The organism is Streptomyces coeruleorubidus, assembly GCF_008705135.1.
In the GTDB taxonomy this organism is placed as follows: Bacteria; Actinomycetota; Actinomycetes; order Streptomycetales; family Streptomycetaceae; genus Streptomyces; species Streptomyces coeruleofuscus.
Genome location: NZ_CP023694.1, coordinates 3,429,010 through 3,485,576, shown reverse-complemented (window position 1 = coordinate 3,485,576; position 56,567 = coordinate 3,429,010). Strand labels below are relative to the sequence as shown.

Genomic DNA, 56,567 nt, shown 5'->3' with positions numbered 1-56,567 from the left:
GCCCGGGTCGCCCGGGTGCGGCGGCTGGAGGTTGCGCATGCAGGCATAGCCCTGCGGCACCGCCCCGTCGCCGTCCTCGTCGGACGCGGGCCGCTGCTCGCTGATGTGCAGCACGAAGTCCGTGGTCGCCGGGCAGCGCGGCCCGTCCCGGACCGTGCCGTCGTGCCGCGCCACGACCCGGGCCGCCGCCCGCTCACCGGCGCACGGCACCTCGGTGAAGCTCGTCGTGCCGAACGAACTGCACTCGTCGACCGCGAGGAACACCGCCCCGTACCCGGACGGCCGGGGCACCGGCGCCGACCCGGCATCGGCGGTCCCCGACGCCGACCCGCCCAGCCGGCCGTCCTCCGCGACACCCGCCGAGGGGCTCTGGCACCCGGTCAGCAGCACACCGAGCAGCACCAGCAGCCCCCACACCACCCCCGCCGAACTTCTCACGCGCATTGCCGTCCCCCAGAAGAGCCCCAGCCCAGCGTGACCCCCCGCAGGGGCGCACGCCAGGCACATGGGAGGGTTTGCGCACCTTGGGGGTGGTGCGCCCGGTCCGTGGCGTACGTCTAGTACGTCAGCCCGTGCCCGATCGGGTACAGCACCTGCTCCGGATCATCCGCCCGCCGCACCGCCACGGGGAGTTTCCCGCGGGGCTCCACCCGTCCCGCGATCACCCGTGCGGCGGCCCGCAGTTCGACGTCGGTCCAGGAGTAGGCCGCGAGGCACGCCGGCACGGAGGGCAGCTGGGCCACGTCGTACGGATTGCGGATCGCGACCGCCACGACCGGCCGTCCCGTCGTCACGAGCTGTTCGACCAGCGTCTTCTGACCGCTGCCCGCCGTGACGTTGTACGTCGCCGCCACCACCGCGTCCGCGTCCCGCGCCGCCGCGACCGCCCGGGCGACGACCGCCGCGGACGGGGACGTGCCGGTCGGCAGGGCGGTGGCGGTGAAGCCGAGTTCGGTCAGCGCGGCGGCGAGCACTCCCGTCGGCGGTCCGGTCGTCCCCGAGGGCGAGGCCGGATCGGCCCCGACCACCAGCACCCTGGGGTACCGGCGCCGGGACAGCGGCAGCAACCGCCCCTCGTTGACGAGCAGGGTGGTCGTCCGCTCGGCGATCCGGTCGGCCGTCGCCAGGTGTGCCCGGGTGCCGACGGTGCGGTCGACACCCTCCCGGCTGACGTACGGGGCGCGGAACAGCCCCAGCTTCGTCTTCAGCCGCAGGATCCGCAGGACCGACTCGTCGAGCCGTGCCTCGGTCAGCTCGCCGTTGCGCACGGCTGCGAGGACCGCGTTCCAGGCGAGGTCCAGATGCGGCGGGTTGAGGAGCTGGTCCACGCCCGCCTTCAGCGCGAGCACCGGCACCCGGTCGTCGCCGTACTTGGTCCGCACGCCCTCCATGCCGAGGGAGTCCGTGACCACGACCCCGTCGTAGCCGAGCCGCTCGCGGAGGATGCCGGTGAGGATCGGGCGGGAGAGGGTGGCCGGGTCGCCGGAGTCGTCCAGGGCCGGGACCATCAGATGCGCGGTCATGATCGAGTCGATGCCCGCGGCGATCGCCGCCCGGAACGGCGGCGCGTCCAGCTTCTCCCACAGTTCCCGGCTGTGCGTGATGGTCGGGAAGCCGGTGTGGCTGTCGACGTTGGTGTCCCCGTGCCCGGGGAAGTGCTTGGCGGTCGCCGCCACTCCGGACCCCTGGTACCCGGCGACCTCGGCGGCCACCAGCGCGGCCACCGCCCGCGGGTCGGCGCCGAAGGACCGCACGCCGATGACCGGGTTGGCCGGGTTGACGTTCACGTCGGCCACGGGGGAGTAGTCCTGCCGGATGCCCATCGCCCGCAGCTCACGCCCCGCGATCCGCCCGAGGGCCCGGGCATCGGACCGCGACCCGCCCGCGCCGACGGCCATGGCCCCGGGGAAGAGCGTCGCCGGCTTGCCCACCCGGGCGACGATCCCGTGCTCCTGGTCGGTGGAGATGAGCACAGGCAACCCGCGCGGCAGTTCCAGGGAGGCCCGCTGGATGCCGTTGGACAGGTCCGCGATCTGGCGCGGCTCGCGGGTGTTGTGCGCCCAGGCGAAGTAGATGATGCCGCCGACCCGGTACTTCTCGACCAGCTCGGCGGCCGTACGGACCCCGATCTCCTTCAGGTTGGCGTCGATGTCGGCCTGGTCGGGGGCGGTGGCGGAGTGGCCGTAGACCCGCATCACGAAGAGCTGGCCGACCTTCTCCTCCAGCGTCATGCGCGAGACGAGGGTGCGGAGTCGCTTGTCGTCGGGAGGGCCGGCGGCGTACGAGGGCCCGCCAGCCGCGAGGGCGCCGGCGGCGCCGGCCGTGGCGCCGAGGACGGCGCGTCTGGAGGGTTGTGCGGTGTTTCCCGTGCTTCCCGTGCTTCCCGTGCCGGTGTCGTGCACGTGCGCTCCTTCCGGAGGTGATCCACTGGGATCCGCTGAAGGAAACTTCCAACGCGTCACCAGTAACCGGGAAGTTTCTGCCAGTCAAGGGAACGCACACTAACCGCGCAGGGGCCGCCACCGGCGCGGTTGGAGGGGGACGCGCCGATGGCGGCGGGGCCGCCGGCCGCGGTACGGCGGAGAGGGTGGTCAGCGATCGCAGCCAGCAGCGAGGGCCGACACCGCACCGTGGTGACTCTCCGGCGGCCTGCGATTGGACGACGGGAGTCCGGGCCGGGTTCCCGACCCGGGCCGGATTTCCGGAAGTCGGTACCCGAGGGGGACCAGGGGTTCAACGGGGCGGATGAGCCGCCACTTCCGGCCATCCACTGCTCGCCGTACCGGTATTCCGTTCGACGCCCCGGGCTGCCTGAGGAAGACTTCCCCGCGTGAGTTTCGCACTGGAAGGACCCGTCCTGGAGGGTGCCCTGGTCCGGCTGGAGCCCTTGGGCCATCGGCACGCCGCCGAGCTGGCGAAGGCGGCGACGGAGGACCGGGAGAACTACGCCTTCACCTGGGTACCGGATGCCGACGAGGTGGGTTCCTACATCGACGCGCAGCTCGCCCGCGCGGCGACGGGGTGGGTCGCGCCCTACGCGCAGATCTCGACGGTCACGGGACGAGCGGTCGGCGCCACGGCGTACTTGGAACCACGCTCCTGGTTCTCGGACGACCAACTCGACGCGGTCGAGGTCGGCTTCACCTGGCTCGCCCGTTCTGCCCAGGGGACGGGCGTGAACACCGAGGCCAAGTTCCTCCTCTTCCGCCATGCCTTCGAGGAGTGGGGCGTCTCGCGCGTGGACCTGAAGACCGATGCCCGCAACAGCCGTTCCCGCGCGGCCATCGAGAGCGTGGGAGCCCGCTTCGAGGGCGTGCTGCGGAACTGGTCCCGGCGGAGAGGAAGGCCTGCTGCGCGACTCCGCGATCTTCTCGGTGACGGCACCGGAGTGGCCGCGGTGCCGGAAGCGGCTGGAGGAACGGGTGAACGGGTTCCTCGCACGGTCGTAGGCCGGCGGGGGCGTGGCCTACGACCGTGACGGATCACAGGTGTGCTCGACTCACAAGGTGTGCTCGATTCACAGGGTGTGTTCGACGAACCGCGCCGCCGTCTCGGCCAGTACCTCCCGCCCGTCCCTCGCCCACAGCACGTCGTTGAACAGCTCCACCTCGATGGCACCGGTGTAGCCCGCGGCCTCCACGTACCGCTGCCACTCCCGCATGTCGATCGAGCCGTCGCCGATCTGGCCACGGCCGGTCAGCACGCCCTGAGGGAGCGGAGTCGTCCAGTCGGCGAGCTGGAAGGTGTGGATACGGCCGCCCGCACCCGCCCGGGCGATCTGCGCGGGAGCCGTGTCGTCCCACCAGATGTGGTACGTGTCGACGGTGACCCCCACCTGGTTCGCCGGGAAGCGCTCGGCCAGGTCCAGCGCCTGGGCCAGCGTCGACACCACGCAGCGGTCCGAGGCGTACATCGGGTGGAGGGGCTCGATGGCCAGGCGGACGCCGTGCCGCTCCGCGTAAGGGCCCAGTTCAGCCAGGGCGTCCGCGATGCGTTCCCGCGCGCCGTGCAGGTCCCTGGAACCGGCCGGGAGTCCGCCCGAGACCAGGACCAGGGTGTCGGTGCCCAGCGTCGCCGCCTCGTCGATCGCCCGGCGGTTGTCGGCCAGGGCCTCCGCGCGCTCCCGCGGGTCGATCGCCGTGAAGAAGCCGCCCCGGCACAACGTTGTCACCGTCAGGCCCGCGTCCCGGACCAGCTTGGCCGTGGCCTCCAGGCCGTACGACTGGACCGGCTCGCGCCACAGGCCGACGTTGCCGATGCCCGACTGGACGCAGGCGTCCACCAGATCCGGCATCGACAGCTGCTTGACCGTCATCTGGTTGATGGAGAAGCGCTCCAGCTCCGCGGCGCTCACTGGTCCACCCCGTACACGCTCAGCAGGTTCTTCATGCGCTCCTCCGCCAGCTTCGGGTCGGGGAACAGGCCCAGCCCGTCAGCGAGTTCGTACGCCTTCGCCAAGTGCGGGAGCGAGCGGGCCGAGTGGAGGCCGCCGACCATCGTGAAGTGGGACTGGTGACCGGCCAGCCAGGCCAGGAACACCACGCCCGTCTTGTAGAAGCGGGTCGGGGTCTCGAAGAGGTGGCGGGAGAGCCCGACCGTCGGGTCCAGCAGCTCGCGGAAGCCCTTCACATCACCCGTGTCGAGCACCCGCACCGCCTGCGCCGCCAGCGGGCCCAGCGGGTCGAAGATGCCCAGCAGGGCGTGGCTGAAGCCCTGTTCGTCGCCGGCGATCAGCTCGGGGTAGTTGAAGTCGTCGCCCGTGTAGCAGCGCACGCCCTGCGGCAGACGGCGTCGGATGTCGATCTCGCGCTGCGCGTCCAGCAGCGAGACCTTGATGCCGTCGACCTTGTCCGGGTGGGCGGCGATGACGTCCAGGAAGGTGTGGGTGGCGGCGTCCAGGTCCGTCGCGCCCCAGTAGCCCTCCAGCGCCGGGTCGAACATCGGGCCGAGCCAGTGCAGGACGACCGGCTCGGACGCCTGGCGGAGCAGGTGGTCGTAGACCTCCAGATAGTCCTCCGGCCCCTTGGCGACCGCCGCCAGGGCCCGGGAGGCCATCAGGATGGCCCGCGCGCCCGACTCCTCGACGACCGCGAGCTGCTCCTCGTACGCGGCGCGGATCTCCGCCAGGCTGTACGGGTAGCCGATCTCGGTGGCCGAGAGCTGGTCCGTGCCCACACCGCAGGCGATCAGGCCGCCGACCGACTTCGCCTCCGCCGCCGACCGGCGGATCAGTTCCGCCGCGCCCGCCCAGTCCAGACCCATGCCGCGCTGGGCCGTGTCCATGGCCTCGGCGACGCCCAGGCCGTGCGACCACAGGTGACGGCGGAAGGCCAGGGTGGCGTCCCAGTCGACGGCGGCGGGCGAGTCGGGCGACACGTCCGCGTACGGGTCGGCGACGACGTGCGCCGCCGAGTAGACCGTGCGGGAGGTGAAGGGCGTGCCGGGCGTCACCAGGAGCGGTTCGGTGCGCGGCTCGTACGTCCGCGACGCCCCGTTGCTGTCCGGGAGGCGGATGGTCACGGCTGGATCTCCGGTACGTCGATACGGCGGCCCTCGGCCGAGGACTTCAGGCCCAGCTCGGCGAGCTGGACACCACGGGCGCCGGCCAGCAGGTCCCAGTGGTAGGGGGCGTCGGCGTAGACGTGCCTGAGGAACAGCTCCCACTGCGCCTTGAAGCCGTTGTCGAACTCGGCGTTGTCCGGGATCTCCTGCCACTGGTCGCGGAAGACCTCGGTGGCGGGGATGTCCGGGTTCCAGACGGGCTTGGGCGTGGCCGAGCGGTGCTGGACGCGGCAGTTGCGCAGGCCGGCGACGGCCGAGCCCTCGGTGCCGTCGACCTGGAACTCGACGAGCTCGTCGCGGTTGACGCGCACGGCCCAGCTCGAGTTGATCTGGGCGATGGCGCCGCCCTCCAGCTCGAAGATTCCGTACGCGGCGTCGTCGGCGGTGGCGTCGTAGGGCTTGCCGTTCTCGTCCCAGCGCTGCGGGATGTGCGTGGTGGCGATGGCCTGGACGGACTTCACGCGGCCGAACAGCTCGTGAAGCACGTACTCCCAGTGCGGGAACATGTCGACGACGATGCCGCCGCCGTCCTCGGCCCGGTAGTTCCAGGACGGGCGCTGGGCGGCCTGCCAGTCGCCCTCGAAGACCCAGTAGCCGAACTCGCCGCGCACGGACAGGATCCGGCCGAAGAAGCCGCCGTCGATGAGGCGCTTCAGCTTGAGCAGGCCGGGGAGGAAGAGCTTGTCCTGGACGACGCCGTGCTTGATGCCGGCCTCGTTCGCCAGCCGGGCGAGGTCCAGGGCGCCGTCGAGGCCGGTGGCCGTGGGCTTCTCGGTGTAGATGTGCTTGCCGGCCGCGATGGCCTTCTTGAGCGCCTCCTCGCGGGCGGAGGTGACCTGGGAGTCGAAGTAGATGTCCACCGTCTCGTCGGCGAGGACCGCGTCCAGGTCGGTCGAGACGTGCTCCAGCCCGTGCCGCTCGGCCAGCGCCTTGAGCGCGTGCTCACGGCGGCCGACCAGGATCGGCTCGGGCCACAGCACGGTGCCGTCGCCGAGGTCGAGGCCGCCCTGCTCACGGAGGGCGAGGATGGAGCGGACCAGGTGCTGGCGGTAGCCCATGCGCCCGGTCACGCCGTTCATGGCGATACGCACCGTCTTGCGTGTCACGTCGTTCCCTTCGTACGCGGTCGTCGCGCCGCGTACGCCCCACCCTTCCCTGGCGGACCGGTGAGCCGCCTGTGGACTGGTGAGCGTTACAGCAAGCGCTTTCTATACATGAAGAAGCTAGCCTCTGAACCGCGGTCCGGACAAGACCGTGACCAGGACGAGTTGTTCGAGGGGGCGAACAACCCGGGGCCGGGGGCTTAAGGTCTGCTCGGAACAAGGCCTCGGCCTGCCGGAACCAAGGTCACAGGTCTGTATGTGTACGAGGGCGACGAGGGCGGACGACGAGATGCGCGACCGGAGGACGACGAGATGACGGTGACCCTGGCGGACGTGGCGGCCCGCGCGCAGGTCTCGCCCGCGACGGTGTCGCGCGTGCTGAACGGGAACTACCCCGTGGCCGCCTCCACCCGGGAGCGGGTGCTGAAGGCCGTGGACGAGCTGGACTACGTGCTCAACGGGCCCGCGAGCGCTCTGGCCGCCGCCACCTCCGACCTGGTCGGGATCCTGGTGAACGACATCGCCGACCCGTTCTTCGGAATCATGGCGAGTGCGATCCAGGCCGAGATCGGCGGCCCGGGCGGCCGCGCGGGCGGGGAGAGACTCGCGGTGGTCTGCAACACCGGCGGCTCTCCCGAGCGGGAGCTGACCTATCTCACGCTGTTGCAGCGGCAGCGGGCGGCGGCCGTGGTGCTGACCGGCGGGGCGATCGAGGACGCGGCGCACCAGGCGGCGATGGACAGCAAGGTGCGGAAGCTGGCCGACGCCGGGACGCGGGTCGTCCTGTGCGGACGTCCGCCGGCGCCGGAGACCGGGGCGATCGCGCTCACCTTCGACAACCGCGGCGGCGGGCAGGAACTCACCGAGCACCTCATCGGGCTCGGGCACCGGCGGCTCGGTTACATCGCGGGCCCGGAGGAACGGACGACGACCCGGCACCGGCTGGAGGGGCACCGGGCCGCGCTCGCCGCGCACGGCATCGAGGAGGACCCCCGGTGGACGGTGCACGGGCGGTACGACCGGCGGTCCGGCTACGAGGCGACGCTGGAACTGCTGCGGCGCGACCCGTCGCTGACGGCGGTCGTCGCCGCGAACGACTCCGTCGCGCTCGGGGCGTGTGCGGCGCTGCGCGACTCCGGGCTGCGGATTCCGGAGGACGTGTCGGTGGCCGGTTTCGACGACCTGCCGTTCAGCATCGACGCGGTGCCTTCGCTGACGACCGTGCGGTTGCCCTTGGCGGAGGCCGGAGCGCGTGCCGGGCGGATCGCGATGGGGCGGGAGGAGGCGCCGCCCGGGGGGATCGCGTCGGTGCGGGGCGAGTTGATGGTGCGGGGGTCTTCCGGGGTGCCGCGGGTTTCCTGACCTTGGCGCTGCTGCCCCCACACCACGGGCAACTACGCCTTCACCCCGAGGAACCCGAACAGATCCGGCACCCCGTCCGGCCCCGCCTCCGCCGTCCGCTCGATGCGCAGCCCCGCTGCCGCCGCCCCGTTGAGCAGGTCGGACAGCGGGACGTGCCAGGCGCCGAGGCGGGCGCGGACGCCGGTGGTGTTCCAGGAGGCGAAGGTGTGGGACCGGTCGGTGTAGCGGGAGTCGATGACGGTCCTCGACGCGTCCCTGCGGTCGGCGAAGGCGCCGACGAAGCAGGGGTGCACTCCCAGGTGGACGAAGCGGCCGCCGGGGGCCAGTACGCGGGCGATCTCGCGCAGGACGGCCGGGTAGTCGGGCACGTCCGTGCTGGCCAGGACGCACACCGCGGCGGGCACCGAGCCGTCGGCCAGGGGCAGGGCGGTCGCGTCGGCGACGGCCACGGGCAGGCGGTGGGCGGCGTGGCGGAGCTGGTTGCGGGAGAGGTCCACGCCGACGGGCGTCCAGCCGAGGCCGGCGACGGCGGACGCGTGGGCGCCGGTGCCGCAGCAGACGTCGAGGCAGGTGCGCCCGTCGCCGGGGCCGAGCAGGTCGCCGAGGGTGGCGTGGACACGGCGGATGTAGTCGCCGCCGCCGGTCGGTGACATCAACGCGTTGTACCAATCGGCGTGTTCGTCGTATACGGCCGTCGCCTTCGAGGACACCATGTCCCGAACGCTAATCCCCTTCCGCCGGCCGTGCGGAGGTGTTCGCCGCGGGCGTGACGTGACATACGGACCCCACCGGCGATGAGTTTCGCGTCCTGCCCGGGTCTGTAGTGCCGTCATCGCACGAAAGCCGTCATCGCACGCACGAGAAAAGCGGAGTGAGTCCCATGCGCATCGTCATCACCGAGTTCATCAGCCTGGACGGCGTCGTGCAGGCTCCGGGCGGGCCGCAGGAGGACACCGACGGCGGCTTCGCGCACGGCGGGTGGTCGCATCCGTACTTCGACGAGGAGGTGCTGGGCGGCGCCTTCGACGCGGGGCTGGCCGGGGCCGGGGCGCTGCTGTTCGGGCGGCGTACGTGGCAGACGATGGCGGGCGCCTGGCCCGAGCGGGCCGGGGACCCGTTCGCCGACCGGATGAACGCCCTCAAGAAGTACGTCGTCTCCAGCACGCTCGGCGAGGCCGACCTCACCTGGAACAACACCTCGCTCATCCCCGGCGACCAGGCCGTCGCCCGCATCCGGGAACTGCGCGAGACCGAGGGCGGCGACCTCGCGATGATGGGCAGCCCGACGCTCGTGCGCACGCTGCTGTCCGAGGGCCTGGTCGACGAGCTCCAGCTCATCGTCATGCCGGTGCTGCTGGGCGGCGGCAAGACGATCTTTCCCGACGACGGTGGCAAGCGCCCGATGGAGCTGGTCTCGACGACCACCGCCAAGACCGGCGCGCAGGTGTGCGTCTACCGGCCGGCCACCGAGGGCTAGTCCCGGAGGTCCTGGACGTCTAGGCTCGACCCACCGGAATCTCTGACTGAGTCAAGCATCGGGGGTCGTGGCCATGACCGTCCAGGACATCCGCTCCTTCAACCGCTTCTACACGAACGTGATCGGCGCGCTCGACTACGGCCGTCACCTCTACGCCCCCTACACCCTCACCGAGTCCCGCGTGCTCTACGAGCTCGCCCACGCGCCGCGTACGGACGCCGCCGACCTGCGGGCCCAGCTTCACCTGGACGCCGGGTACCTGAGCCGCATCCTGAACAGGTTCGAGGAGGACGGGCTGGTCGAGCGCGGGCCGTCCGAGACGGATCCGCGCCGCCGCAGTGTCGCCCTCACCGGGCGCGGCCGGGAGGCAGCCGCGCTCCTCGACGAGCGGGCGCGCGAGACGGTCGGGGCGCTGCTGGACACCGTGCGCGCCGAGGACCGGCCGCGGCTGGCGGAGGCGATGCGGACCGTCCGGGAGATTCTGGGCGAGGGCCGGGCGCCGCGTCCCGAGGACGTCGTCCTGCGCGACCCCGCCCCCGGCGACCTCGGCTGGATCGTGCAGCGCAACGCCGCGCTGTACGCGGCCGAGTACGGCTTCAACCTCGACTACGAGGGCCTGGTCGCCCGGATCGTCGCCGAGTACGGCGAGGACCACGACCCCCATCTGGAGCGGACGTGGATCGCCGAGCTGGACGGCCGGCCGGTGGGGTGCGTGATGTGCGTACGGGACGACGCACCGGGTGCCGCCCGGCTCCGGCTGCTGCTCGTCGAGCCGGACGCGCGCGGCCTGGGCATCGGGGACCGGCTGGTCGGGGCCGTCGTCGCCTTCGCGCGCGAGGCCGGGTACCGCGAGGTGGTCCTGTGGACCAACGACGTCCTCGCCGCGGCCCGCCGCATCTACCAGCGCCACGGCTTCGTCCTCGTCGCGGAGAAACCGCACCGCTCCTTCGGCCAGGACCTGGTCGGGCAGGACTGGCGACTGGATCTTCTCGCAACACCCGAGTGACGAAGGGGAGTCGCCGGCGGGGGTGCCGGGTAGGGTCCGTCCACATGAAGCTGGCGTTCTCCACCCTCGGTGTCCCCGGCCTGCCCCTGCCCGACGTCCTGCGGCTCGCCACCGCCCACGGCTACCACGGCGTGGAACTGCGCGCCCACCCCGAGGAACCGGTCCACCCCGGCCTCGGCTCCGCCGAGCGGGCCGATGTCGCGGCCGAGTTCAAGGGGTCGGGCGTAGAGATCCTGGGCCTGGCGGGCTACGCGCGCGTCGCCGCGCCGGGCGACGACGAACCCGTCCTGGCCGAGATCCGCTCCCTCCTCGACCTGGCCCGCGACCTCGGCGCCCCGTACATCCGGGTCTTCCCCGGCGGCGACCTGGACGTCCAGACCCCCGAGGAGGCCGACGCCACGGCCGCCCGGCGGCTGGGCACGGCCGCCGAGCACGCGAACGACCTGGGCGTGCGCATCCTCCTGGAGACCCACGACTCGCACCGCACCGCCGCCGACGCGATGCGCGTCCTCGGGCTGGTCGGCCACCGCCAGGTGGGCGCGCTGTGGGACGTGATGCACACCTGGCTGGGCGGCGAACAGCCCTCGGAGACCTACGCGGCGCTCTCCCCGCACCTCGGCTACGTCCAGGTCAAGGACATCGCCTCCGCCGAGGACACCACCCCGCTGCCGCTCGGCGCCGGTGTCCTGCCGCTGGCCGAGTGCGTGGAGGTCCTCTCCCGGCACGGCTGGGACGGCTGGCTGTGCTGGGAGTACGAGAAGCGCTGGTACGAGTCGGCTCCCGAACTGCCCGGCCTGCTGAAGGCGGGCCACGAGCATCTGAACCGGCTGCTGAACGACTCGGCGTGACGGGGCGCGGGGCGCCGGCGCCCTCCCGCTGAGCTCGGACTTCGCCGTCCCCGGCGGACCGGGCACCAGCGAGTGCTGCCCCGCCAGCAGCGTCACCACCAGCGTCCGCAGGACGTCGGCCCGCTCGTAGAACCGCTCTGCCATCTCGTCGCCGATCATCCGCAGTCTCCGGGCAGTGTCCTGCGCGTCCACGTCCAACTCCTTTCCTGTGATGCCGCGTTGGGCCGACGAGACGGGCCCTGCCCCCGAACCTGTGACGACGCGAAAGATAGCCTGGCTCATCACCGGTCGCTCCCGGGAGGGCTTCGCCACGGCCCTCGCCGAGGACGGGTCAACCACCGGCCGACCGCGCACAGGGAGAGGCACAGCACCATGACGAACGGCGACAGTGGTGACACCACGGCACTCGACGACCCGGTGGGCGAGTCGCTGCGCGGCCGCCACGCGGATCTCGGCCGCCGGGCCGGCCGGGCCGCCACCTACCTTCCGGAGGTCGCGACCTTCTCGGCGGTGCCCGCCGAAGCGGACGCGGCGGACTGGGCCGATCTCGCACGGCTCCTCGGCCGGGACGCGTTCGCCGACATGTTCAGCTGCCCGGCGACCCCACCGCCGGACTGGGAGCCGGTTTTCGTCCTCGAAGGCCGCCAGATGATCTGGCCCGCCGGCCGCCGGCCCGATGAGGCCCACGCGGCGACCGCCACCGACGTGGTCGAACTGGGCGAGGCCGATGTGCCCGAGATGCTCGACCTGGCCGCACGAACCCGACCCGGGCCGTTCTGGCCGCGTACCCGGGACCTCGGCACCTACCTCGGCGTCCGTGACGGCGGCACGCTGGTGGCCATGGCGGGCGAGCGGCTCCGGCCTCCGGGATGGACCGAGATCAGCGCCGTCTGCACCGCCCCCGAGGCACGCGGGCGAGGCCACGCCATCCGCCTGGTCACCGCCCTCGTCACCCGCATCCTGGCCCAAGGCCGACGCCCCTTCCTGCACGTGGCCGACGCGAACACCGAAGCGATCGCCCTCTACGAACGACTCGGTTTCACCAGCCGGAAGCAGGTGACGTTCCGCGGCTTCCGCACCCCGTGACGGTCCCGCGGGAAAATGCGGTGCACCCCCTTGCCCCCCATGGCTAGCGTCAACCCCATGCCCCCGACCCTGCGCACCGCCCGCCTGCTCCTCGACGCCTACACGCCGGAGGACGAGGAGGACTTCGTCGCCCTGTTCCAGGACTCCAGGGTCTCCCGGTGGATGGGTGACGGCCCCGCCGCCGAGGCGGACGACCGGGCCCTGTTCGGGCGGATCTTCACCAAGGTCTACGCCCGGGACCTGTTCGACGTGTGGGCGGTCCGGCGCGGTGGGCGACTGGTCGGGCACGCGGAGATCAAGCGGACGGACGCGGTCGACGGTCACGAGATCGTCTACGCCCTGGCCCCGGAGGTCTGGGGGAGCGGGCTCGGGACGGAGCTGGCGGAGGCGCTCGTCAGGTACGGCTTCGACACGCTCGGGCTGACCGAGGTGCACGCCACTGTCGCCGCCGAGAACGAGACCTCGCTGCGCCTGCTCGGCCGGATCGGGTTCGCGCACGTCCGGGACGTCGAGGAGGACGACGGCGGCCTCACCCGCGTGCTGACCCGGCCGGCGCGCTGACCTCCTCAGTCATCCTGCTCAGCTATCCGCCAAGAATCCGGCAAGAAATTCTTACCTGACCGTGCAACCCTTTCTGCCCCACGCGGGTCGTACATGGCGTCAGGACTTTCTGGAGGGGGATCTGGGGGGATCGCGGGGGTTCTGACGGGAGGGGAAAGCCGAGGGGGCCCGGTCCACGGACCGGGCCCCCTTGATGCGCGTCAGAAGAAGACGCCGCACCTCAGCAGCACGTTCGCGTACGGCCGTGCCTCGCCCGTGCGGACCACCAGCCGGGCCCCGGCCGACAGCTCCTTGAGCCGCTCGTGCGACACCAGGTCCAGTGCCGGGAAGTGCCCGTCCAGGAGCTCCGAAGCCTCCTGGTTCGCTTCCCGTACCTCCGTCGCCGCCGTCGCCCCCTCGACCACCAGCTCGGCCAGCAGCCCCTCCAGCACCTCGGCGAACGCCGGCACCCCGGCCCGGAAGGCGAGGTCCACCACCCGGGGGCCGTCGGGAATGGGCATGCCCGCGTCGCACACCAGCACCCCGTCCCCGTGGCCCAGCTCGGCCACCGCACCGGCGAGATGACGGTTCAGTATTCCGTTCCGCTTCACAGCGCGGCGACCTCCGCCGCCGTCGGGAAGGACGCCTGCGCGCCCTCCCGCGTCACGGCCACCGCCCCGACCCGCGCCGCGTACGCGGCCGCCTCCGCGAGGGACGCACCGGCCCCCAGCCGGAAGGCCAGCGCGGCGGTGAACGCGTCACCCGCGCCGGTCGTGTCCACGGCGCTCACCTTCACGGACGGCACCCGGGAGACACCCTCCGCCGAGGCGACCAGCGCGCCCTCCGCGCCCAGCGTCACGACCACCGACCGGGGCCCCTTCGCGAGCAGGATCCGCGCCCAGTCCTCCGGGGTGTCCCCCACGGCGGCCGAGCCCAGGATCACCTTCGCCTCGTGCTCGTTGACGATCAGCGGGTCGCACGCCGCCAGCACCTCCCGCGGAAGGGGGCGCGGAGGCGAGGGATTCAGCACGAAACGGCTCTCCGGCGCCAGGTTCCGTACGACCTCCACCACCGTCTCCAGTGGGATCTCGAGCTGCGCCGATACCACCCGCGAGCCCTGGAAGAGGCACCCGGCGGCGCTGACGTCCTCCGGGGCCAGCCGGCCGTTCGCGCCCGGTGAGACCACGATGCTGTTGTCCCCGGACGGGTCGACCGTGATCAGCGCGACCCCGGTCGGCGCGCCGCCCACCAGGACGCCCACCGTGTCGACGCCCGCCGAGCGCTGCGAGTCGAGCAGCAGCCGGCCGTACGCGTCGTCGCCGACCCGGGCCAGCAGAGCCGTACGGGCCCCGAGCCGGGCGGCCGCGACCGCCTGGTTCGCGCCCTTGCCGCCCGGATGGACGGCCAGGTCGGAGCCGAGCACGGTCTCGCCGGCACCGGGCCGGCGCTCGACACCGATCACCAGGTCGGCGTTGGCCGACCCCACGACCAGGAGGTCGTAGTCGTACATGAGTCGTCTCCCCACATGAGTGACATGGGCGGGCGGCCCCGCAAGCCGTGGGTGACCGACCGCCGTTCCCCGATGTCAGCCGCTGAAGCCGGCCACGTTCTCCTTCGTGACCACCTTCACCGGCACCTTCACCGTCTCCTCGACCTTCTTGCCCTGGAGTGCCTTCAGCGCGTTGTCCACGGCGATCTTCCCGAGCTCGGACGGCTGCTGCGCCACGGACGCGTACAGCGTGCCGCCCTCGACCGCCTTCAGCCCGTCAGGCGTGCCGTCGAAGCCGACCACCGAGACCGACTTGCCGGCCTTGGAGCCCAGGGCCTTGATCGCGCCGAGCGCCATCTCGTCGTTCGCGGCGATGACGCCCTGGACGTCCGGGTGGGCCTGGAGCAGGTTCGACATCACGTCGAGGCCCTTGGTGCGGTCGAAGTCCGCGGGCTGCTGGGCCACGACCCGGATGCCCGGGTAGTCCTTGAGGCCGTTCGCGAAGCCCTGGGCGCGCTCACGGGCGGCGGAGGTGCCCGCCTGGCCCTGGAGGACCACGATCTTGCCCTTGCCGCCCAGCTTGTCGGCGATGGTCTTCGCGGCGAGTTCACCGCCGGCGACGTTGTCGGAGGCGACCAGGGTGGCCGTCTTCGCGTCGTTGACGACGCGGTCGACGGCGATGACCGGGATCTTCGCCTGGTCGGCGGCCTTCACCGAGTTGCTCGCCGCATCCGAGTCGACCGGGTTGACGATGATCGCGCCGAGTCCGGAAGTGGTGAAGTTCTGGAGCTGGTTGGCCTGCTGGGAGGCGTCGTTCTGCGCGTCCGTGACGGTCAGGTCCACGCCCAGCTTCTTGGCCTCGGCCTGGGCGCCCGCCCGGATCTGCACGAAGAAGGGGTTGTTGAGGGTGGACAGCGACAGGCCCATCTTCGGGGTGCTCGCGGCGGAGGAGCCGTTGTGCAGGAAGGACGTGGCGCCGACGATCGCGACGGTGACGACGGCCGCGAGCACGTAGGTCGTCGCCTGCTTGCCCTTGCCGCCGCCCGCGCCGCCCGCGACCGGGGTCACCCCGGCCTTGCGGCGCGCGGTGTCGAGCAGCACGGCCAGCGCGATGACGACGCCGATGACGACCTGCTGCCAGAACGCCGACACGTTCAGCAGGTTCAGCCCGTTGCGCAGCACGGCCAGGATCAGCGCGCCGATCAGCGTGCCGGACGCCTTGCCCGTGCCGCCCGCGAGGGAGGCCCCGCCGATGACGACCGCGGCGATCGCGTCCAGCTCGTAGCCGTCGGCGGCCTGCGGCTGCGCGGAGGCCAGCCGGGCGGCGAGCACGACACCGGCGACGGCGGCGAAGACGCCCGAGAAGGCGTAGATCGCGAGCTTCTGCCTCTTCACGCGCAGGCCGGACAGCCGCGCGGCCTCCTCGTTGCCGCCGATCGCGTACATCGAGCGGCCGATGTACGTCCGGCCGAGCACGAACGCGGCGATCAGGCCCATCACGACCATGACGAGCAACGGCACCGGCAGCCAGCCGCCGAGCGTGTCCCCGAGGCGGGAGACGGAGTCGGGGAAGGCGATCGGGGAGCCCTCGGAGATGACGAGGGACAGGCCGCGGGCCACGGACAGCATCGCGAGCGTCGCGATGAACGGCGGCAGCTTGCCGTAGGAGATGAGAATGCCGTTGACCAGGCCGCAGACGATGCCCGTCGCTATGGCCAGGAGGACGGCGAGGAACACCGGGACGCCCGCCGAGGTGGCGCTCCAGGCGAGGACCGTGGCCGAGAGCGCGGCGACCGAGCCGACCGACAGGTCGATGCCCGCCGAGACGATCACGAAGGTGACGCCGAAGGCGAGGATGGCGGTGACGGCCGCCTGGATGCCGACGTTCAGGAGGTTGTCCGTCGTCAGGAAGTCGCCGGACAGCGCCGACATCGCGACGACGAGGACGATGAGCGCGGTGAGCGCGCCGTTGTCGAGCAGGAGACGGCGCAGGCCGCCCGAGGCGCCACCCGCGCCCGTCGTGCTCTTGAGCGTGTCAGTGGCCACGGGAGGCCTCCGTTCCGGTCGTGGTCGTGGTGGTGGTCGTCGGGGTGCTGACGGCGAGTGCCATCACGGTGTCCTGGGTCGCCTCGTCGGCGGACAGCTCGCCGGCGATCCGGCCCTGCGCCATGACCAGCACCCGGTCGCTCATGCCGAGCACCTCGGGCAGATCACTGGAGATCATCAGGACGGCGGCTCCGGCCGCGGTGAGTTCGTTGACGAGCTGGTAGATCTCGACCTTGGCGCCGACGTCGATGCCGCGCGTCGGCTCGTCGAGGATCAGCACCTTGGTGTCGGCGAGCAGCCACTTGCCGATGACGACCTTCTGCTGGTTGCCGCCGGAGAGCGTGCGCACGTGCTGGCCGAGGCCCGCCATCCGTACCCCGAGCTGCCCCGCGATCCGCTCGGCGGCCTCGCGCTGCCGCTTGAGGTCGACGAGCCCCGCCCGGGTGGCCGAGCGCAGCGTCACCAGACCGAGGTTCTCCTCGACCGACGCGTCCAGCACCAGACCCTGGCCCTTGCGGTCCTCGGGGATGAGACCGATGCCCGCGGTCATCGCCGCGTTGACGTCGTACTTGGGGACGGCCGAACCGGCGACCTTCACGGCGCCCTTGTCGTACGGGTCCGCCCCGAACACGGCCCGTACGACCTCCGTACGGCCGGCGCCGACCAGTCCGGCGATGCCGACGACCTCGCCGGCGTGCACCTCGAAGCTGACGTCGTGGAAGACGCCGTCGCGGGTGAGTCCCTCGACGGACAGCAACGCGTCCCCGCGATCGGCCCGTTCGCGCGGATACTGCTGCTCGATCGAGCGCCCCACCATGAGCCGGACGAGCTCGTCCTCGGGCGTGGCGGCGGGCACCTGCCCGACGCTCCTGCCGTCCCGGATGACCGTCACCCGGTCACCGAGGGCGGCGATCTCCTCGAGGTGATGCGTGATGAACACGATCCCGACGCCGTCCTCGCGCAGCGTGCGCACGATCGCGAAGAGCTTGTCGACCTCCTCGGAGGTGAGCACGGCGGTCGGCTCGTCCATGATGAGCACGCGCGCGTCGAGGCTGAGCGCCTTGGCGATCTCCACCATCTGGAGGCGCGCGATGCCGAGTTCGCGGACACGTGCGCGTGGCGACACCTTCACGCCCACGCGCGCGAGGAGGGCCTCGGCGTCGGCCTCCATCCGCTTCCGGTCGATCACCCCGAACCGGCGCGGCTGCCTCCCCAGGAAGATGTTCTCGGCGACCGTCAGATCCGGAACGAGGTTGAACTCCTGGTAGATGGTGGCGATCCCGAGCCGCTCGGAGTCCTGCGCACCGTGGATGCGCACCTCCTCGCCGCCGACCAGGATCCTCCCGGCGTCGGGCGTGTAGGCGCCGGAGAGCATCTTGATGAGGGTGCTCTTGCCCGCGCCGTTCTCACCGAGCAGCACATGCACCTCTGCCCGGCGCAGGTCGAAGTCCACGCCGTCCAGCGCGACCACACCCGGGAAGGTCTTCCGTATGCCCTCGATGCGCAGCAACTCGTCCGCGTTGCTCACCTGTGGCTCCTGTTCTCAGCGGGGGGCTGCACAGCGGGGGCCTGTGCAGAGTCCGGCTCCGGGGAGGCCGGATACGGCTCGCCGCACGAGCGGCGTACGACGAGCCGGGCGGGGAGGGTGACGGACTCGCCGGGCCGCCCCTCGATCCGGTCGGCCAGCGCGCGCACGGCGGCCCGCCCCAGTTCGCCGGTCGGCTGGGCGATCGCGGTGATCGGCGGATCGGTGTGCACGAACCACGGGATGTCGTCGAACGCGGCCAGCGCGATGTCGTCCGGCACGCGCAGGCCACGCGCGCGTACGGCGTCCAGCGCGCCGAGCGCCATCAGGTTGTCGGCCGCGAACACGACCTCGGGCGGCTCGGCCAGGTCGAGGAACCCCTCGGTGACCCGGCGCCCGCTCTCGGCCTGGAAGTCGCCCTGCCCTATGTAGGCGTCGGGGAGGCCGAGCCCGTACTCCTGGAGGGCCTCCCGGAAGGCCTCCACACGCTCGCGTCCGGTCGTGGTCGCCGCCGGGCCCGCGATGATCGCGACCCGCCGGTGCCCGAGCCCGTACAGATGCGCCACGAGGTCCCGCACGGCGGCCCGGCCGTCCGACCGGACCACCGGCACGCCCACGCCCGGGATCCAACGGTCCACGAACACCATGGGCGTTCCCGCCCGCGCGGCGTCCAGCATCAGGGGCGAACCGCCGTCCGTCGGGGAGACGAGCAGCCCGTCGATCCGCCGGTCCAGCAGGTTGCGCACGTGGTGGTCCTGGAGGTCGGGCCGCTCGTCGGCGTTGCCGATGATGACGCTGTAGCCGAGCGCGCGGGCCTCCTCCTCGACGGAGCGGGCCAGCTCGGTGAAATAGGGGTTCATCACGTCGCTGATGACCAGGCCGAGGGTGTGGGTCTGGTCGGTGCGCAGGGAGCGGGCGACGGCGTTCGGGCGGTAGCCCAGGGACTCGACGGCGGCCAGGACGCGCGTGCGCGCGTCGGCGCTGACCGACGGGTGGTCGTTCAGGACGCGCGAGACCGTGGCGACCGATACGCCCGCCTCGGCAGCGACGTCCTTGATGCTGGCCACCGCCGCTCCACCTCCTTGTGGATCAGTCGTGGGAGCACTTGCTGAAGCGCTCGTGGAATCGATTACATCGACGGGTGGATGGAATCGATTACACGCCGGTAAATCAAGACCCGGAGGGCACCTCTTGACCGGATCGTGATGTCGCGGGGTGCGGCCCGGCGATCCAGGGTGGAGGTACGAGGGTTTCCCGAGGCCCTGGTGGGCCGGAGCGGAGGAGTCATGACTGCGGCGACCAGGACCGACGCCCCTGTCGCACTCGAAGGCGACGGCGTGGAGGTACGCACCATGCCCATCGGGGGTGACATGTCGGTGAGCTACATCAGCCTGCCGCGGGGCACGGACATGGGCCCTGCCCTCAAGGGCATGCCCGACGACGCGTGCCAGTGCCCCCACTGGGGCTACCTGCTGAAGGGCCGGATCAGGATGAGTACGCCGGCCGGCGAGGAGGAGTACAAGGCGGGCCAGGCGTACTACTGGGCGCCCGGGCATGTCCCGGTGGCTCTCGAGGACAGCGAGTTCGTGGAGTTCTCCCCGACCGAGGACTTCAAGCAGGTGATCGAGCACGTGGTGGCACAGTCGGGGTGAGCCGGAGGCGGGAATTCCCGACGACCGATGAGATTCGCCGCCCGGAGCGGTCCAACCCTCATCGACCACAGGAGGAGCGTCGTGCCTCAGCTACTGCGCGTGCAGAACTTCAACGTCTCGAGCGACGGGTTCGGTGCCGGTGAGCACCAGAGCCTGGAGCGCCCGTTCGGCCACGCCGACCCAGGACAGATGTTCGCCTGGGCCGGTGCCACGGCGAGCTGGCCCAACCGCACCGACCCCGGCGGGAGCCGCGGTCTCGACGACTACCTCACACGCGACTTCACGAACAACATCGGCGCCGAGATCATGGGCCGTAACAAGTTCAGCCCCCATCGCGGGCCGTGGCAGGACCACGAGTGGATGGGCTGGTGGGGTGACGAACCCCCGTTCCACACGCCCGTGTTCGTCATGACCCACCACGAGCGCCCGTCGTTCACCCTCTCCGACACCACGTTCCACTTCGTCGGCGGCGACCCGGCCGACGTCCTGAAGCAGGCGCGCGAGGCGGCCGGCGGCAAGGATGTCCGGCTCGGCGGCGGGGCGGCCACCATCCGGGAGTTCCTCGGCGCCGACCTGGTGGACACGCTGCACGTGGCGGTCTCGCCCGGCGTGGTCATCGGGTCCGGCTCACGGCTCTGGGAGTCCCCCGAGGAGCTGTTCGACCGCTTCCACTGCGATGTGGTGCCGAGCCCCAGTGGGGTGGTCCATCACCTGTTCTGGAGGAAGTGACGGCAGGTCAGCCGCGTCCGCCCCAGTCCAGCCGGTCGGCGAGCCCGGCGGCGGCGAAGGCGGCCTGAAGCTCCTCGCGGCCCTCGGTGAAGTGGGCCCAGCTGTCGTAGTGGACCGGGACCACCCGGCGGGCGCCGAGGATCCGCGTGGCCTCGGCGGCCATGGCGCTGTCCAGGACGATCACCTCTCCGTCGAAGACTTCCGCGAAGCGCGGCGCGCCGGCGAACAGTATGGCGGTGTCCACCGGGGCGAAGCGCTCGGCGACCTCCTTCACCGCGTCCAGTGAGGCGTTGTCACCGCTGACGTAGACGGTGGGCAGGCCCTCGCCGGTCAGGACGAAGCCGACGACCTGCCCGGTGATCGGCTCGACCTCTTCGCGGGGGCCGGGTCCGTGGATGGCGGGGACGCCCGTGACGGTGACCGTGCCGCCGTCGGGGCGCTCCACCTCGACGGACTCCCAGTCGGCCAGTCCCCTGGCCTTCTCACCGAGGCGCTGTCCGCCTCCGGGGGTGGTCAGGGTGAGCGGGACGTCGGCGAGCAGGGCCCGGCCGGAGGTGTCGAGGTTGTCGGCGTGCTCGTCGTGCGAGAGGAGCACCACGTCGACGGGGCCGAGTTCGACGGGCGAGCCGGCGGAGGGGGCGGTCTTGGTCAGAACCACGGCGGGCGCGGGGAAGTCACCGGGGCCGTCGAAGGTCGGGTCGGTCAGGAAGCGCAGGCCGCCGTACTCGAAGAGGGCGGTCGGGCCGCCGAAGACGCGGACGGGGAAGGGGGCGGTCGTCGCGGGAAGCGCAGACATGAAAGAAACCTCACGGATAGATGCGTTCGAACCGTGAGATGACCGTAGCCGCTTCTCACGGATACAGGCAACCCGTACCATGAGAGGTATGCAAGAGCCCGTGATCGACCAGCCCGCCCCGCCGCCCGCGCAGGGCGAGGAGGAGCACCCCTCGCTCGCCCTCGTCAACAGCGCGATCGCGCTGCCCGGCGGGCACACGGTCGACCTCCTGGGCACCCCCGCGCAGACGAACCACTGGCTGACCCAGCGCGGCCTCGCCCCGGTCGACGCCGGCATGCGGGAGATGTGCGCGACGCAACTGCGCTCCCTGCGCGAACAGATCAGATCGCTGTTCGCCGCCCGCGCCGAAGGCCTGCCCGCCCTCCCCGCGGCCGTGGCGGCCGTCAACGACGCGATGACCCGGGTCCCCACGGCCCCGCTGCTGCGCTGGGACGACAAGACCGGCCCCTACCGCACGGCCCCCCACCCCACCACCGCGATCGTCGACCTCGCCCTGGCCACCCTCGCCGCCGACGCCGCGGACCTGCTCACCTCACCCGACGCCGAACGCCTCACCGCCTGCGGCTCCCCGCCCTGCACCCGCTACCTGCTCCGCCACGGCCGCCGCCAGTGGTGCTCCACCCGCTGCGGCGACCGCGCCCGCGCGGCGCGGGCGTATGCCCGCCGCGGCACCTCGCGATGACTCGATCGCTGCACCCGTGTGGGACGGTTCGACCATGACCAGCGACTACGACCGTCTTCGTAACGGCATCGAGTTCATGACCGCCTACGTCTCCGGCAACGACCTGCTCACGGCCTACGTGACAGAGCGACGGCGCGAGGACCCCATGGCGACCGAGGCCCTCATGGACGGGGCGGCGGCCCTCTGCGCCCTGTTGCTGCGCAAGATGGCCCGGGATACCGGAAAGACCGAGCAGGAGCTGCTCCAGGAACTGGCCCGCGGCACTCACCGACACGAGCGGCAGTCCGGAGAGTAGCGGAGGGACACGCGCATGGTCACCACTGAAAGCAGCATCACCGGCTGGTACAAGTCCAGTTACAGCGGCGGCGATCAAGGAGAGTGCCTCGAAGTCGCCCCCAACCACCCCGACGTCCCCGTCCGCGACAGCAAGACGATCCCCGGCCCCACCCTGGTCTTCTCCGCCCATGGCTGGACGGCATTCGTGACGGCCGTCAAGGAAGGTCACATAAAGGCCTGACTGCCGGACCCCGGCGGGTACCGCCGGCTCATGCCCTGTCCGCGGGCCGCGCCTGGGCGGGGATGCGGGGGATGGAGCCGTAGCGGCGCGTCCGGCGGGCGTACTGCTCGATCGCGTGCCACAGGTCGCGGCGGTCCACCTCCGGCCACGGGGTGTCGAGGAACAACAGCTCGGCGTAAGTCGCCTGCCAGGGCAGGAAGTTGGAAGTGCGCTGGTCGCCTCCGGTGCGCAGCAGCAGGTCGACGTCGGGCAGTTCGGGGACGTGCAGGTGGCGGGCGAAGGCGTGCTCGGAGACCGAGGCGGGGTCGATGCGCCCGGCGACCGCCTCTTGAGCGAGGTGTGCCGCGGCTGCCGTGATCTCGGCCCGGCCGCCGTAGTTGAGGCACACGGTCAGGGTGAGCCCGGTGCGGTCGCGGGTGACCTGCTCCGCGTCGGCGAGTGCTTCGATGACGTCGGCCGGCAGGCGGGAGCGCAGTCCGGCCCAGCGCACGCGGACGTCCAGCGGCTCGGCGCCGTCCGTGATCCGGTTCAGCTGCCGGGGGATCTCGTGCATCAGCGCCTGCAGTTCGTCAGCCGGGCGTTTCCAGTTCTCGGTGGAGAACGCGTACACGGTCAGGTACTTCAGGCCGATCTCCAGGGCGCCGTGGACGACGTCGACCAGTGCGTCGGCGCCCGCCCGATGGCCCTCGCTGCGCGGCAGGCCCTGGGCGGTGGCCCAGCGGCCGTTGCCGTCCATCACGATCGCGACGTGGCGCGGCAGGGCACCGGCGGGCAGCCCGGGCGGGCGGGCGCCGGACGGGTGCGGTGCCGGGGGGACGACCGGTCGCCGCTCTGTGGCCGGGGAGAGCGCTTCGGCCGCGGGCGAGCGCACTTCGGCGGTCCCGGCGAGCCCTGCGGGCGGACAGGCCGGTTCCGGCGGCGGGCAGGGCCGTACGGGGAACGGGAAAAGCGCCCAGGCCATCGCGGCCCGCGCCCGGGCGGGCAGCAGCACGCGCAGCCGGGCGCCTGCCGGCAGGGCCGGGCGGCGGTGCAGCAGCGCGGCCGGGTCGTCAGCGGCGGCCCCCAGGCGCAGCCGGTACAGCTCGGTGTAGGCGCCGAGCGCGATGCCGACCGCGGGGTGCAGCACGGGGGGCACCGGTGTCCGGTCCAGCCAGCCACCGGCCTGGTCGGCCAGGCGGCGCACCAGCTCCTCGAAGGCCGGGGTGCTGCGCCGCTCCAGCAGGTCCGCGCGGCGCACGCCGGCCTCGTCCAGGGCCTCCTGCGGCAGCGGCACATGGCCGTCGGCCAGGTCTTCGGAGAGGTCCATGAGGGCGTCGGTGAGGACGAGGGCGTCGACGGCCAGCTGCCACGCCACCGCCGCGTCCGGTACGCCTGAGGCGATCGCCTCGGGTTCGGCCGACAGGCCGGCGACTCGCATCATCAGCGAGGCCGCGCGCAGCACGAACGGGGTGGTGACCAGGCTGTTGTAGCGTCGCCACTCCTGCCAGGTGGCGAACCGGCGCCCGTGGACGTCGAGGCGCAGCTGCTCGAACTGGGTGTGCATGAATCCCGGCGGCAGGTTCCACGTGAGCATGGTGTGGATCAACGCCTGCCGTACCGGGTCGGTGCTGCGGCCGTCGCGCAGGTCGGCGTCGAATGCCGCGATCCACGCCTCCAGCCGCTCGGCGCGTCCGGCGTCCTTCATGTCCGGCGGCTCCGTCATGTCCGCTACACCCGCTGTGTCCGCCAGACAGTCCACCGTCACCCCGGCGCCGTACAACGCCCAGGTTGCGATCCGCAGCGGCGGCGGCAGCAGCAGCGAGACGGCGTACTCGATCTCGCCCCTGGCGCGGGTGGCGCGGCGGCATGCCTCGTAGCCGCGACGCAGGACCGGGTCGTGGATGCCGCTGCGCCGGTAGACCCGGGCGGGGTGCAGGGGGGAAGGCCTCATCTCACGCCTCCTCTCGGGCTGAAGGCGCCTGCTGGGGGATCCAGGCCAGGGCCAGGGCGCTGCCGACGGCGGTGAGCAGGAAGCCGAGGAGCAGTCCGCCGAGGTTGGCGGCCACCAGGCTGACCAGGGACAGTACGGCGGCCAGGACGCCGGAGAAGTAGCGCAGGGCCGGGTTGCGCCACGTCGTCACACCGGCGACGACGAACAGGGCGCCCAGGGTCCACGACGCCGCGCCCGCGGTGCCGGTGAACCGCAGGAACCCCAGCCCCACCCAGGAGACGCAGATCAACTCCAGCCCGCCGAGGGCGAGCAGCAGGCCCGCCGCGAACGGGCGGCTCTGACGCCACGCGGGCCACCCGGCAGGTCGGATCGCGATCGTCATGGGGTCGCTCCCGGCGTGCAGCCGCCCTTGCCCCGGCGCAACTCGATGGCGACACCCTCGGAGGTGATCGTCCCGGCCGTGAAGGCATGCGGCCGCGTGGTCACCCCGCTGCCGCTGACCTTCTGCGCGCCGACGGTGAACAGGCCCGTGGGCCGGTCCAGGGACCTCTGCGGGGTGCTGAACCTGGCCCCGGACAGCTTCACCGACCCGGCGGTGGTCTTGCCCGTCTCCACGGTCAACCCGGTGGCCGACGCACGCTCGATCCGCACGACGGCCGTCACGGCGCCGACGACCGGCAGCTGGGCGGTGGAGGTCACGCAGGCGTCCCGCACGGTGGCCTGCTCCACTCGCGTGGCCAGCGCCGGCAGCAGCCCGCCACGCCCGGAGGCGCCCGGAGAGGCCGAGACACCCGACCCGGTCACCCGAGCCACGTGGACCGTTACCGGCACCTCCCCCGCGAACGCCACTGAGACGGCCCCCGCGGCGCTTCCGGCCAGCAGGGCGGAGGCACCCAGGAGCAGGGGTGCCAGGGCCAGGACGAACCGCGTGCGGCTCGTCCGCCCGGTCCGTGCACTCACCGGGCTGTTGTTCTTGATCACGCCCGGCCCAACGACCGTCGCGGACCGAAGTACTGCCGAACTCACTATCGGCTGATATGACCCCACTCCCGTTGTCACACCCCGAAGGTACGGTCGGATCATGCCCAACCAGACGGGAACCCCCGCCGGCGAACGGCGACTCGCCGTGCTCGAAGGCGTTCTCGAGCGGATCACGTACGCCAACGAGGAGAACGGCTACACGGTCGCCCGGGTCGACACCGGCAGAGGCGGCGGCGATCTGCTCACGGTCGTGGGCGCGCTGCTCGGCGCCCAGGTAGGGGAGTCCCTGCGCATGGAGGGCCGCTGGGGCTCGCATCCCCAGTACGGCAAGCAGTTCCACGTGGAGAACTACACGACGGTCCTGCCCGCCACCGTCCAGGGCATCCGACGCTACCTCGGCTCCGGCCTGGTCAAGGGCATCGGCCCGGTCTTCGCCGACCGGATCACGCAGCACTTCGGACTGGACACCCTCCAGATCATCGAGGAGGAGCCCAAGCGGCTCATCGAGGTCCCGGGCCTCGGGCCCAAGCGGACGAAGAAGATCGCCGACGCCTGGGAGGAACAGAAGGCCATCAAGGAGGTCATGCTCTTCCTCCAGACGGTCGAGGTGTCCACGTCCATCGCGGTGCGGATCTACAAGAAGTACGGCGACGCGTCCATCTCCGTGGTGAAGAACCAGCCCTACCGCCTCGCCGCCGATGTCTGGGGGATCGGTTTCCTCACCGCCGACAAGATCGCCCAGTCCGTCGGCATCCCGCACGACAGCCCGGAGCGCGTCAAGGCGGGCCTCCAGTACGCGCTGTCGCAGTCCACCGACCAGGGCCACTGCTTCCTCCCGGAGGAGCAGCTGATCAAGGACGCGGTCAAGCTCCTCCAGGTCGACACGGGCCTGGTCATCGAGTGCCTCGCCGAGCTGGCCGAACCCCCGGAGGACGGCGAGGACCCCGGCGTCGTACGGGAGAAGGTCCCGGCCCCTGACGGCGGCGAGCCGGTCACCGCGGTCTACCTCGTGCCCTTCCACCGCGCCGAACTCTCCCTCTCCGCCCAGCTGCTGCGCCTCCTGCGCACGGAGGAGGACCGGATGCCCGGCTTCCGGGCGGTGGCCTGGGACAAGGCCCTCGGCTGGCTGAGAACACGCACCGGCGTCGACCTCGCCCCCGAGCAGGAGGCCGCCGTCAAGCTCGCCCTGACCGAGAAGGTCGCCGTCCTCACCGGCGGCCCCGGCTGCGGCAAGTCCTTCACGGTCCGCTCCATCGTGGAGCTGGCCCGCGCCAAGAAGGCGAAGGTCGTGCTCGCCGCCCCGACCGGCCGGGCCGCCAAGCGCCTGTCCGAGCTCACCGGCGCCGAGGCCTCCACGGTCCACCGCCTGCTGGAGCTGAAGCCCGGCGGCGACGCGGCCTACGACCGGGACCGCCCGCTGGACGCCGATCTGGTGGTGGTCGACGAGGCGTCCATGCTGGACCTGCTCCTCGCCAACAAACTCGTCAAGGCCGTGCCGCCGGGAGCCCACCTCCTCTTCGTCGGGGACGTGGACCAGCTGCCGAGCGTGGGCGCGGGGGAGGTGCTGCGCGACCTCCTGGCCGACGGGGGCCCGATCCCCGCCGTCCGCCTCACCCGGGTCTTCCGCCAGGCCCAGCAGTCGGGCGTGGTGACGAACGCGCACCGGATCAACGCCGGCCAACACCCCCTCACGGACGGCATGAAGGACTTCTTCCTCTTCGTCGAGGACGACACGGAGGAGGCGGGGCGGCTCACGGTGGACGTGGCGGCGCGGCGGATCCCCGCCAAGTTCGGGCTGGACCCGCGCCGGGACGTGCAGGTCCTCGCCCCCATGCACCGGGGCCCGGCGGGCGCGGGCACCCTCAACGGCCTGCTTCAGCAGGCCATCACACCGGCCCGCCCCGACCTTCCCGAGAAGCGGTTCGGCGGTCGCGTCTTCCGCGTCGGCGACAAGGTCACGCAGATCCGCAACAACTACGAGAAGGGCGAGAACGGCGTCTTCAACGGCACGGTCGGCGTGGTGACTTCCCTCAACCTCGACGACCAGCGGCTGACGGTGCGGACGGACGAGGACGAGGAGGTGCCGTACGAGTTCGACGAACTCGACGAGCTCGCCCACGCGTACGCGGTGACGATCCACCGCTCCCAGGGCAGTGAATACCCAGCTGTCGTCATCCCGGTGACCACCGGGGCCTGGATGATGCTCCAGCGCAACCTGCTGTATACGGCGGTCACTCGGGCGAAGAAGCTGGTGGTCCTGGTGGGTTCGCGGAAGGCCCTGGGCCAAGCGGTCCGTACGGTGTCCGCGGGGCGGCGGTGCACGGCGTTGGACTTCCGCCTGGCCGGGGGCCGGCTCCCGGTCGAGTCAGACTGACGCCGACGCGTTCACGCGCTGCCGGGGGTACGTCGTGTCCTGCTGCCGGGGTGACCGTGGCAGGTGCGGTCGCCGGGACCGAGCAGCCCTGCCCGGTGGTCGAGCCCGCCGAGCGCGGGCGCCCCCACGGCGCCGCGCTGGGCGACGCAGCCGACCCGCACCCTGGCAGGGGGCTGACCCCGGGTCAGGGCCACCGCGACCTCCGCCGACACCCGCCGATCGAAAAATGATCGATCAAACAAGTCGGAAAGGTCACACAGTGCTTTCCTCGGGAGGGCAGGAGGGGGCAGGATGGACAGGTTGGCGGCACTCAGTGCCGTTGATAGGCCCAATGGTCGACCCCGAGTGCACTCTCCTGCGCCAAATGGGGGATGGTAGAGACAGTCAGGGCACCTCGAAGAAGAGGCACAACGTCGGTGAGGGATGACGTGAGCGACAACTCTGTAGTACTGCGGTACGGCGACGGCGAGTACACCTACCCGGTGATCGACAGCACCGTCGGTGACAAGGGCTTCGACATCGGCAAGCTCCGCGCCCAGACCGGTCTGGTGACGCTGGACAGCGGGTACGGCAACACCGCCGCCTACAAATCCGCCATCACCTACCTGGACGGCGAAGCGGGCATCCTGCGGTACCGCGGCTACCCGATCGAGCAGCTGGCCGAGCGCTCCACCTTCCTGGAGGTCGCCTACCTGCTGATCAACGGCGAGCTGCCGACCGTCGACGAGCTCTCGACGTTCAAGAACGACATCACGCAGCACACCCTGCTGCACGAGGACGTCAAGAACTTCTACAAGGGCTTCCCCCGCGACGCCCACCCGATGGCCATGCTGTCCTCGGTCGTCTCGGCGCTGTCCACGTTCTACCAGGACAGCCACAACCCGTTCGACGAGCGCCAGCGCAACCTCTCGACGATCCGACTCCTCGCCAAGCTCCCGACGATCGCGGCCTACGCGTACAAGAAGTCGATCGGTCACCCGTTCGTCTACCCGCGCAACGACCTCGGCTACGTCGAGAACTTCCTCCGGATGACCTTCTCGGTCCCGGCGCAGGAGTACGACCTGGACCCGACCGTGGTCTCCGCGCTCGACAAGCTGCTGATCCTGCACGCGGACCACGAGCAGAACTGTTCGACCTCCACGGTCCGCCTGGTCGGCTCCTCGCAGGCCAACATGTTCGCCTCGATCTCCGCCGGCATCAACGCGCTGTGGGGCCCGCTGCACGGCGGCGCCAACCAGTCCGTGCTGGAGATGCTGGAGGGCATCCGCGACTCCGGCGGTGACGTCGACTCCTTCATCCGCAAGGTGAAGAACAAGGAGGACGGCGTCCGCCTGATGGGCTTCGGCCACCGGGTCTACAAGAACTTCGACCCGCGCGCCAAGATCATCAAGGCCGCCGCGCACGACGTGCTGTCCGCCCTCGGCAAGTCCGACGAGCTGCTGGACATCGCGCTGAAGCTGGAGGAGCACGCGCTCTCCGACGACTACTTCGTCTCGCGCAGCCTCTACCCGAACGTCGACTTCTACACCGGCCTGATCTACCGGGCCATGGGCTTCCCGACCGAGATGTTCACGGTCCTGTTCGCCCTCGGCCGCCTGCCGGGCTGGATCGCGCAGTGGCACGAGATGATCAAGGAGCCGGGCTCCCGCATCGGCCGCCCGCGCCAGATCTACACGGGCGTCGTCGAGCGCGACTTCGTGCCCGTCGAGGAGCGCTGAGTCTCCGTCGAGGAGCGCTGAGGCGCAGTACCGCTCGGCCCCCGTATCCGCCGCTGTGCGACTGCGGGGGCTCTTGCGTGGCCGCGGGGGGGTAAGAGGTCCGAGAGGCGGAAAAGCGGAAAAGAAAGAAGGCGCCCTGTCGCCGGTCCCCCCACGGGCCGACGACCAGGGCGCCTTCCCAGTCCCGGTTCGGATTCCCCCCACGGGATCCGGCCGGGCGTCTGTGAGGACAGCGCCTGAATCGCTGTTGAGCACAACGAGTAAAAACTCGCCGTACTGCGGTGTGCGGTCTGCCGGGACAGCGCACTACCGGGAGGGCCGCTCAAAGCTTCCCGGTGTACGTGCCCCGGCAACGCATCTCTGGAGAGGTCCCCCAAGACATCTCCAGATGCCAGGTGGCGCCCCCCAAGACGCTCCCCGACATCGTCAACTTAGACCTTCGAACCCCTTCGATGGTTACGTTCACATCACTGTGATCTGCGTCTCTTGCGTATGTCCGTAAGGTACGCAAGAGCCCGGGTATGCCGCTTGGGGCTCAAGCGTAAGGATGGTGCGTGAGCCTTGTGAAGAGCTTATGTGAGCCGGGCCCGGGACTCCAGAGGGGCTCATATCACGTTCGCCGCGAACTTAGGGCGAATTCGGGCGACTTCACCGGAATGTCCGCAGTCGGAGACTGTTCGTGACGACGAAGACCGACGAAAAGGCCATCGCGGCCCCGGCGATCATCGGGTTCAGCAGTCCCGCGGCGGCCAGCGGCAGCGCGGCCACGTTGTAGCCGAAGGCCCAGACGAGGTTGCCCTTGATCGTGGCCAGCGTCCGGCGCGACAGCCGGATCGCGTCCGCGGCCACCCGCAGGTCGCCGCGGACCAGCGTCAGATCGCCCGCCTCGATCGCCGCGTCCGTGCCGGTGCCCATGGCCAGGCCCAGGTCGGCGGTGGCGAGCGCGGCCGCGTCGTTGACGCCGTCGCCCACCATGGCGACGACCCGCCCCTCGGCCTGCAACCGCCGTACGGCGTCGACCTTGTCCTCGGGCAGGACCTCCGCGATGACCTGGTCGATCCCGACGGCCTCGGCCACCGTTTCGGCCACCGCCCGGTTGTCCCCGGTCAGCAGCACCGGTGTGAGCCCCAGCGCGCGCAGCTCCCGCACCGCCTCGGCACTGGTCTCCTTGACCGCGTCCGCCACGGCCAGCACGGCCCGCGCCGTCCCGTCCCAGCCGGCCAGGACGGCCGTACGGCCCGCTCGCTCGGCCTCGTCCCGCGCGCGGGCCAGTTCGGGCGGTACGTCGTCGAAGAGTCGCCCCACGACGACCTCACGGCCCTCCACGCGCCCCCGTACGCCCCGCCCGGGGACGTTCTCGAAGCTCTCGACGTCCGGGAGCCGTCCGGCCCTCTCCTCGGCGCCCAGCGCGATCGCACGGGCCACGGGGTGCTCGGAGGCGTGCTCGACGGCGCCCGCAAGCCGCAGCACCTCCTTCTCGTCGGTGCCCTCGGCGAGGTGGACTTCCTGGAGGGTCATCCGGCCCGTGGTGACCGTGCCGGTCTTGTCCAGGACGACCGTGTCGATCCGGCGCGTGGACTCCAGGACCTCCGGGCCCTTGATGAGGATGCCGAGCTGGGCACCACGGCCCGTGCCGACCATCAGCGCGGTCGGGGTGGCCAGGCCCAGCGCGCACGGACAGGCGATGATCAGGACCGCGACCGCGGCGGTGAACGCGGCGACGCCGTCGCCGGTCGTCCCCAGCCACGCCCCGGCCGTGGCGGCGGCGATCAGCAGGACCACCGGCACGAAGATCCCGGAGATCCGGTCGGCGAGCCGCTGCACCTCGGCCTTGCCGTTCTGCGCGTCCTCCACCAGCTTCGCCATCCGCGCGAGCCGGGTGTCGGCGCCGATCCGGGTCGCCTCGACGACGAGCCGCCCGCCCGCGTTGACCGTCGCGCCGGTGACCGCGTCCCCGGCCGTCACGTCCACCGGCACCGACTCGCCGGTCAGCATCGAGGCGTCCACCGCCGAGGCGCCCTCGACGACCGTGCCGTCGGTGGCGATCTTCTCGCCGGGCCGTACGACGAACCGGTCGCCGACGGCCAGCCGCTGCGCCGGGATCCGCACCTCACGCCCGTCCCGCAGCACGGCGACGTCCTTGGCGCCCAGCTCCATGAGCGCGCGCAGGGCGGCTCCCGCGCGGCGCTTGGAGCGGGCCTCCAGGTAGCGGCCCAGCAGGATGAAGGCGGTGACGCCGGAGGCGACCTCCAGGTAGATCGAGGAGGCGCCGTCGCCGCGCGAGACTGTGAACTCGAAGGGGTGCCGCATGCCGGGCATGCCCGCGTCGCCGAGGAACAGGGCCCACAGGGACCAGCCGAACGCGGCCAGCGTGCCGAGGGAGACCAGCGTGTCCATGGTGGCGGCACCGTGCCGGGCGTTCGTCCAGGCGGCCCGGTGGAACGGCAGCCCGCCCCAGACGACGACCGGGGCGGCGAGGGTGAGCGAGAGCCACTGCCAGTTGTCGAACTGGAGTGCCGGGATCATCGCCAGCAGGACGACCGGGACGGCGAGGGCGGCGGAGACGACGAGGCGGCGGCGGAGGACCGACAGTTCGGGATCCTCCCCGGAGGGGCGCGTCCCCTCGGCGGTGTGCTCCTCCTCGCGCGCGGGCGCGGGCTCCTCGGCGGTGTACCCGGTCTTCACCACGGTCGCGATCAGGTCGGCGACCTCGATGCCCGCGGGGTAGGTGACCCGGGCCTTCTCCGTCGCGTAGTTCACCGTGGCGGTGACGCCGTCCATGCGGTTGAGCTTCTTCTCCACGCGGGCCGCGCAGGAGGCGCAGGTCATCCCGCCGATGAGCAGCTCGGCCTCGGCGAGCGCCGGCTCGCGGTCCGTCGGCGCCTTGGCGGTGGTGCTGGTCATGTCCGTACTCCAGGTGGTGCGGGGCGCCCGGGAAGCGGAACGGGCCGTACGGGCCGGGGGCGGCGGCGTACGGCCGTACGTCGGTACGAGTGTCAGGACCGGGATGTCTCAGGCCTGTGCGTCTCGGGCTTTGCAACCGGGCCGGGCTCTCGGAGCCGGCTCGGGCTCTTGAACCCGGCCCGGGCTCTCGGAACCGGCTCAGGCCTTCCCGGCCAGCTCGTAACCGGCCTCGTCGACGGCGGCGCGTACGGCCTCGTCGTCGAGCGGGGTGGCCGAGACGACGGTGACCTCGCCGGTCGAGGCGACGGCCGTCACCGAACTGACGCCGGAGATCTCGGAGATCTCGCCGGAGACGGCGCCCTCGCAGTGTCCGCAGCTCATGCCGCTCACCTTGTAGACGGTGGTGACGGGGCCCGTGGTGTCGGTCTGGGCGGTCATGTCGTTACTCCTCGTCGAGGCATGTGGGGCAATGGGGACCCGAGGGGTCCGCACACACCAACTGTACCCCTAGGGGGTATCAGTTCACGACGTCCCCGACGAGGGGTCGCAGGTAGCGCAGGAGGGCGTCCTTCAGCTCCTGGACATAGGCCTCGCGTTCGGCGCCCTCGTGGGCCAGGACCAGCTCCAGACCCGCCTTGTAGATGCCGACGCACATCTGGGCGGCGCGGGCGACGGCCGGGGCGGGGGCGCCGGGGGTGAACGGGGCGAGGAGCGCCTCGACCCGGGCGGCCAGCGTACGGTGCAGCGCGTCGTGCTCCTCGGCGATGCGTCCCGGGATGTCGGAGCCGTGCATCAGCGCGAAGAAGGCCGGGTGGCGGCAGTTGAACTCGATGAAGCGGTCGACGGTCCCGGCGATCACGTCCTCGATCGGGGTCGCCGCGGGGTCGATCGGGGCGAGGACCTCGTCGTAGGACTGCCGCATCTCGTGCATGAGCCGGCTGCCCAGCTCGATCGCGATCGCTTCCTTGTTCGGGAAGAACTGGTACAGCGTCCCGGGCGAGACGCCTGCCTCGCGGGCGATGGCGTTGGTGCTGGCGGCCGTGTAGCCGGTCGTGGAGAAGACGGTGGCGGCGGCGTCGAGGAGCTGGGCGATCCGGCGCTCGCCGCGCGCCTGGCGGCGGCGCGGCCGGTCCTCGGCCGCCGTCGTCGTCTCCGCTCCGGGTTTCGCCGTTCCGGGCTTCTCGGTCTTCTCGGGCACGCGTTTTCCCCAGGTCTCAGCACGCGATTGACAAACACGAGCGGTCGCTCGCATTCTGGAGTCGGCAGAAATGCGAGCGATCTCTCGTGTTTGCCAGTCTACGGCAGCCCCGTGCTGCCAGGCTGCGCCTGGACACGGGTCACGGTGAAGGGGACACCGCACGATGACCGAAGTCAACACACCACCACGCGTCGGAGCCTGGACCCGCTTCGTCACGGCCCGGCCCAGGCTGTCGCTGCTGGTGGCGCTGGTCCTCACCGCCCTCGCGGTGCTGGCCGGCAGCGGCGTCGCCGACCGCCTCGGCGCAGGCGGCTGGGAGGACCCGGCCGCCGAGTCCACGTACGCGACCAAGGCACTGGAGCGCGAGTTCCCCGGCTCCCAGCCCAACCTGCTGCTCCTGGTCGACGCGGGCGACGCCTCGGTCGACGACCCGGCGGTCGCCGCCCGGGCCGAGCGTCTCGCCGAGCGACTGGCGAACGAGAAGGGCGTCACCGGCGTCGGCTCCTACTGGCAGTCCGGCACCCCGGCCCTGCGCGCCGAGGACGGCCGCGAGGCGCTGATAGCCGCGCGCATCACGGGCGATGAGAAGACCGCCGGCGAGACCCTGGAGCGCATCGCGCCCCACTACCGCGGGGCGCACGGCCCGGTGGAGGTCACCGTCGGCGGCCCGGTCGCCGTGCGGCACGAGATGCAGACGATCATCCAGGAGGACCTGACCCGGGCCGAGCTCATCGCCCTGCCGGTGACGCTCGTGCTGCTGGTGATGGTCTTCGGCAGCGCCGTCGCGGCCCTGCTGCCGCTCGGCATCGGCATCGTCGCCATCCTCGGGACGAACGCGATCCTGCGCGGCCTCACCGAGCTCACCGACGTGTCCGTGTTCGCGATCAACCTCACCACGGCCCTCGGCCTCGGTCTCGCCGTCGACTACGCGCTGTTCATCGTCCGCCGCTTCCGAGAGGAGTTGTCCACCGGCGCCGAGCCCCTGACCGCCATCGGCACGACGCTGCGCACCGCAGGCCGCACCGTGCTGTTCTCCGCCCTCACGGTCGCGGTGTCCCTGGCGGCGATGCTGGTCTTCCCGCAGTACTTCCTGAGGTCCTTCGCCTACGCCGGGATCGCCGTCGTCCTGCTGGCCGCGGCGGCCGCGCTGATCCTGCTCCCGGCCGCGCTGATGCTGCTCGGGCACCGGGTCAACTCCTGGGACCTGCGCCGCGTGTTCCGGCGCGGACACCGACCGAAGCCCGCCGAGGAAGAGGGCAGGACCTGGGCGCGCACGGCGTCGCTCGTCATGCGCCGCGCCCCGTTCTTCGCCCTGGGGACCACAGCCGTCCTCGTCCTGCTCGGACTGCCCTTCCTGGGCGTGAAGTTCGGCACCGCCGACGACCGCCAGCTGCCCTCGACGTCCGAGTCCCACGTCGTGCAGCAGCACATCCGGGAGGGCTTCCCGGGCAGCCCCGGCGGCGGCCTCGAAGTGCTCGCCGAGGGCCGCGCGACCGAGGCGCAGTACGGCGCCTACAAGGAGCGGATCGCCGGACTGCCCGAAGTGCTGCGGGTCGACGGGCCACTGGTGAAGGGCGACTCGGCGTACTTCACGGTGCTGCCGAAGGGCGAGGCGGTCGACGACCCGGCCCAGCGCCTCGTCGGCGACCTGCGCGAGGTCCGGGCCCCCTTCGACACCAAGGTGACCGGCACGGCGGCCGTCCTGGTCGACTCCAAGGACGCCATAGGGGAACGCCTGCCGCTCGCGGCCGTCTTCATCACGATCGTCACCCTGCTCCTGGTCTTCCTCCTCACGGGCAGCGTGCTGATACCGGTCCAGGCGGTCGTGCTCAACGCGCTCAGTCTGACGGCCATGTTCGGCGCGGTCGTCTGGATCTTCCAGGACGCCCATCTCTCCGGCCTGCTCGGCTTCACCAGCCCCGGCTCCATCGAGACGACCCTCCCGGTCCTGATGTTCTGCGTGGCCTTCGGCCTGTCCATGGACTACGGCGTGTTCCTGCTCTCCCGCATCAAGGAGGAGTACGACCACACCGGCGACCACGACCAGGCCGTCCGCCACGGACTCCAGCGCACCGGCGGGCTGATCACGGCGGCGGCGGTCATCCTGGCCGTGGTCATGGTCGCGATCGGCACGTCCCGGGTCACCAACACCAAGATGCTCGGCCTGGGCATCGCCCTGGCGGTCCTGATGGACGCCATGATCGTCCGCAGCCTCCTGGTCCCGGCGGTCATGCGCCTCACCGGCCGCGCCACGTGGTGGGCCCCGGGCCCCCTGCGCCGCTTCCACGAACGCTTCGGCCTGAGCGAGGCGGACCAGGAACCGGCCGGAGCCCCGGAACCGGCCAGGGACAAGGTCGGAGCCCCGGGCTGAAGCACAGGCCCGCAGAGCGCGGGCTAGCGTTCCCCGGGACGCTGACTGCCGGGGGCGCCAGGACACCCGGTGGCCCCGGACACGAACGAAGGGCGGGCAGAACATGCGGGCCGTGGTGTTCGAGCGGTACGGAGAGCCGGCCGAGGTGCGGGACGTCGCCGACCCGGAGCCCGCGGAGCACGGGGTCGTCGTGCGCGTCGAGGCCACGGGGCTGTGCCGCAGCGACTGGCACGGCTGGCAGGGCCACGACCCGGACATCGTGCTGCCGCACGTGCCCGGGCATGAACTCGCCGGGGTCGTCGAGGCGGTGGGCGACCGGGTGGCCCGCTGGCGGCCCGGCGACCGGGTCACGGTGCCGTTCATCTGCGCCTGCGGCACCTGCCCGTCCTGTGCGGCGGGTGACCACCAGGTGTGCGAGCGGCAGACCCAGCCCGGCTTCTCGCACTGGGGCTCCTTCGCCCAGTACGTGGCCCTGGACCACGCCGACGTCAACCTCGTGGCGATCCCTGAGGAACTGTCGTTCGCGACGGCGGCCTCCCTCGGCTGCCGGTTCGCCACGGCGTACCGGGCGGTGGTGCGCCAGGGCCGGGTCGCGGCGGGGGAGTGGGTGGCGGTGCACGGCTGCGGCGGGGTCGGCCTCTCCGCGGTGATGATCGCGGCGGCGTCGGGCGCGCGGGTCGTGGCCGTCGACGTGTCGGCCCGAGCGCTGGACCTGGCGCGGACGTTCGGGGCGGCGCAGTGCCTGGACGCGTCGGCCGTGCCGGACCCCGCGGCGGCGGTCCGTGACCTCACCGGAGGCGGTGCCCATCTCTCCCTGGACGCCCTCGGCTCACCCGCCACCTGCGCCGCCTCCGTGAACGGCCTGCGCCGCCGCGGCCGGCACGTCCAGGTCGGCCTGCTGCCCTCGCCGACCGGCACGACACCCGTGCCGATGGCCCGCGTGATCGCTCTGGAGCTGGAACTCCTCGGCAGCCACGGCATGGCCGCGCACGGCTACCCGCCGATGCTGGAGCTGGTCCGCGGCGGAGTCCTGCGCCCCGACCTGCTGGTGACGTCCACGATCCCGCTGGACGAGGCCCCGCCCGCGCTGGCGGCCATGGGGACGGCGCCCCCGGCGGGCGCGACGGTCATCGAGCCCTGGCGCTGACCTTCCCCGAAGTCACCCGTGCCCTACGCGACGGTGGGACACGAGGCCGTGCCGGGAAGGTCAGTCGGTACTTCGGCCACGGTTACCGGGCCGGGACGCCACCCAGGCCCGGACCGTGTCGGCGTACCAGTAGGGCTTGCCGCTCTCGACGTGGTCGGGCGGGGGCAGCAGGCCGTGTTTGCGGTAGGACCGCACGGTGTCCGGCTGCACCCGGATGTGTGCCGCGATCTCCTTGTAGGACCAGAGCCTTCGGTCGGTCATGACGTGTACCTCCCCGCGCGCACCACGGCGGCGACCGGGGACGGCCGTCCGGGGGAGCCGGGCGCTGCGCTGGCGATCAACAAGCCTGTGTCCGGACAACGACGCTCCGGTGACACAAGGCAGGGCCTGTGCGCGGGGTGTGACCGAAGACCCGCCTGGATGCGACACGTGTGACAGGAAGGGGGCCTTTGTGACACAGCCGGGGCAAAGACGCGCGCCGGACTTCGGCGGGGCGCCTTGACGCGGCACCGGGCGAAGACTGGGACCTGAGCGGGCACGCACAGCGGACACATCCCGCGACTCGCCGAAAGCGCTGTCATGATCTGGTCCGAATGTCCGGACAAAACATTGACAGGGCTTCGGGAAGGGGACTACAAAGCCGGGGAGAGCCGACACGAGGGGAAGCCGATGGCGTACGACCTGATCACCATGGGGCGTATCGGAGTGGATCTGTATCCGCTCCAGACGGGCGTCCCGCTGCCGCAGGTCACGTCCTTCGGCAAGTTCCTCGGCGGCTCGGCCACGAACGTCGCGGTCGCCGCAGCCCGCCTGGGACGGCGGACCGCGGTGATCACCCGCACCGGCGACGACCCCTTCGGCACCTACCTGCACGAGGCCCTGAAGGGCTTCGGCGTGGACGACCGCTGGGTCACCCCGGTCCCCGGCCTGCCCACCCCGGTCACCTTCTGCGAGGTCTTCCCGCCGGACGACTTCCCGCTGTACTTCTACCGGCAGCCCAAGGCCCCCGACCTGGAGATCGACGCCCACGAGCTCGACCTCGACGCCATCCGCGACGCCCGCGTCTTCTGGGTCACGGGCACGGGCCTGAGCGAGGAGCCGAGCCGTACGGCGACCCTCGCGGCCCTCGCCCACCGCGCCAAGTCCGGCACGACCGTCTTCGACCTCGACTGGCGGCCGATGTTCTGGACCGACCCCGACGCGGCCCGCCCCTTCTACGAGGAGGCCCTGCGCCACACCACCGTCGCCGTCGGCAACCTCGACGAGGTGGAGGTCGCCACCGGCGTGCGCGAGCCCCACGCCGCCGCCCGGGCCCTCCTGGACGCCGGAGTCGAGCTGGCCGTCGTCAAGCAGGGGCCCAAGGGCGTCCTGGCCGTGAACCGCGACGGTGAGAGCGCCGAGGTCCCGCCGCTGCCCGTGAACGTCCTCAACGGCCTCGGCGCCGGGGACGCCTTCGGCGGCTCCCTTGTCCACGGCCTGCTGGCCGGCTGGGACCTGGAGAAGACCATGCGGCACGCCAACGCCGCCGGCGCCATCGTCGCCTCCCGCCTGGAGTGCTCGTCCGCGATGCCCACCCCGGACGAGATCGAGGCGGCCGTCACCGCGGGGGCCGTCAAGTGAGCGTCGACGTCTCCGAACTCGTCCGCCTCCGCAGCCACCGCCCGGAGGCGATCGCCGAGGCCGCGGCCCGCCGCCCCCGCCGTTCCCTACTGAACGACAACGGCCGGCTGATGATCGTCGCCGCCGACCACCCGGCCCGCGGCGCCCTCGGCGTCGGCGGCCGCAGCATGGCCATGGCCAACCGCGCCGACCTGCTCGAACGCCTCTGCCTGGCCCTGTCCCGCCCGGGCGTGGACGGCGTCCTCGCCACCGCCGACATCCTCGACGACCTGCTCCTGCTCGGCGCCCTCGACGGCAAGGTCGTCCTGGGCTCGATGAACCGCGGCGGCCTCCAGGGCGCGCGCTTCGAACTCGACGACCGCTTCACCGGCCACCGCCCCGAGGACATCGAGCGCCTCGGCTTCGACGCGGGCAAGCTGCTCCTGCGCATCGACTACGACGACCCGGGCTCCCTCACCACCCTGGAGTCCACCGCCCGCGCCATCGACGACATGGCCGCCCGCCGGCTCCCCGTCTTCGTCGAGCCGTTCATCTCCCGCCGCGACGAGACGGGCAGGCTGCGCAACGACCTGTCCGCCGAGGCCGTCACCCGGTCCATCGCCATCGCCTCGGGCCTGGGCGGCAGTTCCGCCTACACCTGGCTGAAGGTGCCGGTCACCGACAACCCCGACGACATGGCCGAGGTCATGACCGCCTCCACGCTGCCCGCCGTACTGCTGGGCGGCGAGGTGGGCGACGACCAGGACGGGGCGTACGAGAAGTGGCGCGGCGCCCTGCAACTGCCCACCGTGCGCGGGCTGGTGGTCGGCCGTTCGCTGCTGTACCCGGCGGACGGCGACGTGGCCGCCGCCGTGGACACCGCCGTAGGACTGCTGTGAGGGCCGTTCCATGACCAGTCAGCTGTACGTCCCCAAGGGCACCACCACCGACGTGAACTACGTCCTGGACATCGACCCCAAGCGGGCCGGCTGGACGCACAGCAGCCTGCGGATCGTGGAGCTCGCACCGGGCGGCACCCACACCTTCACCACCGGGGACAGCGAGTGGATCGTGCTGCCCCTGACGGGCGCGTGCGCGGTGCGCGTCGAGAACGAGGAGTTCCACCTCTCGGGCAGACAGAGCGTGTTCGCGTCGGTCACCGACTTCGCGTACGCGCCCCGTGACGCCCGGGCCCAGATCGCCTCCGGCGCGGGAGGCCGCTTTGCTTTGGCAGGAGCGAAGTGCGAGCGACAACTCCCCGCCCGCTACGGCCCCGCGCCGGAGGTCCCCGTCGAACAGCGAGGCAGCGGCACCTGCACCCGCCACGTCCGCAACTTCGCCTCGGCCGACGCCTTCGACTGCGACAAGCTCATCGCGGTCGAGGTGATCACACCCGGCGGCAACTGGTCGTCGTACCCGCCGCACAAGCACGACGAGCACCGGCCCGGCGAGGAGGCCGAGCTGGAGGAGATCTACTACTTCGAGATCGACGGCCCGAACGGTTTCGGCTATCAGCGCGTATTCCCCTCGCGTGAGGGCGGATCCGACGTCCTCACGGAGGTCCGCTCCGGCGACGCCGTCCTCGTCCCCGACGGATGGCACGGCCCGTCCATCGCCCAGCCCGGCCACGACATGTACTACCTGAATGTCATGGCCGGTCCCGGTGAGACACGGGAGTGGCGGATCTGCTTCCACCCGGCCCACGCAGAAAGCACAGGGGGTTACCGATGACCACCCGCCTGACCGTCGCGCAAGCGCTGGTCCGTTTCCTCGCCGCCCAGTACACCGAACGCGACGGCGTCCGGCAGCGGCTCATCGGCGCCACCTGGGGCATCTTCGGCCACGGCAACGTCGCCGGCATCGGCCAGGCGCTCCTGGAACACACCGACGCGATGCCGTACCACCAGGGCCGCAACGAACAGGCCATGGTGCACGCGGCGGTCGGTTACGCGCGCCAGTCCAACCGCCTGTCCACGCACGCGGTGACGACCTCCATCGGGCCGGGCGCCACCAACCTCGTCACCGGCGCGGCCCTGGCGACCATCAACCACCTGCCGGTGCTGCTCCTGCCCGGCGACATCTTCGCCACCCGCCCCGCCGACCCGGTCCTCCAGCAGCTCGAAGTGCCGTACGCGGGCGACGTGTCGGTCAACGACTGTCTGCGCCCGGTGTCGAGGTACTTCGACCGGATCACGCGGCCGGAGACCCTGATCCCCTCGGCGCTGAACGCGATGCGCGTGCTCACCGACCCCGTCGAGACCGGCGCCGTCACCCTCGGCCTGCCCCAGGACGTGCAGGCCGAGGCGTACGACTGGCCCGACGAGTTCTTCGCCGAGCGCACCTGGACCGTTCGGCGTCCCGGCGCCGACCCGGCGGAACTCGCCGAGGCGCTACGGCTCATCCGCGCGGCGAAGAGGCCCCTGGTCGTCGCCGGCGGCGGCGTCCACCACAGCCGCGCCGAGGAGGCGCTCGCCGAGTTCGCCGAGACCACCGGCATCCCGGTCGCCTCCACCCAGGCCGGCAAGGGCTCCCTGCGCCACGACCACCCCCAGGACGTCGGCGGCATCGGCCACACCGGCACGGCCACCGCGGACGAACTCGCCCGCACCGCCGACCTGGTGATCGGCGTCGGCACCCGCTACACCGACTTCACCACCGCCTCCGGCACCCTCTTCACCGGCGAGAACGTCCGGTTCCTCAACCTCAACATCGCCTCCTTCGACGGCCACAAGCTCGCCGGGCAGCCCCTGGTCGCGGACGCCCGCACCGGCCTGGAGGAGCTGACCGAGCGGCTGGAGATGCACGGCCACCGGGTCGCGCCGCTCTACGCCACCGAGTACACCGAGGACAAGGAGCGCTGGGAACAGCGCGTCGACGCCTGCTACGAGGTGGACGAGCCGGACACCCGCCCGACCCAGCCGCAGGTCCTCGGCGTCCTGGACGCCCTGGTCGACGAGTCGGACATCCTCATCAACGCCGCCGGTTCCCTCCCCGGCGACCTGCACAAACTGTGGCGGACCCGCTCGTACGACCAGTACCACCTGGAGTACGGCTACTCCTGCATGGGCTACGAGATCCCGGCCGCCATCGGCGTGAAGATGGCCGCCCCCGACCGGCCCGTGTGGGCGCTGGTCGGCGACGGCACGTACCTGATGATGCCGACGGAGATCGTGACGGCCGTGCAGGAGGGCGTCGCGATCAAGGTCCTGATCATCCAGAACCACGGCTACGCGTCCATCGGCGGACTGTCCGAGTCGGTCGGCGGCGAGCGGTTCGGCACCGCCTACCGCTTCCCGTCCGAGGACGGCACGTACACGGGGCCGCCGCTGCCGGTGGACCTCGCCGCCAACGCGGCCAGCCTCGGCATGCGCGTCCTGCGCGCGAAGTCCGTACGGGACCTGCGGGGGGCGCTCGCCGAGGCCCGGGCCGCCGACACTCCCACATGTGTCTATGTGGAGACCCAAACGGCAGACACAGTGTCGGGCGCGCCTCCCGCCCAGGCCTGGTGGGATGTACCCGTGGCCGAGACCGCGACACGGCCGTCCGCGGTCAAGGCACGTGAGCTGTACGAACGGCACGTCTCCACCCGACGCCGCCATCTGTGAAGGAGTTCCCGGCCATGACGAAGATCGTCAACCACTGGATCGGCGGCAAGACCGTCGAAGGCGCCTCGGGCACGCACGGGCCGGTGACCGATCCGGCGACCGGCGAGGTGACGACCAAGGTCGCGTTCGCCTCGGTCGACGAGGTGGACGCGGCGGTCGCCGCCGCCAAGGAGGCCTTCGCCACCTGGGGCCAGTCCTCGCTGGCCCAGCGGACCTCGATCCTCTTCAGGTTCCGGGCGCTGCTCGACGCCCACCGCGACGAGATCGCCGAGCTGATCACCGCCGAGCACGGCAAGGTGCACTCCGACGCGCTCGGCGAGGTGGCGCGCGGCCTGGAGATCGTCGACCTGGCCTGCGGCATCAGCGTCCAGCTGAAGGGCGAGCTCTCCACGCAGGTGGCGAGCCGTGTCGACGTCTCCTCGATCCGACAGCCGCTCGGCGTCGTCGCGGGCATCACGCCGTTCAACTTCCCGGCGATGGTGCCGATGTGGATGTTCCCCCTGGCCATCGCGTGCGGCAACACGTTCGTGCTGAAGCCGTCCGAGAAGGACCCGTCGGCGTCCGTCAAGCTCGCCGAGCTGCTCGCCGAGGCCGGCCTGCCGGACGGCGTCTTCAACGTCGTCCACGGTGACAAGGTGGCCGTCGACCGTCTGCTGGAGCACCCGGACGTCAAGGCCGTCTCGTTCGTCGGCTCGACCCCGATCGCCCGCTACATCCACACCACCGCCTCCGCCAACGGCAAGCGTGTCCAGGCGCTGGGCGGCGCCAAGAACCACATGCTGGTCCTCCCGGACGCCGACCTGGACGCCGCTGCCGATGCCGCCGTCTCGGCCGCCTACGGCTCCGCGGGCGAGCGCTGCATGGCCATCTCCGCGGTCGTCGCGGTCGGCGCGATCGGCGACGAGCTGGTGGAGAAGATCCGCGAGCGCGCCGAGAAGATCAAGATCGGTCCCGGCAGCGACCCCGCCTCCGAGATGGGCCCGCTCATCACCAAGGTCCACCGCGACAAGGTGGCCACCTACGTCGAGGGCGCGGCGGCCGAGGGCGCCGAGGTGGTCCTCGACGGTTCGGCGTATACCTATGAAGGTGCCGGCTTCGAGAACGGCCACTGGATCGGCATCTCGCTACTCGACAAGGTGCCCACGTCGGCGAAGGCCTACCAGGACGAGATCTTCGGCCCGGTCCTGTGCGTGCTGCGCACGGAGACCTACGAGGAGGCCCTGGACATCGTCAACGCCTCGCCGTTCGGCAACGGCACCGCGATCTTCACCCGGGACGGCGGCGCGGCCCGCCGCTTCCAGCTGGAGGTCGAGGCCGGCATGGTCGGCGTGAACGTCCCGATCCCGGTCCCCGTGGGCTACCACTCCTTCGGCGGCTGGAAGGACTCGCTCTTCGGCGACCACCACATCTACGGCAACGACGGCACGCACTTCTACACCCGCGGCAAGGTCGTCACCACCCGCTGGCCCGACCCGGCCGACGCCCCGGCGGGCGTGGACCTGGGCTTCCCGCGCAACCACTGAGGTTTCCCTCCGGCAGTACCACACCCGCGGTATGCCGAAGGCCCCCGTACTCCCCGGGGAGGGTCCGTACTTCAGTCTCCGGTCGACAACTGTTCGACAGGTTGACCCCGTACCGTTGACGCATGGATCTTCGACTGCCCGGACTGAACGGGCTGCTTCGGAGGCCCCGGAGGCTCCTCGCCGCCGGGGCCGCCGTCGTCGTGCTCGCGGGAGCGGGGACGTGGACGGCCGTCGCGTCCGACGAGGTGCCCCCGGTCGACCGCGCCGACCGGGTCCTGGACACGGGGAACGGGGTACGTATCGACACCTCGTACTTCACCTCCGGCGGTGACGGCCGCCGCCCCGCCGTCCTGCTCGGCCACGGCTTCGGCGGCAGCAAGAACGACGTACGGCAGCAGGCCGAGGATCTCGCCAGAGACGGCTACGCGGTGCTGACCTGGTCGGCGCGCGGCTTCGGCAAGTCCAACGGGAAGATCGGACTGAACGACCCCGAGGGCGAGGTCGCCGACGTCTCGAAGATCATCGACTGGCTCGCGAAGCAGCCCCAGGTCGAACTCGACAAGCCCGGCGACCCCCGCGTGGGCATGGGCGGCGCCTCCTACGGCGGTGCCATCGCGCTGCTCACGGCGGGACACGACACCCGGGTGGACGCCATCGCCCCGGCCATCACGTACTGGAACCTCGCCGACGCGCTGTTCCCGAACGGCGTGTTCAAGAAGCTGTGGGCCGGCATCTTCGTCAACTCCGGCGGCGGCTGCGAGCGGTTCGAGCCCGCGCTGTGCCGGATGTACGAGCGGGTCGCCGAGTCGGGCGAGCCGGACGCCGAGGCGCGCAAGATGCTCGACGAGCGTTCGCCCTCCGCGGTCGGCAAGAACATCAAGGTGCCGACCCTGCTGATGCAGGGCCAGTCCGACTCCCTCTTCCCGCTCGGCCAGGCCGACCAGGCCGCGAAGGCCATCCGTGCCAACGGCGCCCCCGTCGACGTCGACTGGATCGCGGGCGGCCACGACGGCGGCGACATGGAGACGAGCCGCGTCCAGGGCCGCGTGCAGAGCTGGTTCGACCGCTACCTGAAGGACGACAAGGGCGCCGACACCGGCCCCGCCTTCCGCGTCACCCGCACCCTCGGCCTCGGCTCCGGCGACGGCGAACCCCGCCTGACCGGCGTGACCTCGGACCGCTACCCCGGCCTGGAGAGCAAGCAGCGCTCCATCGCCCTGGCCGGCCGCGAGCAGAGCTTCGACAACCCGCCCGGCGCCAGCCCGCCCGGCGTCTCCGCCCTGCCCGGCCTCGGCGGCGCGGGCGGCCTCAGCCAGCTCTCCTCGCTCGGCGTCGGGATCTCCCTCGACTTCCCCGGCCAGTTCGCCGCGTTCGAGTCGGCCCCGTTCCGGGACGACGTCCAGATCACCGGCTCCCCGACGGCCACGGTCCACGTGAAGTCCACCAGCGACGACGCCGTGCTCTTCGCCAAGGTCTACGACGTCGGCCCGGGCCGCACCCAGCCGGTGCTGCCCTCCCAGCTCGTCACGCCCATCAGGGTCGAGGGCGCCAAGGCCGGCAAGGACGTCACCATCACCCTCCCGGCCATCGACCACGAGGTCAACGACGGCCACCGGCTGCGCCTGGTCCTCGCCTCGACGGACCTCGGCTACGCCTCCCCGGCGACCCCGGCCACGCACACCGTCTCCCTCAAGGGAGATCTGAAGGTCCCGTCGGCGCTCGGCGAGAGCAACGCGCAGGGCCCGCTGCCCGCCTGGGTGTGGTGGATGCCGCTCGCCGGCGCCGTGATCGCCCTGGCGCTGATCATCACGGGACGCCGCCGCACGGCCGCACCCGCCCCGCCGGACCCCGACCTCGCCGACGTGCCCCTCCAGATCACGGACCTGACCAAGCGGTACGCCAAGTCCTCCGACCGGTACGCCGTCAAGGACCTGTCCTTCCGCGTGGAGAGGGGCCAGGTCCTCGGCCTGCTCGGCCCGAACGGCGCCGGCAAGACCACGACCCTGCGCATGCTGATGGGCCTGATCAAGCCGGACGGCGGCGAGATCCGCGTCTTCGGCCACGCCATCAGCCCGGGCGCCCCGGTCCTGTCCCGGGTCGGCGCCTTCGTCGAGGGCGCGGGCTTCCTGCCGCACCTGTCCGGCCGCGAGAACCTGGAGCTGTACTGGCGCGCCACCGGCCGCCCGGCCGAGGACGCACACATGGAGGAGGCCCTGGAGATCGCGGGCCTCGGCGACGCGCTCGCCCGCGCCGTGCGCACCTACTCCCAGGGCATGCGCCAGCGCCTCGCCATCGCCCAGGCCATGCTCGGCATGCCGGACCTGCTCATCCTCGACGAACCGACCAACGGCCTCGACCCGCCCCAGATCCGCGAGATGCGCGAGGTGATGATCCGCTACGCCGCGGCCGGGCGCACGGTCATCGTCTCCAGCCACCTCCTCGCGGAGGTCGAGCAGACCTGCACGCACCTGGTCGTGATGGACCACGGGCAGCTCGTCCAGGCGGGCCCGGTCGAGGACATCGTCGGCTCGGGCGACACCCTCCTGGTGGGCACGGCCACGCCCGTGGACGAGCCCGTCGTCGAGAAGATCGCCGCCCTGCCGGGCGTCGCCTCGGCCGTGCCCGTCGACGAGGGACTCCTGGTCCAGCTCGACGCCGACGGCACCCCGCAGCGCCTGGTCGCCGAACTCGTGCGGCTGGACGTACCCGTGCGGTCGGTCGGCCCGCACCGCCGCCTGGAGGACGCCTTCCTCACCCTGATCGGAGCCGAAGCATGAGCAAGCTCGCCGACCGGGCCGAGCCCGTCGAGGTCGCCGAGGGCTACCGCGCGGGCCGCACCCTGCCGTTCCGGGTCGAGCTGGTCCGGCAGCTGAAGCGGCGCCGCACGATGGTCATGGGCGGTGTCCTGTTCGCCCTGCCGATCATCCTGCTCATCGCCTTCCAGGTCGGCGGCGACCCGGGCGGCAACAACAACCGCGTGAACCTGATGGACACGGCGACGGCCTCCGGAGCGAACTTCGCCGCGGTCAACCTCTTCTCCGCCGCCGGGTTCCTCCTCGTCATCCCCGTCGCCCTGTTCTGCGGCGACACGGTCGCCTCGGAGGCCAGCTGGTCGTCCCTGCGCTACCTGCTCGCGGCCCCCGTACCGCGGGCCCGGCTGCTGTGGTCCAAGCTCGCCGTCGGACTCAGCCTGAGCCTGGCCGCGCTGGTCCTGCTCCCGATCGTCGCCCTCGTCGTCGGCACGGCCGCCTACGGCTGGGGCCCGCTCGAACTGCCCACCGGCGGCACCCTGCCCACCGGCACCGCCGCCGTGCGCATACTGATCGTCGTCGCGTACATCATGGTGTCCCAACTGGTCACCGCGGCCCTCGCGTTCTGGCTGTCGACCCGGACGGACGCCCCGCTCGGCGCGGTCGGCGGAGCGGTGTTCCTGACCATCATCGGCAGCGTCCTCGACGAGGTGACGGCCCTCGGCGACTGGCGGCACTTCCTGCCCGCGCACTGGCAGTACGCCTGGCTCGACGCCGTCCAACCGCAGTTGCAGTGGACGGACATGATCCAGGGCACGTCGATTTCCGTAACGTACGCGCTCGTGCTGTTCGCCCTGGCCTTCCGCGGGTTCGCCCGCAAGGACGTCGTCTCCTAGGTCAACGGAGGATCACCCACCGGTCTCGAAGACCGGTCCCCGTGGCCGCTTCGAGACGCTTCCGCAACCCCCCGTACCGCACGTTCCGGCCCCCCGCGCCGTCACAGTCGCAAGAAGGCGACGCCAACGGACCAAGGGGGCACGGACGATGAAGCCGTACGAGCGGTACCGGACACGCAGGCTGCTGCTGGCGCTCACGGCGGCGGGCGGGCTGCTGCTCACCGCGTGCAGCGGGGGAGGCGGCAGCAGTGAGGGCAGCAAGGCCGCCGACCGCGACATCTCGGGTCTGCCCGCGCCCGCTCACGGAGACGAGGACGGCACGAGCGAGCAGGAGGACCAGGACCGCGAGGCCGCCCCCGACAACCTGTCCACCTTCGCCCTCGACGTCGACACCGCCTCCTACGACTACGCCCGCCGCGCCCTGGCCGACGGCCGGCTCCCTGACCCCTCGACGGTCCGCCCCGAGGAGTTCGTCAACAGCTTCCGCCAGGACTACGAACGCCCCGACGGCGACGGCTTCTCGGTCACCGTGGACGGCGCCCGCACCGCCGACGAGGACTGGTCCCTGGTCCGCGTGGGCCTGGCCACCCGCACCACGGAACGCACCGGCGAACGCCCGCCCGCCGCCCTCACCTTCGTCATCGACGTCTCTGGCTCCATGGCCGAACCGGGCCGCCTGGACCTCGCCCAGGAGTCCCTGTCCGTGATGACGGACCGGCTGCGCGACGACGACTCGGTCGCGATCGTCACGTTCAGCGACGAGGCCGAGACCGTCCTGCCCATGACGCGCCTCGACGGCAACCGCGACGAGATCCACGACGTCGTCTCCGAGCTGGACACCCGCGACTCCACCAACCTCGGCGCGGGCGTCGAGACCGGCTACGAGACGGCCGTCGAGGGCCTGCGCAAGGGCGCGACCAACCGGGTCGTCCTCGTCTCCGACGCCCTCGCCAACACCGGCGACACCGACGCCGACACGATCCTGGAGCGGATCTCCGGCGAACGCCGCGAGCACGGCGTCACCCTCTTCGGCGTCGGCGTCGGCAGCGACTACGGCGACGCCCTGATGGAACGCCTCGCCGACAAGGGCGACGGCCACACCGTCTACGTGTCCGACGAGGACGAGGCCCGCAAGGTCTTCTGCGAGGAACTCCCGCGCAACATCGACCTCACCGCCCGCGACGCCAAGGCTCAGGTCGCCTTCGACCCCGAGACCGTCGAGGAGTTCCGCCTGGTCGGCTACGACAACCGCCGGGTCGCCGACGAGGACTTCCGCGACGACCGCGTCGACGGCGGCGAGGTCGGCCCCGGCCACACCGTCACCGCCCTGTACGCCGTCCGCACCGAGCCCGGCGCCGAGGGCCACCTCGCCACCGCCACCGTCCGCTGGCTCGACCCCGACACCCGCGACCCGCACGAGGAGTCCGGCGACCTCGAGACCGGTGCCCTCCACGACTCCCTGCGTGCCGCCCCCAGCCGCTTCCAGGTCACCGCGGTGGCGGCCTACTTCGCCGACGCCCTCCGCTCCGGCGACGACCGCCACCGCCGCCTCCCCGGAGCCCCGGTCCCCTTCGCCGAACTCGCCGACCGTGCTCGCGCGTTGTCCGGGGCCACGGAGGACGGGGCGGTGCGCGAACTCGCCGAGGCCATCGAACAGGCCGACCGCCGCCGGGATTGAACAAGGTTGCGGTCTTTCGACATGCGACGCGGGCCAACCGGGTGAACCTGCGGAACCAATTCTCCTGCACCGGGTTGATGAGGCAGTAGAGCATGCGGCGCTACGAGAAAGGAACGCGCAGTGCTCAAGGAGGCTATGAACGTCGCGGCCGCCGCCGCTTCTGCCATCGACATGCCGACGACGGCCACTGCCCCGGCGCCTGCCGGCGGACCGGCCGTCGCGATGGGCCAGGGCGAGGAACGCTGAACCGACTCCGCGGCCCCTTCGGCGCGAGCGGGCATCCCCTACGCCTCATTCCTGTTCAGCGCTGCGACTTTCCACGCCGCCACACCGCCGACCTTGGATGTGGATCTCCGTTCCGCGGCCGGCTGCCCCAATTCTTCAAGCAGGAGGACAACTGCAATGCGACAGACCCTGAGCAAGGGAGCGTTCGCGGCGGCCGCCGCCACGGGGATTCTGTCCCTGTATGGCAGCCCCGCCCTCGCTGACTCCGACGCGTCGGGAGTGGCGAAGGACTCTCCCGGTGCGTTGTCCGGGAACAACGTGCAGGTGCCGATCGACGTGCCGATCAACCTGTGCGGCAACACCGTCGACGTGCTCGCGGCGCTCAACGAGTCGTTCGGCAACGTCTGCCGCAACAGCTCGCACAAGGGGAAGGGCTCCGGCGCGGACGCCTCGGGGGTCGCGAAGGGTTCCCCCGGTGTGGGATCCGGGAACGTCGTGCAGGTGCCGGTCGACGTGCCGGTGAACGCGTGCGGCAACAACGTCGCCGGACTCGGGGTGTTCAACGAGGCGTCCGAGAACTCCTGCCACAACAGCTCGTACGGCGGCCACGGCGGCTACGGCGGCGAGGACGACACCGAGAAGCCGAGTGGTGAGGACCGGAAGGTCCCGCCGGCCAAGGACCGCCCCACCCCGCACGACGAGGAGACGCCGGACTCCCCGCCCGCGCCCGAGAAGGACAGCGAGACGCCGTCCACCCCGGAAGAGGAGACGGAGAGCGGCCCGCTGCCCCAGCTGGCCGAGACCGGAAGTGAGGCCCTGGTGGCCGCCTCGGTCGCCAGTGCCGCCCTGATGGCCGGCGGGGTGCTGCTGTACCGCCGCGGTCGCACCACCTGGTCCCGCTAGCCGGCACCGGGTGCCGGACGCGACCCGCCCGGCACCCGCATCCCACCCCGGACCGGCGCCCGCCACCACCACAGGCAGGCCACAGCCGGTCCGGGGACCACACGCCGCACGGGCCGGATCGGCAGCGACTCTCCGCCGGAACCGCTCGCCAGGCCCGGGGCGGGCCGGACGCCGGAGCCGTCCCGTCACTTTCCTGGTCCCGGTGCGAGGCCCCTGGCTTCCCGGGACAAGCGTCACCCGCACCCCCCGTCGACTTGATCCGGGGGGTGTCGGCCGTCGCGTCACACCGCACCCTCTACCGCCGTCCCCGGCACGAGGGCGGGCCGCTGACGACTCCGTCGCCGCCAGCGGCCCCCGTGTCATCCGCGCGGTTCCCCGTCAGCGCCGTACCGGCGACGGCGACTCGCTCCGGCTGCCGTCCACCGGTGCGGGGACGGTGCCGCCCGCCGGTGTCGTCCCGAGTCGGCGGCGCACACCCCGGACGAGGGTCGACGCCGTGAAGGACGCGCCCTGCACGAAGCGCATGGCCGGGCCGAAGCCCGAGGCCGTCACCAGGCCGGCGAGGAACAGGCCGGGGTGGGAGGACTCGAAGCTGCGCCCGACCTCCGGGGAGCCGTCCGGCAGTGCCGCAAGCGTTCCGCGCAACTCGGGGGCGAGCAGTCCGAGCCGGTCGCAACGCGCCCGGAACCCTGTCGCGGCGATGACGTGTTCGGTCTCCAGGCTGCGCAGGGCACCCGCGCGGCTCACCGTGTCCAGCCGTACCCCGCCCGGCACCGCACAGGCCGCGGTGACCTCATGGCCCGGCAGCAGCTCCACCACGCCCTCCACCCGGTCCCGCACCCACCACGCGCCCGCCGGCCCCAGCGCCGTGGTCGCGATGCGAGCCCGGGTCGGCTCCGGCAGCCGCCGGAAGAGGCCCGGACGCTCCGCGTAGAACCAGTTGCGCCATCCGGGGCCGAGCCCGCTGTGGGGGGAGCGGGCCGACTGCCACCAAGGGCGCTCCCAGGGCGGCGGCACATCGTTCCACCGCAGCTGTTCCGCTCGCGCCAGCACACGGACGCGGGTGCCCTGTTCGGCGAGCAGCGCCGCCGTCTCCAGGGCCGCCTGACCGCCGCCGATCACCGTGACGTCCTTGCCGCGGAAGCGGTTGAGGTCGCTGTGGTGGCTGCTGTGTGTCACCAGCGCGGGGTGCAGTCCGCGCAGTGCCTGCGGCACCTCGACGAACGGCATCACGCCGACCGCCAGGGCGACCGTCCGGGCGTGCACCTCCGCCCCGTCCTCGGTGACCGCCGTGAAACCGTGGGGTGCGGCCGCCACACGGGTCACCGTGCGCTCGTCCACCTCCGGCACGGCGTGGCGGGCGAACCACAGGCCGTACTCCGCGAACGCCTCGACCGGGATCGGCTTCGCGTGACGTGCCGTCAGGCCGTGCTCGGCGCAGTAGACGTCCAGTCGCCACCGCCCGGCCGGGTCGGAGAGGTTGGACGCCCACGGTTCCGACTTCAGGAACATGCCGCGGGGCATGTTGTCCCGCCAGGAGGCCATGGGTCGGCCGAACACGCGCAGGTTCAGCCCGGCGGCCGCGGCGTGGGACGCGATCGACAGGCCGTACGGGCCTGCGCCCACCACCAGAAGGTCGTACACCATCAACTGCTCGCTTTCTCGTTGTCGGTCAGGGAGGGCGAGGCTGCCCGGGGGATCAGCCGGGGCGTCGGCGCCGCCGTCGTCGTGCCCAGCCGCTCACGCAGCCGGCGGGACACGTGCCGGCACCACTGGGCCCACATGACCCGTCCGGGGGAGCGGTCGTCAGCGGCGTACCAGGCCAGCTCACGCCCGCCCGGCGCCGCACGCAGCGCCGCCAGGGGCGCGTAGTTCTCCACCACGAACGCCCGCCCGGGCATCGGGAGCCCGTCCGGCAGTGGACGGCCCGTCAGGTCCAGGTGCATGGCCCGTACGACGTCCAGGCCCGCGCTGTCCGCGAAGAGCCGGAACTGGGCGCCGGCGCGCGGATTGAAGTCGAGCAGGTGATAGCGGCCCGTCGCGCCGCAGCGGCGGAAGTCGAGGTCGAAGATGCCCCGGTAGCCCAGCTCGCCGGTGAGCCGCTCGGCCAGCGCCTGCACCTGAGTGTTGGGCGTCCAGCAGCCGACCGCGGTCAGCCCCGCCCCGCGCGGCCAGGCCAGCTGCTTGCGGCCCGGTCCGCCCGCGCGCACGGTGCCCGAGTGGTCTGCGTAGCCGTGGAAGAACCAGTCCCGGTCCGGCCCCGGTGACAGGTACGCCTGGAGCAGCAGCCGGCTGCCCGCTTCCTCGGTGCGCAGGAACAGCTCCCGGGCCTGCTGCACGGACCGGACCAGCACCGTGCTGCGCAGCCCGCTGCCGGCGGGCAGCAGCCAGGGCCGGCTCCACTTCGCCACCACCGGCAGCCCGAGCCGCCGCATGGCGTCGGCGACCTCCGCCGGACTGTCCGGGATCAGTGTCGTCGGGTGCGGGACGTCGGTGGACGTGCACACGGCGGCCAGTTCCGCCTTGTCGGCGACGCGTTCGGCGAGGCCGCCCGGCATCGAGGGCAGGAGGTAGGAGGGGGCGAGTTCGTCCCGCATCCGGCTCACGGCGATCGCGCTCGCGTCGTCCAACGGGACCAGCACGGCGGGGCGTGCGATCCCGTCGGCCACGCGGCGCAGCACGGCGAGAACGTCGTCCGGGGACGCTCCCGGGAGCGGCGGGGGATGCATTTGACGTACGTAACGTGACGCGCCCACGGGACTTTCCGCGGAATCCGCGACGACGTGTACCTCCACTCCCGACCTGCCGAGCGAACGCGCGGCCCCCAGGGTTCCGTGGTGAAAGGGATTCCGGTCGATCCGCAGCAGCACAGCGGGGACGCGGATGTCGAGTAGCGACACGAACTCTCTCTTTCTTTTCTGATCGGCTCACCCGCACGGGCGAGCCCGGCACTCGAAAGTCGTAACGGTTGTGGCGCTATTGGCTTTTCTGTGACTGACTTCATGTGACTGCCCGTCAATAACACAAACAATGGCAGCAGTCCGGACGAGAGCGAAGGAAGGAACAGGCATGGCCCCACAGCACAAGCGGGCCGGGGCCCGCCGGCTTGCCCTGGGCGCGGCAGCGGTCGCCGCGTCGGCCGCCCTGGCGTCCGGCCCCGTGGCGGGGGTGGGGGTGGCGCGAGCCGCCGATCCTCGGGCTCCGGCACCGAGCCCGACGACACCCGTGGCCACGCCCCCGGCCTTCGCGCCTCCGGCCGTCCCCCTGCCCCCGGCCCCGGCCACCACTCCGGCGGGTGAGGAAGCCCCGGCCTTCGGTGTCTTCCTCAAGTCCGATGCCCGCGGTGTGGCCCGGATGCCGCTGTTCAGCCACTGGCTGGGCGGCGCCGAGCTCCGCGCCGGACACACCTATCTGCCGGGCCACCGCTGGCGCGACATCGAGGGTTCCGCCGACTTCCTCAAGGTGTGGGCGCACTGGCGCAACAAGAAGGCCGAGCGCATGCTCGTCCTCAACGTCCCCATGCAGGAGCGCAATGAGGAGGGCGTCTCCGACGGCGAGGTCCGGTGGCTGCTGCGGCAGGGCGCGGCCGGGGAGTTCGATCACCACTTCCGTGTCCTCGCCGAGCGGCTGGTGGAGTTGAAGGTGCCGGACACGGTCATCGTGCTCGGCTGGGAAATGAACGGCACCACGTACACCCATCGGTGTGGGCCGGACCCGGAGGCCTGGAAAAAGTACTGGAATCGGATCGTCACCACCATGCGTTCCGTGCCGGGCCAGAAGTTTCGGTTCGATTTCACGCCGAGTCGTGGCGTGGACGCCGTTCCATGGACGAAATGCTATCCGGGAGACGACACGGTCGACATCATTGGCATGGACTCCTACGACCAGCCGGCCGGAATGTCGTTCGAGCAACAGGTGAAAGAGCCCTACGGGCTGCAGCACCATGTGGATTTCGCGAAGGCTCACGGCAAACCCATTTCCTATCCGGAATGGGGGCTCTTCCGCAACGGTGACAATGCCGAGTACATGCGGAGCATGCTCGCCTGGATGGAGGAGCACAAACCGCTCTACAACACGCTGACCGACTACTGCCCGCACGGAGTGTGGCAGTGCGGGGCCAACCCGAGGTCGTCCCACGTCTACCGGTCCACCTTGTTCGGCCGGACCGACCAGGCGACCCCGCCCCTCACGCCCACGCCGAAGCCGACCCCACCCAGCACACCGCCGCCCCCGGCGGACTGCACGCCGCTGGACCTGGGCAGTTGGGTGGAGGAGTGGCTCGGCGGGAAGCTCTGCCTCCGCTTCGACTGGTGGTAGGGAGCGGTGAAACAGCGCTCCCCGGTGCCGTGTCCCGCCAGGCCCGCCGTCGTCACCGTTGTCCGTGCGCATCGGCGGCGGCGGCCGGGCCGGGCACCGAGGGGGCCGGGGCGGGTTCGTCGTCCTGGCCGGCCTTCCTCGGCCGCGCCAGCAGGGCCAGGCCGCCCAGCAGACCGCCCGCGCTCGCCCCCACCAGACCGGTCACCGCCGGTGACGCGGACGTCGGCTCGCTCGGCTCCACCGCCCGCGAGAACTGCACGAGCCGCACGTTGGTGTTGCCCCTGCTGTCGTCCGCGTGTCGGGTCAGCGCGCGGGTGACCGCGTTGGCCATGTCGACGGCGAGGCCGGGGCGCGAGGAGATGGCCGAGACGGCGACCATCGGCGCGTCCGGGGACGTCGCCGTGCGCACACTGCGCTGCAGGGTGTGCACCGGCACACCCGCGTACACCTGCGCGTCCCCGAGCACTGCGAGCTGGGTGGCGACCCGGCCGTACGCCTGAGCGAATCCGAGGGCGGCGTCCGGCGTGGACTTCCCGGTCGGCACGGCGATGACGTAGCTCGTGGCCGTGTACGTGGAGGGTGTGAGCACGCCGTACGCACCGCCGAGCAGACCCCCGGCGAGGGTGCCGGCCGCGAGCACGGACCACAGGGGAAGCCCCCTGAGACGAGCCAGGGACAAGCGGCGCTGACGGGGTGAGGTGTCGGTCATGAGGAGGTGGCTCCCAGAGGTGAGAGGGACGGCGAACTGGAGACCGCTGCCGCGTACACGTCCGTCAGACGGGCCGCGCAGTGGGTGATGCTGTAGTGATGGGCGACCTCCGAGGCCGTGCGCGGCCGGGCGCCGGCCGCGCGGACCTCGGCGATCGCGCGGGCGTATGCCTCGGGGCCGCCGTGCACCCGCCGGGCGCCGGCGGCGGGCGGCCGCACATCCTCGATGGCCGGGCAGGAGGCGTAGAGCACGGGCAGGCCGGACGCCAGCGCCTCCACGGCCGCCAGACCGAAGGCCTCCTCCGTGGACGGGGACGCGAGCAGGTCCATCGCCGAGGTGAGCGAGGGCAGGTCCGGACCGGGCGAGCCGTCGGGCACGTAGGGACGCTCGCCGGTGAACACGACACGGCCGGCCACGCCGGCCTCGTGGGCCGTGCGACGCAGGGCGTGCTCCTCGGGGCCCCCGCCCACCAGCAGCAGCCGGTGGTCGTCCGGGAGCAGGGTGAGCGCGCGGACGAGGACATCGAACCGCTTCCCCGCGGTGAGCCGGCCGACACCGCCCACGACCCAGGCGTCCTCCGGCAGGCCGAGGAGCCGGCGGGTGTGCTCGCGCCGCTCCGGGTCGAAGCGGAAACGGTCCAGGTCGATGCCGTTCGGGACGACCTCGATGCGGGGCGCCGGCACGCCCCAGCGCTTCAGGCGCTCGGCCACCGTCGGGGAGACGGCGACCGTCGCCGAACCGAGCCGCTCGCTGGCGAGATACAGCCCGCGCACCCCTGCCGTCAGCCTCCGGCCCTCCATCTGCGAGTCGCCCAGGGAGTGTTCGGTGGCGACGACCGCCCGGACCCCGGCCGCGCGCGCGGCGAACCGGCCGTAGACGCAGGCCCGGTACAGGTGGGTGTGCACCAGGTCGTAGCCGCCGGCGCGGATCAGCCGGACCAGGCGCGGCAGCGCGGCCAGGTCACGGTTGCCGCCCATGCCGAGATGCGTGACGCGGACGCCGTCGGCCGCGAGGCCCTCGGCGACCGCACCGGGGTTGGTGAGCGTCACGACGTCGCAGTCGACGGGCAGGTGACGCAGCAGCAGACGCAACTGCTGCTCGGCCCCACCGACGCCGAGGCCGGTGATGATGTGCAGAGCCCTCATCTCACAGGCCCTCCACCGGGCGCCGGCGCAGCCGGTGCAGCCCGTACTTGAGGTGCAGGCGCCAGACCGTGTCGTCCTGGCCGACGTATACGCGCGGCAGGGCGTGCGGGCCGGTCAGCGGGCCGGGGTCGATGGCGCAGGCGTAGGCGTATCCCGCTTCCCGTACGGCCTGGA

Annotated in this window: 51 protein-coding genes and 2 pseudogenes (2 of these 53 only partly in view); 27 read left to right on the top strand and 26 right to left on the bottom strand. The window is 71.9% G+C overall.

What is annotated here, in order from left to right:
• Both CP976_RS16020 and CP976_RS16015 read right to left on the bottom strand, forming a co-directional pair.
• A protein-coding gene (locus CP976_RS16020; protein ID WP_150480981.1) for a hypothetical protein crosses the window boundary here: on the bottom strand, nt 1–444 show its 5' portion. It extends 213 nt beyond the left edge of the window; only the first 444 of its 657 coding nucleotides appear in the window; it begins with the start codon at nt 442–444; its stop codon lies off the left edge, out of view.
• Nucleotides 445–557: 113 nt separating this feature from the next.
• A complete protein-coding gene (locus tag CP976_RS16015; protein WP_150480980.1) occupies nt 558–2,402 on the bottom strand; it encodes a glycoside hydrolase family 3 protein in 1,845 nt (614 codons plus the stop codon).
• 428 nt (nt 2,403–2,830) lie between these two features.
• On the opposite strand from CP976_RS16015, the pseudogene CP976_RS16010 reads away from it, so the two are divergent.
• Nucleotides 2,831–3,449: pseudogene (locus tag CP976_RS16010) on the top strand (GNAT family N-acetyltransferase).
• 68 nt (nt 3,450–3,517) lie between these two features.
• Here CP976_RS16010 and CP976_RS16005 read toward each other — a convergent pair.
• From CP976_RS16005 to CP976_RS15995, 3 genes are read right to left on the bottom strand one after another with little or no spacing between them, the layout of a single operon-like run.
• The gene (locus CP976_RS16005) at nt 3,518–4,354 is read right to left on the bottom strand and encodes a sugar phosphate isomerase/epimerase family protein (protein WP_229875201.1); all 837 of its coding nucleotides are present in this window, start codon (nt 4,352–4,354) and stop codon (nt 3,518–3,520) included.
• A complete protein-coding gene (locus CP976_RS16000; RefSeq protein WP_150480979.1) occupies nt 4,351–5,520 on the bottom strand; it encodes a dihydrodipicolinate synthase family protein in 1,170 nt (389 codons plus the stop codon). Before CP976_RS16000 ends, CP976_RS16005 begins: the two co-directional genes overlap by 4 nt.
• On the bottom strand, nt 5,517–6,668 hold the full coding sequence (locus CP976_RS15995) for a Gfo/Idh/MocA family protein (RefSeq protein WP_150480978.1): 1,152 nt from the start codon (nt 6,666–6,668) through the stop codon (nt 5,517–5,519). Before CP976_RS15995 ends, CP976_RS16000 begins: the two co-directional genes overlap by 4 nt.
• Nucleotides 6,669–6,977: 309 nt before the next feature.
• Between CP976_RS15995 and CP976_RS15990 the strand changes: the two genes are divergently transcribed.
• Nucleotides 6,978–8,027: a LacI family DNA-binding transcriptional regulator gene (locus CP976_RS15990; RefSeq protein WP_150480977.1), complete on the top strand. Its 1,050-nt coding sequence runs from the start codon at nt 6,978–6,980 to the stop codon at nt 8,025–8,027.
• A gap of 32 nt (nt 8,028–8,059) precedes the next feature.
• On the opposite strand, the gene CP976_RS15985 is transcribed toward CP976_RS15990, so the two are convergent.
• Nucleotides 8,060–8,740, bottom strand: a complete 681-nt coding sequence (locus CP976_RS15985) for a class I SAM-dependent methyltransferase (protein WP_150480976.1) — start codon at nt 8,738–8,740, stop codon at nt 8,060–8,062.
• A gap of 167 nt (nt 8,741–8,907) precedes the next feature.
• Here CP976_RS15985 and CP976_RS15980 point away from each other — a divergent pair, with 167 nt between their 5' ends.
• The 3 genes from CP976_RS15980 to CP976_RS15970 all read left to right on the top strand — a co-directional run bounded on the left by CP976_RS15980 (nt 8,908) and on the right by CP976_RS15970 (nt 11,358).
• Nucleotides 8,908–9,504 carry a dihydrofolate reductase family protein gene (locus CP976_RS15980; RefSeq protein WP_150480975.1) on the top strand — a complete coding sequence of 199 codons (597 nt, stop codon included), beginning with the start codon at nt 8,908–8,910 and terminating at the stop codon, nt 9,502–9,504.
• A 73-nt stretch (nt 9,505–9,577) separates the two neighbouring features.
• A complete protein-coding gene (locus CP976_RS15975; protein WP_150480974.1) occupies nt 9,578–10,510 on the top strand; it encodes a bifunctional helix-turn-helix transcriptional regulator/GNAT family N-acetyltransferase in 933 nt (310 codons plus the stop codon).
• Nucleotides 10,511–10,554: 44 nt separating this feature from the next.
• The gene (locus CP976_RS15970; protein WP_150480973.1) at nt 10,555–11,358 is read left to right on the top strand and encodes a sugar phosphate isomerase/epimerase family protein; all 804 of its coding nucleotides are present in this window, start codon (nt 10,555–10,557) and stop codon (nt 11,356–11,358) included.
• Nucleotides 11,359–11,385: 27 nt separating this feature from the next.
• Here CP976_RS15970 and CP976_RS43705 read toward each other — a convergent pair.
• A pseudogene (locus tag CP976_RS43705) lies at nt 11,386–11,517 on the bottom strand (AAA family ATPase); the annotation flags it as partial.
• A 213-nt stretch (nt 11,518–11,730) separates the two neighbouring features.
• Here CP976_RS43705 and CP976_RS15960 point away from each other — a divergent pair.
• Both CP976_RS15960 and CP976_RS15955 read left to right on the top strand, forming a co-directional pair.
• On the top strand, nt 11,731–12,444 hold the full coding sequence (locus CP976_RS15960; RefSeq protein WP_150480972.1) for a GNAT family N-acetyltransferase: 714 nt from the start codon (nt 11,731–11,733) through the stop codon (nt 12,442–12,444).
• A gap of 57 nt (nt 12,445–12,501) precedes the next feature.
• On the top strand, nt 12,502–13,005 hold the full coding sequence (locus CP976_RS15955; RefSeq protein ID WP_150480971.1) for a GNAT family N-acetyltransferase: 504 nt from the start codon (nt 12,502–12,504) through the stop codon (nt 13,003–13,005).
• Nucleotides 13,006–13,205: 200 nt separating this feature from the next.
• On the opposite strand, the gene rbsD is transcribed toward CP976_RS15955, so the two are convergent.
• The 5 genes from rbsD to CP976_RS15930 all read right to left on the bottom strand — a co-directional run bounded on the left by rbsD (nt 13,206) and on the right by CP976_RS15930 (nt 19,111).
• Nucleotides 13,206–13,595 (bottom strand): D-ribose pyranase, encoded by a 390-nt coding sequence (gene rbsD, locus CP976_RS15950; RefSeq protein ID WP_150480970.1) that lies wholly within the window; start codon nt 13,593–13,595, stop codon nt 13,206–13,208.
• Nucleotides 13,592–14,494 (bottom strand): ribokinase, encoded by a 903-nt coding sequence (locus tag CP976_RS15945; RefSeq protein ID WP_150480969.1) that lies wholly within the window; start codon nt 14,492–14,494, stop codon nt 13,592–13,594. The genes rbsD and CP976_RS15945 overlap by 4 nt, the downstream gene beginning before the upstream one ends.
• Nucleotides 14,495–14,569: 75 nt before the next feature.
• Entirely contained in the window at nt 14,570–16,519 is a 1,950-nt protein-coding gene (locus tag CP976_RS15940) for an ABC transporter permease/substrate-binding protein (protein WP_150480968.1), read from the bottom strand.
• Nucleotides 16,509–18,047, bottom strand: coding sequence for a sugar ABC transporter ATP-binding protein (locus tag CP976_RS15935; RefSeq protein ID WP_150480967.1), 1,539 nt, complete (start codon nt 18,045–18,047; stop codon nt 16,509–16,511). Before CP976_RS15935 ends, CP976_RS15940 begins: the two co-directional genes overlap by 11 nt.
• The gene (locus CP976_RS15930; protein ID WP_150480966.1) at nt 18,044–19,111 is read right to left on the bottom strand and encodes a LacI family DNA-binding transcriptional regulator; all 1,068 of its coding nucleotides are present in this window, start codon (nt 19,109–19,111) and stop codon (nt 18,044–18,046) included. Before CP976_RS15930 ends, CP976_RS15935 begins: the two co-directional genes overlap by 4 nt.
• Nucleotides 19,112–19,330: 219 nt before the next feature.
• On the opposite strand from CP976_RS15930, the gene CP976_RS15925 reads away from it, so the two are divergent.
• Nucleotides 19,331–19,696 carry a cupin domain-containing protein gene (locus CP976_RS15925; RefSeq protein WP_150480965.1) on the top strand — a complete coding sequence of 122 codons (366 nt, stop codon included), beginning with the start codon at nt 19,331–19,333 and terminating at the stop codon, nt 19,694–19,696.
• A gap of 81 nt (nt 19,697–19,777) precedes the next feature.
• Nucleotides 19,778–20,425 (top strand): dihydrofolate reductase family protein, encoded by a 648-nt coding sequence (locus CP976_RS15920; protein WP_150480964.1) that lies wholly within the window; start codon nt 19,778–19,780, stop codon nt 20,423–20,425.
• 7 nt (nt 20,426–20,432) lie between these two features.
• On the opposite strand, the gene CP976_RS15915 is transcribed toward CP976_RS15920, so the two are convergent.
• Entirely contained in the window at nt 20,433–21,221 is a 789-nt protein-coding gene (locus CP976_RS15915) for an MBL fold metallo-hydrolase (protein ID WP_150480963.1), read from the bottom strand.
• Nucleotides 21,222–21,309: 88 nt separating this feature from the next.
• Here CP976_RS15915 and CP976_RS15910 point away from each other — a divergent pair, with 88 nt between their 5' ends.
• Genes CP976_RS15910 through CP976_RS15900 form a run of 3 tightly spaced genes read left to right on the top strand, consistent with a single transcriptional unit; the run spans nt 21,310 to nt 22,420 of the window.
• On the top strand, nt 21,310–21,903 hold the full coding sequence (locus tag CP976_RS15910; RefSeq protein WP_150480962.1) for a CGNR zinc finger domain-containing protein: 594 nt from the start codon (nt 21,310–21,312) through the stop codon (nt 21,901–21,903).
• A 34-nt stretch (nt 21,904–21,937) separates the two neighbouring features.
• Nucleotides 21,938–22,198, top strand: coding sequence for a hypothetical protein (locus CP976_RS15905; protein WP_150480961.1), 261 nt, complete (start codon nt 21,938–21,940; stop codon nt 22,196–22,198).
• Nucleotides 22,199–22,213: 15 nt separating this feature from the next.
• On the top strand, nt 22,214–22,420 hold the full coding sequence (locus tag CP976_RS15900) for a DUF397 domain-containing protein (RefSeq protein WP_150480960.1): 207 nt from the start codon (nt 22,214–22,216) through the stop codon (nt 22,418–22,420).
• 28 nt (nt 22,421–22,448) lie between these two features.
• Here the strand turns inward: CP976_RS15900 and uppS are convergent, their stop codons facing one another.
• From uppS to CP976_RS15885, 3 genes are read right to left on the bottom strand one after another with little or no spacing between them, the layout of a single operon-like run.
• A complete protein-coding gene (gene uppS / locus CP976_RS15895; protein WP_150480959.1) occupies nt 22,449–24,350 on the bottom strand; it encodes a polyprenyl diphosphate synthase in 1,902 nt (633 codons plus the stop codon).
• A 1-nt stretch (nt 24,351) separates the two neighbouring features.
• Nucleotides 24,352–24,732 carry a DUF6114 domain-containing protein gene (locus CP976_RS15890; protein ID WP_150480958.1) on the bottom strand — a complete coding sequence of 127 codons (381 nt, stop codon included), beginning with the start codon at nt 24,730–24,732 and terminating at the stop codon, nt 24,352–24,354.
• Entirely contained in the window at nt 24,729–25,310 is a 582-nt protein-coding gene (locus CP976_RS15885) for a DUF6230 family protein (protein WP_150480957.1), read from the bottom strand. Before CP976_RS15885 ends, CP976_RS15890 begins: the two co-directional genes overlap by 4 nt.
• Before the next feature lie 121 nt (nt 25,311–25,431).
• Between CP976_RS15885 and recD2 the strand changes: the two genes are divergently transcribed.
• Nucleotides 25,432–27,705, top strand: coding sequence for an SF1B family DNA helicase RecD2 (recD2, locus tag CP976_RS15880; protein WP_150480956.1), 2,274 nt, complete (start codon nt 25,432–25,434; stop codon nt 27,703–27,705).
• Nucleotides 27,706–27,716: 11 nt separating this feature from the next.
• Here the strand turns inward: recD2 and CP976_RS15875 are convergent, their stop codons facing one another.
• A complete protein-coding gene (locus CP976_RS15875; protein WP_150480955.1) occupies nt 27,717–27,917 on the bottom strand; it encodes a hypothetical protein in 201 nt (66 codons plus the stop codon).
• A gap of 216 nt (nt 27,918–28,133) precedes the next feature.
• Here CP976_RS15875 and CP976_RS15870 point away from each other — a divergent pair, with 216 nt between their 5' ends.
• Nucleotides 28,134–29,423: a citrate synthase gene (locus tag CP976_RS15870; protein WP_086852349.1), complete on the top strand. Its 1,290-nt coding sequence runs from the start codon at nt 28,134–28,136 to the stop codon at nt 29,421–29,423.
• 648 nt (nt 29,424–30,071) lie between these two features.
• Here CP976_RS15870 and CP976_RS15865 read toward each other — a convergent pair.
• The 3 genes from CP976_RS15865 to CP976_RS15855 all read right to left on the bottom strand — a co-directional run bounded on the left by CP976_RS15865 (nt 30,072) and on the right by CP976_RS15855 (nt 33,525).
• Nucleotides 30,072–32,327: a heavy metal translocating P-type ATPase gene (locus tag CP976_RS15865; protein ID WP_150480954.1), complete on the bottom strand. Its 2,256-nt coding sequence runs from the start codon at nt 32,325–32,327 to the stop codon at nt 30,072–30,074.
• Nucleotides 32,328–32,525: 198 nt separating this feature from the next.
• Nucleotides 32,526–32,765: a heavy-metal-associated domain-containing protein gene (locus tag CP976_RS15860; RefSeq protein WP_150480953.1), complete on the bottom strand. Its 240-nt coding sequence runs from the start codon at nt 32,763–32,765 to the stop codon at nt 32,526–32,528.
• 79 nt (nt 32,766–32,844) lie between these two features.
• Entirely contained in the window at nt 32,845–33,525 is a 681-nt protein-coding gene (locus tag CP976_RS15855) for a TetR/AcrR family transcriptional regulator (protein WP_229875203.1), read from the bottom strand.
• A gap of 163 nt (nt 33,526–33,688) precedes the next feature.
• On the opposite strand from CP976_RS15855, the gene CP976_RS15850 reads away from it, so the two are divergent.
• A complete protein-coding gene (locus tag CP976_RS15850; protein WP_150480951.1) occupies nt 33,689–35,896 on the top strand; it encodes an MMPL family transporter in 2,208 nt (735 codons plus the stop codon).
• Between the two features lie 103 nt (nt 35,897–35,999).
• A complete protein-coding gene (locus CP976_RS15845; protein WP_150480950.1) occupies nt 36,000–37,043 on the top strand; it encodes a zinc-dependent alcohol dehydrogenase family protein in 1,044 nt (347 codons plus the stop codon).
• Between the two features lie 60 nt (nt 37,044–37,103).
• Here CP976_RS15845 and CP976_RS15840 read toward each other — a convergent pair whose 3' ends face one another.
• Nucleotides 37,104–37,304, bottom strand: coding sequence for a helix-turn-helix transcriptional regulator (locus CP976_RS15840; RefSeq protein WP_150480949.1), 201 nt, complete (start codon nt 37,302–37,304; stop codon nt 37,104–37,106).
• 408 nt (nt 37,305–37,712) lie between these two features.
• Here CP976_RS15840 and iolC point away from each other — a divergent pair, with 408 nt between their 5' ends.
• From iolC to CP976_RS15795, 10 genes are all read left to right on the top strand, one after another.
• The gene (iolC, locus tag CP976_RS15835; RefSeq protein ID WP_150480948.1) at nt 37,713–38,663 is read left to right on the top strand and encodes a 5-dehydro-2-deoxygluconokinase; all 951 of its coding nucleotides are present in this window, start codon (nt 37,713–37,715) and stop codon (nt 38,661–38,663) included.
• Nucleotides 38,660–39,541, top strand: a complete 882-nt coding sequence (locus CP976_RS15830; RefSeq protein WP_150480947.1) for a Cgl0159 family (beta/alpha)8-fold protein — start codon at nt 38,660–38,662, stop codon at nt 39,539–39,541. Before iolC ends, CP976_RS15830 begins: the two co-directional genes overlap by 4 nt.
• Before the next feature lie 10 nt (nt 39,542–39,551).
• Complete coding sequence (gene iolB, locus CP976_RS15825) at nt 39,552–40,373, top strand: 5-deoxy-glucuronate isomerase (RefSeq protein ID WP_150480946.1); 822 nt, start codon at nt 39,552–39,554, stop codon at nt 40,371–40,373.
• Nucleotides 40,370–42,247, top strand: coding sequence for a 3D-(3,5/4)-trihydroxycyclohexane-1,2-dione acylhydrolase (decyclizing) (gene iolD, locus CP976_RS15820; protein WP_150480945.1), 1,878 nt, complete (start codon nt 40,370–40,372; stop codon nt 42,245–42,247). The genes iolB and iolD overlap by 4 nt, the downstream gene beginning before the upstream one ends.
• A 14-nt stretch (nt 42,248–42,261) precedes the next feature.
• Entirely contained in the window at nt 42,262–43,770 is a 1,509-nt protein-coding gene (gene mmsA / locus CP976_RS15815) for a CoA-acylating methylmalonate-semialdehyde dehydrogenase (protein WP_150480944.1), read from the top strand.
• 122 nt (nt 43,771–43,892) lie between these two features.
• Complete coding sequence (locus CP976_RS15810; protein ID WP_150480943.1) at nt 43,893–46,547, top strand: CocE/NonD family hydrolase; 2,655 nt, start codon at nt 43,893–43,895, stop codon at nt 46,545–46,547.
• Nucleotides 46,544–47,416 (top strand): ABC transporter permease, encoded by an 873-nt coding sequence (locus CP976_RS15805; RefSeq protein WP_150480942.1) that lies wholly within the window; start codon nt 46,544–46,546, stop codon nt 47,414–47,416. Before CP976_RS15810 ends, CP976_RS15805 begins: the two co-directional genes overlap by 4 nt.
• 148 nt (nt 47,417–47,564) lie before the next feature.
• Nucleotides 47,565–49,094, top strand: coding sequence for a vWA domain-containing protein (locus tag CP976_RS15800; protein ID WP_150480941.1), 1,530 nt, complete (start codon nt 47,565–47,567; stop codon nt 49,092–49,094).
• 120 nt (nt 49,095–49,214) lie between these two features.
• Nucleotides 49,215–49,340 carry a hypothetical protein gene (locus CP976_RS44350; protein WP_268250131.1) on the top strand — a complete coding sequence of 42 codons (126 nt, stop codon included), beginning with the start codon at nt 49,215–49,217 and terminating at the stop codon, nt 49,338–49,340.
• Nucleotides 49,341–49,496: 156 nt separating this feature from the next.
• A complete protein-coding gene (locus CP976_RS15795) occupies nt 49,497–50,222 on the top strand; it encodes a chaplin (protein ID WP_150480940.1) in 726 nt (241 codons plus the stop codon).
• A 378-nt stretch (nt 50,223–50,600) separates the two neighbouring features.
• On the opposite strand, the gene CP976_RS15790 is transcribed toward CP976_RS15795, so the two are convergent.
• Nucleotides 50,601–51,869 carry an NAD(P)-binding domain-containing protein gene (locus CP976_RS15790; protein ID WP_190146791.1) on the bottom strand — a complete coding sequence of 423 codons (1,269 nt, stop codon included), beginning with the start codon at nt 51,867–51,869 and terminating at the stop codon, nt 50,601–50,603.
• The gene (locus CP976_RS15785; RefSeq protein ID WP_150480939.1) at nt 51,869–53,122 is read right to left on the bottom strand and encodes a carboxylate--amine ligase; all 1,254 of its coding nucleotides are present in this window, start codon (nt 53,120–53,122) and stop codon (nt 51,869–51,871) included. Before CP976_RS15785 ends, CP976_RS15790 begins: the two co-directional genes overlap by 1 nt.
• A 169-nt stretch (nt 53,123–53,291) precedes the next feature.
• On the opposite strand from CP976_RS15785, the gene CP976_RS15780 reads away from it, so the two are divergent.
• Nucleotides 53,292–54,539 carry a glycoside hydrolase family 26 protein gene (locus CP976_RS15780; protein WP_150480938.1) on the top strand — a complete coding sequence of 416 codons (1,248 nt, stop codon included), beginning with the start codon at nt 53,292–53,294 and terminating at the stop codon, nt 54,537–54,539.
• Between the two features lie 52 nt (nt 54,540–54,591).
• Here CP976_RS15780 and CP976_RS15775 read toward each other — a convergent pair whose 3' ends face one another.
• The 3 genes in view from CP976_RS15775 to CP976_RS15765 are tightly spaced (at most 1 nt apart) and all read right to left on the bottom strand, a layout consistent with a single transcriptional unit that may run on beyond the window.
• Nucleotides 54,592–55,248 (bottom strand): YveK family protein, encoded by a 657-nt coding sequence (locus CP976_RS15775; RefSeq protein ID WP_150480937.1) that lies wholly within the window; start codon nt 55,246–55,248, stop codon nt 54,592–54,594.
• The gene (locus tag CP976_RS15770) at nt 55,245–56,393 is read right to left on the bottom strand and encodes a glycosyltransferase (protein WP_150480936.1); all 1,149 of its coding nucleotides are present in this window, start codon (nt 56,391–56,393) and stop codon (nt 55,245–55,247) included. Before CP976_RS15770 ends, CP976_RS15775 begins: the two co-directional genes overlap by 4 nt.
• A gap of 1 nt (nt 56,394) precedes the next feature.
• On the bottom strand, nt 56,395–56,567 hold the 3' end of the coding sequence (locus tag CP976_RS15765) for a polysaccharide deacetylase family protein (protein ID WP_150480935.1). It continues 592 nt past the right edge of the window; 173 of the gene's 765 nt are visible here — the last part of the coding sequence; its start codon lies off the right edge, out of view; it ends in the stop codon at nt 56,395–56,397.

Coding starts and splice junctions, on each gene's coding strand:
- CP976_RS15990 (WP_150480977.1), top strand. CDS start 6,978: ATGACGGTGACCCTGGCGGACGTGGCGGCCCGCGCGCAGGTCTCGCCC.
- CP976_RS15985 (WP_150480976.1), bottom strand. CDS start 8,740: ATGGTGTCCTCGAAGGCGACGGCCGTATACGACGAACACGCCGATTGG.
- CP976_RS15980 (WP_150480975.1), top strand. CDS start 8,908: ATGCGCATCGTCATCACCGAGTTCATCAGCCTGGACGGCGTCGTGCAG.
- CP976_RS15975 (WP_150480974.1), top strand. CDS start 9,578: ATGACCGTCCAGGACATCCGCTCCTTCAACCGCTTCTACACGAACGTG.
- CP976_RS15970 (WP_150480973.1), top strand. CDS start 10,555: ATGAAGCTGGCGTTCTCCACCCTCGGTGTCCCCGGCCTGCCCCTGCCC.
- CP976_RS15960 (WP_150480972.1), top strand. CDS start 11,731: ATGACGAACGGCGACAGTGGTGACACCACGGCACTCGACGACCCGGTG.
- CP976_RS15955 (WP_150480971.1), top strand. CDS start 12,502: ATGCCCCCGACCCTGCGCACCGCCCGCCTGCTCCTCGACGCCTACACG.
- CP976_RS15945 (WP_150480969.1), bottom strand. CDS start 14,494: ATGTACGACTACGACCTCCTGGTCGTGGGGTCGGCCAACGCCGACCTG.
- CP976_RS15925 (WP_150480965.1), top strand. CDS start 19,331: ATGACTGCGGCGACCAGGACCGACGCCCCTGTCGCACTCGAAGGCGAC.
- CP976_RS15915 (WP_150480963.1), bottom strand. CDS start 21,221: ATGTCTGCGCTTCCCGCGACGACCGCCCCCTTCCCCGTCCGCGTCTTC.
- CP976_RS15910 (WP_150480962.1), top strand. CDS start 21,310: ATGCAAGAGCCCGTGATCGACCAGCCCGCCCCGCCGCCCGCGCAGGGC.
- CP976_RS15905 (WP_150480961.1), top strand. CDS start 21,938: ATGACCAGCGACTACGACCGTCTTCGTAACGGCATCGAGTTCATGACC.
- CP976_RS15900 (WP_150480960.1), top strand. CDS start 22,214: ATGGTCACCACTGAAAGCAGCATCACCGGCTGGTACAAGTCCAGTTAC.
- uppS (WP_150480959.1), bottom strand. CDS start 24,350: ATGAGGCCTTCCCCCCTGCACCCCGCCCGGGTCTACCGGCGCAGCGGC.
- CP976_RS15890 (WP_150480958.1), bottom strand. CDS start 24,732: ATGACGATCGCGATCCGACCTGCCGGGTGGCCCGCGTGGCGTCAGAGC.
- recD2 (WP_150480956.1), top strand. CDS start 25,432: ATGCCCAACCAGACGGGAACCCCCGCCGGCGAACGGCGACTCGCCGTG.
- CP976_RS15865 (WP_150480954.1), bottom strand. CDS start 32,327: ATGACCAGCACCACCGCCAAGGCGCCGACGGACCGCGAGCCGGCGCTC.
- CP976_RS15860 (WP_150480953.1), bottom strand. CDS start 32,765: ATGACCGCCCAGACCGACACCACGGGCCCCGTCACCACCGTCTACAAG.
- CP976_RS15850 (WP_150480951.1), top strand. CDS start 33,689: ATGACCGAAGTCAACACACCACCACGCGTCGGAGCCTGGACCCGCTTC.
- CP976_RS15845 (WP_150480950.1), top strand. CDS start 36,000: ATGCGGGCCGTGGTGTTCGAGCGGTACGGAGAGCCGGCCGAGGTGCGG.
- CP976_RS15840 (WP_150480949.1), bottom strand. CDS start 37,304: ATGACCGACCGAAGGCTCTGGTCCTACAAGGAGATCGCGGCACACATC.
- iolC (WP_150480948.1), top strand. CDS start 37,713: ATGGCGTACGACCTGATCACCATGGGGCGTATCGGAGTGGATCTGTAT.
- iolB (WP_150480946.1), top strand. CDS start 39,552: ATGACCAGTCAGCTGTACGTCCCCAAGGGCACCACCACCGACGTGAAC.
- iolD (WP_150480945.1), top strand. CDS start 40,370: ATGACCACCCGCCTGACCGTCGCGCAAGCGCTGGTCCGTTTCCTCGCC.
- mmsA (WP_150480944.1), top strand. CDS start 42,262: ATGACGAAGATCGTCAACCACTGGATCGGCGGCAAGACCGTCGAAGGC.
- CP976_RS15810 (WP_150480943.1), top strand. CDS start 43,893: ATGGATCTTCGACTGCCCGGACTGAACGGGCTGCTTCGGAGGCCCCGG.
- CP976_RS15805 (WP_150480942.1), top strand. CDS start 46,544: ATGAGCAAGCTCGCCGACCGGGCCGAGCCCGTCGAGGTCGCCGAGGGC.
- CP976_RS15800 (WP_150480941.1), top strand. CDS start 47,565: ATGAAGCCGTACGAGCGGTACCGGACACGCAGGCTGCTGCTGGCGCTC.
- CP976_RS15795 (WP_150480940.1), top strand. CDS start 49,497: ATGCGACAGACCCTGAGCAAGGGAGCGTTCGCGGCGGCCGCCGCCACG.
- CP976_RS15790 (WP_190146791.1), bottom strand. CDS start 51,869: ATGGTGTACGACCTTCTGGTGGTGGGCGCAGGCCCGTACGGCCTGTCG.
- CP976_RS15780 (WP_150480938.1), top strand. CDS start 53,292: ATGGCCCCACAGCACAAGCGGGCCGGGGCCCGCCGGCTTGCCCTGGGC.
- CP976_RS15775 (WP_150480937.1), bottom strand. CDS start 55,248: ATGACCGACACCTCACCCCGTCAGCGCCGCTTGTCCCTGGCTCGTCTC.
- CP976_RS15770 (WP_150480936.1), bottom strand. CDS start 56,393: ATGAGGGCTCTGCACATCATCACCGGCCTCGGCGTCGGTGGGGCCGAG.